General features: G+C 51.4%; 56 protein-coding genes and 1 tRNA gene (2 of these 57 only partly in view). 8 read left to right on the forward strand and 49 right to left on the reverse strand.

The window, feature by feature from the left end; genetic code table 11:
* The 4 genes from N4599_RS03895 to N4599_RS03910 all read right to left on the reverse strand — a co-directional run.
* Positions 1–349 carry the 5' portion of a GNAT family N-acetyltransferase gene (locus N4599_RS03895; RefSeq protein WP_003714136.1) on the reverse strand. 137 nt of this gene lie to the left of the window's left edge, so the window shows 349 of its 486 coding nt (coding positions 1–349); the start codon lies at positions 347–349; the stop codon falls past the left edge of the window.
* Positions 350–808: a tRNA (adenosine(37)-N6)-threonylcarbamoyltransferase complex ATPase subunit type 1 TsaE gene (tsaE, locus tag N4599_RS03900; RefSeq protein WP_260902118.1), complete on the reverse strand. Its 459-nt coding sequence runs from the start codon at positions 806–808 to the stop codon at positions 350–352.
* Positions 809–930: 122 nt separating this feature from the next.
* Positions 931–1,902, reverse strand: a complete 972-nt coding sequence (gene pta / locus N4599_RS03905; protein ID WP_191363241.1) for a phosphate acetyltransferase — start codon at positions 1,900–1,902, stop codon at positions 931–933.
* Positions 1,903–1,927: 25 nt separating this feature from the next.
* Positions 1,928–2,650, reverse strand: a complete 723-nt coding sequence (locus N4599_RS03910) for a uracil-DNA glycosylase (RefSeq protein ID WP_191363240.1) — start codon at positions 2,648–2,650, stop codon at positions 1,928–1,930.
* 150 nt (positions 2,651–2,800) lie between these two features.
* Here N4599_RS03910 and N4599_RS03915 point away from each other — a divergent pair, with 150 nt between their 5' ends.
* Positions 2,801–3,349, forward strand: coding sequence for an LURP-one-related/scramblase family protein (locus N4599_RS03915; protein WP_260902122.1), 549 nt, complete (start codon positions 2,801–2,803; stop codon positions 3,347–3,349).
* Positions 3,350–3,530: 181 nt separating this feature from the next.
* Here the strand turns inward: N4599_RS03915 and N4599_RS03920 are convergent, their stop codons facing one another.
* The 13 genes from N4599_RS03920 to gap form a co-directional block, all read right to left on the reverse strand.
* Positions 3,531–3,956: a class I SAM-dependent methyltransferase gene (locus N4599_RS03920; RefSeq protein WP_260902124.1), complete on the reverse strand. Its 426-nt coding sequence runs from the start codon at positions 3,954–3,956 to the stop codon at positions 3,531–3,533.
* Positions 3,957–3,958: 2 nt separating this feature from the next.
* Positions 3,959–4,216, reverse strand: a complete 258-nt coding sequence (locus tag N4599_RS03925) for a hypothetical protein (protein WP_260902126.1) — start codon at positions 4,214–4,216, stop codon at positions 3,959–3,961.
* 125 nt (positions 4,217–4,341) lie between these two features.
* Entirely contained in the window at positions 4,342–4,815 is a 474-nt protein-coding gene (gene smpB, locus N4599_RS03930) for an SsrA-binding protein SmpB (protein WP_260902128.1), read from the reverse strand.
* Between the two features lie 19 nt (positions 4,816–4,834).
* Complete coding sequence (gene rnr / locus N4599_RS03935; RefSeq protein WP_260902130.1) at positions 4,835–7,195, reverse strand: ribonuclease R; 2,361 nt, start codon at positions 7,193–7,195, stop codon at positions 4,835–4,837.
* Complete coding sequence (locus N4599_RS03940) at positions 7,185–7,955, reverse strand: alpha/beta hydrolase (protein WP_062814082.1); 771 nt, start codon at positions 7,953–7,955, stop codon at positions 7,185–7,187. The genes rnr and N4599_RS03940 overlap by 11 nt, the downstream gene beginning before the upstream one ends.
* Before the next feature lie 60 nt (positions 7,956–8,015).
* The gene (secG, locus tag N4599_RS03945; protein WP_003714054.1) at positions 8,016–8,255 is read right to left on the reverse strand and encodes a preprotein translocase subunit SecG; all 240 of its coding nucleotides are present in this window, start codon (positions 8,253–8,255) and stop codon (positions 8,016–8,018) included.
* A gap of 65 nt (positions 8,256–8,320) precedes the next feature.
* Complete coding sequence (locus N4599_RS03950; RefSeq protein WP_191363236.1) at positions 8,321–9,862, reverse strand: ClC family H(+)/Cl(-) exchange transporter; 1,542 nt, start codon at positions 9,860–9,862, stop codon at positions 8,321–8,323.
* A 105-nt stretch (positions 9,863–9,967) separates the two neighbouring features.
* Entirely contained in the window at positions 9,968–11,350 is a 1,383-nt protein-coding gene (locus tag N4599_RS03955) for an amino acid permease (RefSeq protein WP_191363257.1), read from the reverse strand.
* 195 nt (positions 11,351–11,545) lie between these two features.
* Positions 11,546–13,270 (reverse strand): phosphoenolpyruvate--protein phosphotransferase, encoded by a 1,725-nt coding sequence (gene ptsP / locus N4599_RS03960; RefSeq protein WP_260902135.1) that lies wholly within the window; start codon positions 13,268–13,270, stop codon positions 11,546–11,548.
* 164 nt (positions 13,271–13,434) lie between these two features.
* Positions 13,435–14,757: a phosphopyruvate hydratase gene (gene eno, locus N4599_RS03965; RefSeq protein WP_003714071.1), complete on the reverse strand. Its 1,323-nt coding sequence runs from the start codon at positions 14,755–14,757 to the stop codon at positions 13,435–13,437.
* 90 nt (positions 14,758–14,847) lie between these two features.
* Entirely contained in the window at positions 14,848–15,600 is a 753-nt protein-coding gene (gene tpiA, locus N4599_RS03970; protein WP_003714126.1) for a triose-phosphate isomerase, read from the reverse strand.
* 68 nt (positions 15,601–15,668) lie between these two features.
* The gene (locus tag N4599_RS03975) at positions 15,669–16,874 is read right to left on the reverse strand and encodes a phosphoglycerate kinase (protein WP_003714131.1); all 1,206 of its coding nucleotides are present in this window, start codon (positions 16,872–16,874) and stop codon (positions 15,669–15,671) included.
* An 85-nt stretch (positions 16,875–16,959) separates the two neighbouring features.
* Positions 16,960–17,973, reverse strand: a complete 1,014-nt coding sequence (gene gap / locus N4599_RS03980) for a type I glyceraldehyde-3-phosphate dehydrogenase (protein ID WP_062814087.1) — start codon at positions 17,971–17,973, stop codon at positions 16,960–16,962.
* 250 nt (positions 17,974–18,223) lie between these two features.
* On the opposite strand from gap, the gene N4599_RS03985 reads away from it, so the two are divergent.
* Positions 18,224–18,295 (forward strand) — tRNA-Arg (locus tag N4599_RS03985).
* A 233-nt stretch (positions 18,296–18,528) separates the two neighbouring features.
* Here the strand turns inward: N4599_RS03985 and N4599_RS03990 are convergent.
* Together N4599_RS03990 and N4599_RS03995 are read right to left on the reverse strand one after the other, a co-directional pair.
* The gene (locus N4599_RS03990) at positions 18,529–19,080 is read right to left on the reverse strand and encodes a glycosyl-4,4'-diaponeurosporenoate acyltransferase CrtO family protein (protein ID WP_062814088.1); all 552 of its coding nucleotides are present in this window, start codon (positions 19,078–19,080) and stop codon (positions 18,529–18,531) included.
* An 89-nt stretch (positions 19,081–19,169) separates the two neighbouring features.
* Positions 19,170–19,301, reverse strand: coding sequence for a hypothetical protein (locus tag N4599_RS03995; protein ID WP_003714049.1), 132 nt, complete (start codon positions 19,299–19,301; stop codon positions 19,170–19,172).
* Between the two features lie 690 nt (positions 19,302–19,991).
* Here N4599_RS03995 and clpP point away from each other — a divergent pair.
* The gene (gene clpP, locus N4599_RS04000) at positions 19,992–20,585 is read left to right on the forward strand and encodes an ATP-dependent Clp endopeptidase proteolytic subunit ClpP (RefSeq protein WP_003714133.1); all 594 of its coding nucleotides are present in this window, start codon (positions 19,992–19,994) and stop codon (positions 20,583–20,585) included.
* A 52-nt stretch (positions 20,586–20,637) separates the two neighbouring features.
* Here clpP and whiA read toward each other — a convergent pair whose 3' ends face one another.
* The 11 genes from whiA to N4599_RS04055 form a co-directional block, all read right to left on the reverse strand.
* Positions 20,638–21,576: a DNA-binding protein WhiA gene (gene whiA / locus N4599_RS04005; protein WP_003714062.1), complete on the reverse strand. Its 939-nt coding sequence runs from the start codon at positions 21,574–21,576 to the stop codon at positions 20,638–20,640.
* Between the two features lie 12 nt (positions 21,577–21,588).
* Positions 21,589–22,575: a gluconeogenesis factor YvcK family protein gene (locus N4599_RS04010; RefSeq protein ID WP_062814089.1), complete on the reverse strand. Its 987-nt coding sequence runs from the start codon at positions 22,573–22,575 to the stop codon at positions 21,589–21,591.
* Positions 22,576–22,592: 17 nt separating this feature from the next.
* A complete protein-coding gene (rapZ, locus tag N4599_RS04015; RefSeq protein ID WP_062814090.1) occupies positions 22,593–23,462 on the reverse strand; it encodes an RNase adapter RapZ in 870 nt (289 codons plus the stop codon).
* Positions 23,463–23,535: 73 nt separating this feature from the next.
* Positions 23,536–24,051, reverse strand: a complete 516-nt coding sequence (locus N4599_RS04020) for a 2-thiouracil desulfurase family protein (RefSeq protein WP_062814158.1) — start codon at positions 24,049–24,051, stop codon at positions 23,536–23,538.
* A gap of 83 nt (positions 24,052–24,134) precedes the next feature.
* Complete coding sequence (locus tag N4599_RS04025; RefSeq protein ID WP_062814091.1) at positions 24,135–24,902, reverse strand: DUF4097 family beta strand repeat-containing protein; 768 nt, start codon at positions 24,900–24,902, stop codon at positions 24,135–24,137.
* Between the two features lie 2 nt (positions 24,903–24,904).
* Positions 24,905–25,516: a DUF1700 domain-containing protein gene (locus N4599_RS04030; RefSeq protein WP_062814092.1), complete on the reverse strand. Its 612-nt coding sequence runs from the start codon at positions 25,514–25,516 to the stop codon at positions 24,905–24,907.
* Positions 25,516–25,833 carry a PadR family transcriptional regulator gene (locus tag N4599_RS04035; RefSeq protein WP_191363233.1) on the reverse strand — a complete coding sequence of 106 codons (318 nt, stop codon included), beginning with the start codon at positions 25,831–25,833 and terminating at the stop codon, positions 25,516–25,518. The genes N4599_RS04030 and N4599_RS04035 overlap by 1 nt, the downstream gene beginning before the upstream one ends.
* A gap of 266 nt (positions 25,834–26,099) precedes the next feature.
* Positions 26,100–28,964, reverse strand: coding sequence for an excinuclease ABC subunit UvrA (gene uvrA / locus N4599_RS04040; RefSeq protein WP_260902147.1), 2,865 nt, complete (start codon positions 28,962–28,964; stop codon positions 26,100–26,102).
* Positions 28,965–28,979: 15 nt separating this feature from the next.
* Positions 28,980–31,025: an excinuclease ABC subunit UvrB gene (gene uvrB, locus N4599_RS04045; protein WP_260902149.1), complete on the reverse strand. Its 2,046-nt coding sequence runs from the start codon at positions 31,023–31,025 to the stop codon at positions 28,980–28,982.
* A gap of 159 nt (positions 31,026–31,184) precedes the next feature.
* Positions 31,185–32,912 (reverse strand): phospho-sugar mutase, encoded by a 1,728-nt coding sequence (locus tag N4599_RS04050; RefSeq protein ID WP_260902151.1) that lies wholly within the window; start codon positions 32,910–32,912, stop codon positions 31,185–31,187.
* 247 nt (positions 32,913–33,159) lie between these two features.
* Positions 33,160–33,573 carry a winged helix-turn-helix transcriptional regulator gene (locus N4599_RS04055; protein WP_260902153.1) on the reverse strand — a complete coding sequence of 138 codons (414 nt, stop codon included), beginning with the start codon at positions 33,571–33,573 and terminating at the stop codon, positions 33,160–33,162.
* 150 nt (positions 33,574–33,723) lie between these two features.
* On the opposite strand from N4599_RS04055, the gene N4599_RS04060 reads away from it, so the two are divergent.
* Complete coding sequence (locus N4599_RS04060) at positions 33,724–34,764, forward strand: NAD(P)-dependent alcohol dehydrogenase (RefSeq protein ID WP_272882499.1); 1,041 nt, start codon at positions 33,724–33,726, stop codon at positions 34,762–34,764.
* Positions 34,765–34,837: 73 nt separating this feature from the next.
* On the opposite strand, the gene trxB is transcribed toward N4599_RS04060, so the two are convergent.
* The 11 genes from trxB to N4599_RS04115 all read right to left on the reverse strand — a co-directional run bounded on the left by trxB (position 34,838) and on the right by N4599_RS04115 (position 45,304).
* On the reverse strand, positions 34,838–35,770 hold the full coding sequence (trxB, locus tag N4599_RS04065) for a thioredoxin-disulfide reductase (RefSeq protein ID WP_191363228.1): 933 nt from the start codon (positions 35,768–35,770) through the stop codon (positions 34,838–34,840).
* Between the two features lie 129 nt (positions 35,771–35,899).
* Positions 35,900–36,808, reverse strand: a complete 909-nt coding sequence (gene galU, locus N4599_RS04070) for a UTP--glucose-1-phosphate uridylyltransferase GalU (protein WP_191363227.1) — start codon at positions 36,806–36,808, stop codon at positions 35,900–35,902.
* A gap of 64 nt (positions 36,809–36,872) precedes the next feature.
* Complete coding sequence (locus tag N4599_RS04075; protein WP_191363226.1) at positions 36,873–37,889, reverse strand: NAD(P)H-dependent glycerol-3-phosphate dehydrogenase; 1,017 nt, start codon at positions 37,887–37,889, stop codon at positions 36,873–36,875.
* 23 nt (positions 37,890–37,912) lie between these two features.
* Positions 37,913–38,728, reverse strand: a complete 816-nt coding sequence (gene lgt / locus N4599_RS04080; protein ID WP_062812816.1) for a prolipoprotein diacylglyceryl transferase — start codon at positions 38,726–38,728, stop codon at positions 37,913–37,915.
* Positions 38,728–39,681 carry an HPr(Ser) kinase/phosphatase gene (gene hprK, locus N4599_RS04085; RefSeq protein ID WP_003711277.1) on the reverse strand — a complete coding sequence of 318 codons (954 nt, stop codon included), beginning with the start codon at positions 39,679–39,681 and terminating at the stop codon, positions 38,728–38,730. The genes lgt and hprK overlap by 1 nt, the downstream gene beginning before the upstream one ends.
* 13 nt (positions 39,682–39,694) lie before the next feature.
* The gene (locus N4599_RS04090) at positions 39,695–40,051 is read right to left on the reverse strand and encodes a phage holin family protein (protein WP_003711283.1); all 357 of its coding nucleotides are present in this window, start codon (positions 40,049–40,051) and stop codon (positions 39,695–39,697) included.
* The gene (locus tag N4599_RS04095) at positions 40,048–40,392 is read right to left on the reverse strand and encodes a PspC domain-containing protein (protein ID WP_003711275.1); all 345 of its coding nucleotides are present in this window, start codon (positions 40,390–40,392) and stop codon (positions 40,048–40,050) included. The genes N4599_RS04090 and N4599_RS04095 overlap by 4 nt, the downstream gene beginning before the upstream one ends.
* Before the next feature lie 56 nt (positions 40,393–40,448).
* Positions 40,449–41,565 (reverse strand): peptide chain release factor 2 gene (prfB, locus tag N4599_RS04100; RefSeq protein WP_260902164.1). Its coding sequence is split into 2 segments (ribosomal slippage): positions 40,449–41,492 and positions 41,494–41,565, totalling 1,116 coding nucleotides; the frame shifts between segments, so codons are not numbered across the junction.
* Between the two features lie 92 nt (positions 41,566–41,657).
* Positions 41,658–44,021 carry a preprotein translocase subunit SecA gene (gene secA, locus N4599_RS04105; RefSeq protein ID WP_062812818.1) on the reverse strand — a complete coding sequence of 788 codons (2,364 nt, stop codon included), beginning with the start codon at positions 44,019–44,021 and terminating at the stop codon, positions 41,658–41,660.
* 197 nt (positions 44,022–44,218) lie between these two features.
* Positions 44,219–44,758 (reverse strand): ribosome hibernation-promoting factor, HPF/YfiA family, encoded by a 540-nt coding sequence (hpf, locus tag N4599_RS04110; protein WP_003715938.1) that lies wholly within the window; start codon positions 44,756–44,758, stop codon positions 44,219–44,221.
* A 132-nt stretch (positions 44,759–44,890) separates the two neighbouring features.
* Complete coding sequence (locus N4599_RS04115) at positions 44,891–45,304, reverse strand: ComF family protein (RefSeq protein WP_224757951.1); 414 nt, start codon at positions 45,302–45,304, stop codon at positions 44,891–44,893.
* Between the two features lie 39 nt (positions 45,305–45,343).
* Between N4599_RS04115 and N4599_RS04120 the strand changes: the two genes are divergently transcribed.
* Positions 45,344–45,499: a hypothetical protein gene (locus N4599_RS04120; RefSeq protein ID WP_224757950.1), complete on the forward strand. Its 156-nt coding sequence runs from the start codon at positions 45,344–45,346 to the stop codon at positions 45,497–45,499.
* A gap of 52 nt (positions 45,500–45,551) precedes the next feature.
* On the opposite strand, the gene N4599_RS04125 is transcribed toward N4599_RS04120, so the two are convergent.
* Positions 45,552–46,880 (reverse strand): ATP-dependent helicase ComFA, encoded by a 1,329-nt coding sequence (locus tag N4599_RS04125; protein WP_260902169.1) that lies wholly within the window; start codon positions 46,878–46,880, stop codon positions 45,552–45,554.
* Positions 46,881–46,945: 65 nt separating this feature from the next.
* On the opposite strand from N4599_RS04125, the gene N4599_RS04130 reads away from it, so the two are divergent.
* Entirely contained in the window at positions 46,946–47,590 is a 645-nt protein-coding gene (locus tag N4599_RS04130; protein ID WP_062813080.1) for a YigZ family protein, read from the forward strand.
* Between the two features lie 86 nt (positions 47,591–47,676).
* Here N4599_RS04130 and N4599_RS04135 read toward each other — a convergent pair whose 3' ends face one another.
* From N4599_RS04135 to N4599_RS04155, 5 genes are all read right to left on the reverse strand, one after another.
* Complete coding sequence (locus tag N4599_RS04135; protein ID WP_062813081.1) at positions 47,677–47,937, reverse strand: hypothetical protein; 261 nt, start codon at positions 47,935–47,937, stop codon at positions 47,677–47,679.
* 13 nt (positions 47,938–47,950) lie between these two features.
* Entirely contained in the window at positions 47,951–49,789 is a 1,839-nt protein-coding gene (locus N4599_RS04140; RefSeq protein WP_062813082.1) for an APC family permease, read from the reverse strand.
* 322 nt (positions 49,790–50,111) lie between these two features.
* On the reverse strand, positions 50,112–51,740 hold the full coding sequence (gene groL, locus N4599_RS04145) for a chaperonin GroEL (protein ID WP_003711290.1): 1,629 nt from the start codon (positions 51,738–51,740) through the stop codon (positions 50,112–50,114).
* Positions 51,741–51,802: 62 nt separating this feature from the next.
* Positions 51,803–52,087 carry a co-chaperone GroES gene (gene groES / locus N4599_RS04150; protein WP_260902174.1) on the reverse strand — a complete coding sequence of 95 codons (285 nt, stop codon included), beginning with the start codon at positions 52,085–52,087 and terminating at the stop codon, positions 51,803–51,805.
* A gap of 186 nt (positions 52,088–52,273) precedes the next feature.
* Positions 52,274–52,915 (reverse strand): redox-sensing transcriptional repressor Rex, encoded by a 642-nt coding sequence (locus N4599_RS04155; RefSeq protein ID WP_003711264.1) that lies wholly within the window; start codon positions 52,913–52,915, stop codon positions 52,274–52,276.
* 230 nt (positions 52,916–53,145) lie between these two features.
* Here N4599_RS04155 and N4599_RS04160 point away from each other — a divergent pair, with 230 nt between their 5' ends.
* Entirely contained in the window at positions 53,146–55,086 is a 1,941-nt protein-coding gene (locus N4599_RS04160) for an ABC-F family ATP-binding cassette domain-containing protein (protein WP_062813084.1), read from the forward strand.
* Positions 55,087–55,212: 126 nt separating this feature from the next.
* On the opposite strand, the gene N4599_RS04165 is transcribed toward N4599_RS04160, so the two are convergent.
* Together N4599_RS04165 and N4599_RS04170 are read right to left on the reverse strand one after the other, a co-directional pair.
* Positions 55,213–56,391: a pyridoxal phosphate-dependent aminotransferase gene (locus tag N4599_RS04165; RefSeq protein WP_191363220.1), complete on the reverse strand. Its 1,179-nt coding sequence runs from the start codon at positions 56,389–56,391 to the stop codon at positions 55,213–55,215.
* Between the two features lie 18 nt (positions 56,392–56,409).
* The gene (locus N4599_RS04170) at positions 56,410–57,195 is read right to left on the reverse strand and encodes a carbon-nitrogen family hydrolase (protein WP_191363219.1); all 786 of its coding nucleotides are present in this window, start codon (positions 57,193–57,195) and stop codon (positions 56,410–56,412) included.
* 391 nt (positions 57,196–57,586) lie between these two features.
* Between N4599_RS04170 and proC the strand changes: the two genes are divergently transcribed.
* On the forward strand, positions 57,587–57,671 hold the 5' portion of the coding sequence (gene proC / locus N4599_RS04175; RefSeq protein ID WP_062813087.1) for a pyrroline-5-carboxylate reductase. 683 nt of this gene lie beyond the right edge of the window; only the first 85 of its 768 coding nucleotides appear in the window; its start codon is at positions 57,587–57,589; its stop codon lies beyond the right edge, outside the window.

Consider the following 57,671-nt stretch of genomic DNA (forward strand, 5'->3'; position numbering starts at 1 on the left):
TGCTGTAATTCTGGAACCAGTATTCGGCCTCCCCCACTAATAGTTGGCCAATACCATTGCGCCAGTATGGTTTAGCAACCACTACGCCGAGTTCGCCTGCATTCGGCTGCTTTTCCAAGACCATGACCGTCACAATCCCAATTGGCTGGTTTCCTAACATTGCCAGCATGATCACACAGTCGTCAAAACTGTTAATCATTTCAATATTGCGGCGTTCCTGCTCTGCCGTTACATCGGCCAGGTGCGGAATTAATACGGCATCGCTCTCCGTAGCTGCTTGGCGGAGGAAGTCGAGAACCTTTGCCGCATCGTCGGCCGTCGCCAGTTTGATGTGCACTTCATCAGCCATTTAAGCCACCACATCGGCTAGCAGCTTTTGGAAGTGGGCCCCATGGGGTTCAAATTCCAGGACCCGCTTATTTTCGTCAGCCGTCCGCTTAAAATGAATCGCTAAAAAGTCGTCTGGCAATTCATTCTCAACAAATTCAGCCCATTCAACAACACTGACCCCATCGCTGTCAAAGTATTCTTCCAAACCCAGGTCTTCGCCACCACCGTTTTCCAGGCGGTAGGCATCCATGTGGTAAAGGGGCAGGCGCCCATCGTGGTATTCGTGGATGATCGTAAAAGTCGGGCTCTTGATGATATCCGGAATCGCCAATCCCTGGGCCAGGCCCTTGGTAAAAGTGGTCTTGCCAGCGCCCAGGTCACCATCGAGCACCAGGACATCACCAGCGGCCAGCCGTGCGCCAATCGCTTTGCCCAGCGTAATCGTGGCCTCCCGGCTGTCCATTTCAACTGTCTGCATTGTACTCACCTCAGTAAAGTTATTGCTTGTCCCTATTGTAGCTTATCGGCAATGGGAACACAAAAAATCCGGAATTGGCCTTCACCAGTTCCGGATTTTTTAGTGCGTAACTTAATTATTATTTATGCCCGAGCCGCCGTAATCAGGGCAACCTTGTAAACGTCATCCTCGTTGCAGCCCCGCGACAAATCGGCAATTGGGGCGTTCAGTCCTTGCAGGATTGGACCCACCGCGGTAAAGCCACCGAAACGCTGGGCAATCTTGTAGCCAATGTTCCCAGCTTCCAGGCTTGGGAAGATAAAGACGTTGGCGTGACCGGCAACCTTGGAATCAGGTGCCTTTAATTCACCGACCTCTGGAACAAAGGCCGCGTCGAATTGCAATTCACCGTCGGCAGCAAGGTCTGGTGCCAGTTCATGAACCTTCTCCGTGGCTTCGGCAACCTTGGTAACCATGTCGCCCTTGGCCGAACCCTTGGTAGAGAAGCTCAGAAGAGCCACCTTAGGGTCAATCCCAAAGAGCTTAGCCGTTTCGGCACTCTGGACGGCCACTTCAGCCATCGTTGGCGCATCTAATTCAATGTTGATCGCACAGTCTGCAAAGATGTACCGTTGGCCGCCCTTGAGCATCAGGAAAGCCCCGCTAATCCGGTGAGAACCGGGCTTCGTCTTTACAATTTGCAGAGCTGGACGAACGGTCGAACCAGTGGAGTGGACCGCCCCGGAAACCATCCCGTCGGCCTTGCCCATGTAAACCAGCATGGTTCCAAAGTAGCTAACGTCCTTGAGCATTTCTTCTACCTGCTCAGGAGTGTTCTTGCCCTTGCGCCGTTCCAACAAAGCATCAAACATTGCTTGCTTGTCCGCTGCCGGGTACTCAGCAGGGTCTAAAATCGTCAGGGCAGAAATATCCCAACCATTTTCCTTGGCAGTTGCTTCAATTTCACTCCGCTTGCCGAGTAAAATTGGCTTGAGCAGACCATCTTGTTGCAGACGAACAGCAGCACCAAGGACCCGTTTGTCTTCCCCCTCCGGGAAAACGATCGTCTTGTTTTGTCCCTTTACCTTGGCAGCAATCTCTTCAAATAATTCCATTATGCAAGTACCTCCTCAATTGATTCTAAGCATTTTTCGGCAGCTGATCCGCTGGGCCTTCATCAACTTCCGGGTTTGCCGGCAGTTGCCAATCAATCGGCTTTTCTCCCATCGCCTGAAGTGCTTCATTGGTCTTGGAAAACGGTCGTGACCCAAAGAATCCGCGGTTAGCCGACAGCGGGCTCGGGTGGGGCGACTCCAGAATAATGTTGGTGTTCGTATTAATCAGCTTCTTCTTGTCCCGTGCGGCCCGGCCCCACAGGATGAAGACAACCGGCTGGGGCCGTTCGGACAGGGCGTAAATTGCCGCGTCCGTCAGCTGCTCCCAGCCGTGTCCCCGGTGAGAGTATGCCTGCCCCGCCCGAACCGTTAAGACGGAGTTGAGCAATAGCACGCCCTGGTCAGCCCAGTGCTTGAGGTAACCATGGTTCACCGGCTGAAAGCCAACGTCGCTCTGCAGTTCCTTATAAATGTTTTGCAACGAGGGCGGAACCGCTACCCCCGGTAAGACAGAGAAACTGCAACCATGGGCCTGATGGGGACCGTGGTAGGGATCCTGTCCCAAAATCACGACCTTGACATTGTGAAAGGGAGTCCACTCGAACGCCTCAAAGATATGGTGCATCTCCGGGTAAATCGTCCGGTGCGTGTACTCCGTTTTCAAGAAATCATGCAGCTGTGAATAGGACTGGCTTTCAAACTGGGGCTTCAAAACATCCCACCAGTCATTGTGGATTAATTGTTTCATGACTATTTTGCACCTCGCTTTTTATTTTATCATATCTGATTTACTGGTAACAGAGGAACTGAAAACGCTTTTGCAAGGGTCCAGATTAGTCATTTGCTGACCAAGCTGGTAGAATAGGTTTAATAATTAATCAAGGATGGTGGTGACTTCGTGCGGCAGTTGTATCTTCGGGATCATTCGACGGACCTTCATGGAACAACGATCATTCGGGACCAGCAGGGGCAGTCCCGGTACCTTCTCGCTGGCAAGTGGGGGTTACACCATGATGTTCTCTCCCTCTATGCGATCAATGGGGCCCTCCTCGCTGAAGTCAAGCAGCTTTCGCTCGGCTTACTGCCAAAGTTTGCCCTTTATCAGCACCGCCAGCGGGTCGGCATCGTTGGGAAATCCTTTGGCTTTGTCCGCCAGGTGATTTACATTCGGGGCCTAAACTGGATTATCGTTGGCTCGCCGCTGGGCAACCGCTACCGGGTCTTTGGCGGCGGCCGGCTCGTTTTTGCTATCAAACCTGTCCAGCTCACCGGCACCTACTACCATGAGCTCCAGGTGGAACGCGAAGCAGATGAACCCCTAGCAATTTTAATTGCCAGTGTGCTGGACCACTGGGCCCGCGGTGGACAGGTCAACCGGCAGCGCGTCAGTTTTACCAACCGGTCACTTGAAGGCGATCTGGGAATGAACTTTAAAATCAAACAGTAAAGTTAAGACTAGGCTGGGAGAAATCTCAGCCTCTTAGTTATTTTAAAATAAAAATTCAACAACGCAGAAAGACGAACACCGCCAACCAGCTGGTCAGCCGGTTGGCGGTGTTTGTCTCATTCTCTGAGTTTTTTTATTATATTCACGCTTCTCCACAACCGTCCTGCTCCCGTATCTCCGCCTACTTCTCAGCAACCAGGATCCGGGTCGGCAGCCAGCCCCACAGGCCATTAAACCCGGCCCGCTTAACACTGACCTGCCGGCAATTTTGCTCGTTTAAATAGCGCTTAAATTCGCCGACATGTTCCAAATCAATAATAACCAAGTAGCCAGCCGGCTTGAGGACCCGCAATGCTTCACGGAGAGCTAGCTCGCGCTGCGCCCGGGGTTTGACGTTATGGATCGCTAAACTAGCAAAAACATAATCAAAACTTTCATCGTCAAAGGGCAGTTTGGTCATATCAGCAGTTTTGATTTCGGCAACATTACTGACCCCAGCCGCTTCAATATTTTGCTGTGTCGCGGTAAGGGAGTTACTCGACTGGTCAGCAGACTTCCACAGGTCGATCCCCACCACTTTGCCAGGGCGCTGAAGTTTGCCCGCCACCGCTAATAAACCGCCCCGTGCCCGGTCCCCAGGTCGAGCACCTGACTATTTTGGGGGATTTTTAATGCCGCGACCGTTTGCCGGATAATGGCGTACTTCCCCCAGTAACTGGTGTGGACAAAGATAGCCGCGAGGACCAGCATCAACACCGGGAAAAGAAAATTATACAGTTGGTGCGAGTTCCAGGCTGGAATCATCCCCACCAGCCCACAGGCCGTGAAAATAATTGGTACCAGCGGTGCGTCAAGTCCCTTTTTCATTGCTTAACTTACTCCTTCAATTTTAATGTTCCAATTATACTATCCTAACAAGTGATTGGCCAGCCTGTCCCAGTCAAAACGGCAGCGCCATGCCCGCTTCGTGACACAACGCTGCCGTTTTCCTGCTAATAATGCTTCATTACCCGTTCAATTTCACGGTTCTGCTCACGGCGCTTGATCGCTTCCCGCTTGTCATACTGGTGTTTCCCCTTGGCAACTCCCAGCAGGACTTTGGCATAGCCGTGCTTAATATACATCTTCAGTGGAATCAGGGTGACCCCCTTATCCTGTAAGACCCCGGTCAACCGGTGGAGTTCCTTTTTATGGAGCAGCAATTTCCGGTTACGCAGGGGATCCTGGTTAAAGATGTTGCCGTTATCATACTCGCTGATGTGAACATTCATCAGCCAGGCCTCGCCGTTTTTAATCTGGGCAAAGCCATCCTTGAGGTTGACCCGGTGGGCGCGGACCGACTTAATCTCAGTTCCGGTTAAGACCAGTCCTGCCTCGTAGGTGTCCGTCACGAAGTAGTCGTGGCGGGCCTTTTTATTTTGGGCAATTAAGCTATCGTTATTCTTTTGTGGGGATTTTTTGGCCATTTTATCCCTCCATTAGTTATTAGTGGCGCCGACCCTGTGAATGGTGGTCACGGGAATTGTTGTGGTGGCGCGTCTGCCCACGGTTGATCTGACGGTTATTAACGTTGCCGTTATGCTGCCGACGATCGTGGCGCTTAACGTGACCGTGGTTCCCACGCCGGCCGCCGCCACGACGACGGTTGTCATGTTCATGCGGTACCCGAATCTTGGTCGTCGGCGCGTCCTGCGGATTGACGAGTTCAAAGTCGACTTCCCGCAGGTCTTTATCAACCCGCTTCAAGCGCACCTTGACTGGCTGCCCAATTTGGAAGATCCGGTGGGCCTTGCGACCAATCAGGGCCAGGTGCTTTTCGGAATATTCGTAGTAGTCATCGTTCATCACGCTGATGTGGATTAACCCTTCGACGGTGTTCTCCAATTCCACGAAGAGACCGAACTTCATGACCGAGCTGACCACCGCGTCAAAGGTTTCGCCAACATGGTCCTCCATGTATTCGGCCTTCTTCATGCTATCAACATCCCGTTCGGTATCAATACCGCGCCGCTCAGTCACCGAGGTGTGTTCGGCAATTTCTGGCAGCTGGTCTCGCCAGGCCGCCTTAGCGCGTTCACCCTTGCCATGCTGGTCGTACCACTTAATCAGGCGGTGCACCGTGTCGTCAGGGTACCGCCGAATCGGTGAAGTAAAGTGGGTGTAGTACTTTGCCCCCAGTCCAAAGTGCCCTAACTCCTCGTCAGAGTACTTAGCCTGCTGCATACTCCGCAGCATCATCACCTGCACCATCTGTTCCTCAGGCTTCCCAGCGACGTCCTTGAGAACCTTTTGCAGCATCTTCGGCTTGACGTTGTTGATGTCGCCGTGGACATCAATGCCAAAGACGTTCAGGAAGTCAACAAAGGCCTTCACCCGGTCCTTATCCGGCGTTTCGTGGATCCGGTAGAGGAACGGCACGTGTTCGTTGAAGTAGTGTTCCGCCACCGTTTCGTTGGCCGCCAGCATGAAGGATTCAATCATCCGTTCCGCCAGGCCCCGGTCACGGAGCTGGATGTCAATCGGGTGCCCCTTGTCATCAACGATGATCTTCGCTTCAGGAGCTTCAAAGTCAATTGCTCCCCGCCGCTTCCGGCTCTTGAGCAAAATCTTGTGGAGTTCACCCATCGTTTCAAACATCGGCACAAGGTCCTTATACTGGTCGATTGTCTTTTGGTCATGAGCCTCCAGGATCCGGTTGACCGCCTTGTAGGTCATCCGGGCGTGAGACTTCATCACACTCGGGAAAATCCGGTGCTTAACGACCCGGCCCTGCTCATCAATTTCCATCTCGCAGCTCATTGCCAGCCGCTCTTCACCCGGGTTCAGTGAACAAATCCCGTTAGAAAGCCGTTTTGGCAGCATTGGAACCACCCGGTCAGTCAGGTAAACGGAAGTCCCCCGCTTAAAAGCTTCCTTGTCCAGCGGCGTCCCCGGTTGGACATAGTGACTGACGTCGGCGATGTGGACTCCTAAGTGGTAATGGCCGTTGTCCATCTTCCAGGCCACCACGGCGTCATCAAGGTCCTTTGACTCGATGGCGTCAATTGTCACCAGCGGCTGGTTGGTAATATCCTTGCGGCCCTTCTTTTCTTCTGGCAGAACATGCAACGGAATCTTGTTAGCCTGATCCATTGCCTCCTTAGGGAACTCGTGCGGCACGTCATGGGCGTAGATCACCGACAGGATGTCAATGCCCGGTTCGTCCTTGTTCCCAATCACCTCAGTTACCGCTCCAGTCATTGCCTGCGGTGATTCGTCACTCGGATAGGTTGTTACGGTCGCCGTTACCACTTCGCCATCAAGGGGCTTCAGACCCTTATCAGTAACGAAGAACCGGTACTGGGATAACTTTTTGTCCTTGAGCAGGATTTCGCCGATGTAGTTGCCGACCGTTTCCTGCTTAAATTCCCCCACGACCCGTTCATAATTGTGGTCGATAATCTTGGTAACCTGAGCTTCTGGCCCCTGCCCCGCGGCTGGATCTCCCGGCCGCAGGACCTTGACCGCCACCGTGTCGCCGTTGAGGGCGTGCAGGGTGTGGTCTGGATTAACATACATATCCGGCAAGTCCGGATCGTATTCTACGAAGCCAAAGCCCTTATCGTTGCCATGGAAAGTCCCAGTAATTGGTTCCTGCTTAATGACCGCTTCGAACTCGCCCTTGTCGGTCACCCGAACCTTCTTTTCCCGTTCGAGCTGCGCCAGGGTCTGGATGATCGGGGTAAATTGGTCGGCGTTGTCCATATTCAGTGCATGGGCAATCCGCTCCGCCGAATAGCTAATCCCGGCATTCTTCGTTAAGAAGGCGCTAATTTCATCTTTTAAGTTTAAACTATTACTTGTCATTTTGTACCTCAAATAAGTTATTTAAAAAGTGTTCCACGTCGCTAAACAGTTGACGGTGGGCAGAATTGACCGTCAACAGGTGGGTCGCCGTTGGGTAATAGTGGTAATCAACTGGGGTCCCCTGAGCTTGCAGCTTATCCCGCAGGGTAGTTCCCGAACGCGGGTCAATCATCTCATCGGCCCCGCCCTGGGCGATGAAAAACGGCCGCTTGATCTGGCCGAGCCGCTGATCCAGCTCCTTGGTCAACTGCTGAATTGCTCCCAGCTGCTGGGGAAGCCGTGCGCCTAACCAGTTTAAGCGTTCCTGGATCAAGTCCGGCTCCAGGCCATGCTGCCGGTAATACTTGGCAGCCAGACGGGGAAAATATTCCGGAACGTTAGTCGCACCCCAGCTGGTAATCGGTGACGCAAAAACACCGCCACCAGCTAAACTAGGATCCTCTTCCAGGGCCTTGGTTGCGAAAAGTCCGCCGAGTGATAGGCCAAAAATGGCAATCTGGGTCAGGCCGTAATCTTTAAGCCGAAAGATTGCCATCCGGGTATCATCCCACCACTCATCGGGGTTGCCGGTTTGCAAAATTTTCCGAGGATCGCCGCCATGGCCCGTAAAGAGGGGTGCACAAACGGTATACCCCGCCCAATTCAAGTGGCGGGCCAGCATCCGGACATCATTGCTGTTCCCAGTATAGGCGTGCAGGAGGATCACTCCCCGTTTGCCGCTATGGGGGAAAAAGCAGGTTTCGCCAGTATAGGTCTTCATCTTTACCCCACTCCCAACAAAAAGCCCCCTGAAGCATAGCTAGCAGGGGGCATAATCAAGTTAATGTGATGACACGTAAACCAGCGCCAATGCCAGAATGAAGAATAACGCCCCACAGATAGTCGTTACAATCTGCATGACCGCCTCAAATCCCCGGGCCTTCCGCCGGGAAAAGAGGTCGCCCGCGCCACCGGTCAAGGCTGACATCGCATCGTTATCGTTTTTGGCTGGTTGCATCATTACACACGCAATCAGAATCACACATACGATTAGAAAAATTGTCATTAAAGTATTATACAAGGAAATTTCCTCCTAATTTATACCCACTATATCTTGAATATCATATCATACTAAAGCAGTAATTTCTATACATCCGCATAATGGGCTGCCCGGGAAATCTGGCCGAGGACCTTGCCTGTCCTGCTCTGACAGACTTGAATAATCAGAGTGTCCCCGGCTGCCAGTTTGGTCTGTCCGTTTGGAATAATCCGTTGCTCGCCCCGGTAAACACTCGTGACAATACTATTGGCGGGCCAGTCATAGTCCATGATCCGCTTGCCGTCCAGACGTGCCCCAGCGTAAATCGTCACCGACATTTCGACTTCCTGGGGGTGGTTATCATGGTGTTTACCAATAAAGTTGTTGAACATCGCGGTATAGACTGGTTCCCCATGGAGACTATCCACTACCAAGTAAGCCACCATCGCGACAATTGCCAGGGGCATCAAATGGGCAAGCGACCCGACCATTTCGGTAATCAAAAGGATGGCGGTAAAGGGGGCCTTGCTGATGCAGGCAAAATAGCCGGCCATAGCATAGATAATAAAGTTTGGCAGGTACTGGGCGGGCAAAAGGCCGCAACGCACCATCAACGCGCAGTATACCGCCCCCAGGACGGCTCCGAGGGTCAGAATCGGCAGAAAAATTCCCCCGGGCAGCTGTGAGCTATAACTAACCATTGAAAAGACAAAGCGGAGGAGGAAGAGGCCCGCAAAGAGGCTGAGCGAGAAGGGCAAACTGGTCAGCTCACCAATGAGCCGGTTCCCGCCACCTAACGTGACCGGCAGGTACCAGGCAATCGGGATTACCAGCAGGAAAGGAACAACGGGATAGGCAAACGGGGGCAGCCAAGTGAGCTTCGCCGTCCACGAATCAAGCCGGAGGATCACCAGCTGGTAGAGGCGGCCCAGTAAGCCCAGGACCAGCCCCAGCACCACTAAGTGCCAGTAGTAGCGGGTCGGTAGCATATACCGGTAGGGCACGTCCAGAACCGGGTGGAGACCGAAAATCGTCAGGGAAACCATGTTGGAACACAGGGCACTGACGAAAGTCGCCAGCCAGATGACCGGCGAAAAGTTATGGTAGACCTCCTCTAGGATAAAAATCGTGGCTGCAATCGGTGCGTTAAAGGCGGCGGAGAGCCCGGCAGCCGCTCCGCTGGCAATGCCCACCTGGCGGTTCAGTTTGCCCGCGTGCAGGCTTTCCTCAACCCCTTGACCGATCGTGGCCCCGAGTTGAATCGACGGTCCTTCGCGACCCAGGTAGAGCCCCGAACCAATCGCCAGGATTCCACCAAAGAATTTTCGCCAAAGAACCGCCCACCATTCTTCCTCAAACTGGCTGGTGAGCTGCCCCTCAACCTGGGGAATCCCTGACCCCTTAATGTTAGGGTGCCGCTGGGTCAACCAGCCCAACAGCAGAGCAAGGATAATTGAACCAAGCGCCCAGAAAATCAAGCCGGCTGGGTGCTGGTGAAAGTACTGAAAACAGGTTGTTACAAGGTTTAATAGTTTCTGAATCGCCAGGCGGAACAAACTGACGACCAGGCCGGTCAACAGGCCGATCAAAATTGCCCGTCCGACCTGGACTAGCTGGTTATGTTGACGGATAAACTCACCCTTCTGCATGTAGATAATTCCTTTCAACTAAACTTAAACTACCCCATTGTACTACGAAACCGGCTAAGGAACACTAGAACTTCCTTAGCCGGTTAGACATTATTCAGTTATCGCCTAGCCCCGTTGCCGGTCGAAACCGTGCCGAAGCAGGTAAACGACCACCGCGAAAATCAGAACCAGCGCACCGACAATCACGGAAACCCGGGTATCAGGGTTGATGAACATAAAGATTACAATCACGATTAACATTACAAACGCGAAATAGTTGGAGAACGGGTACAGGGGCAGCTTGAACGGGTGCTGTGCCATCAAGTCAAGGTTGTTGTGCCGGAAACGCAATTCGGCCAGTAGGATGACGAACCACGGAATCATCCCCGGCAAAACGGACGAGCTAAAGACGACCACGAACATGTTCGCCGTGGACTTGCTGTAAATCGAGGCAATGATGTCGATGATGAAACCAATCAAGATCCCGCCTGAAATCCCCAGGATTGCCGCATGGGGGACCACCCGCTTGGAAAGGCGGCCAAAGATACTTGGCGCGTCCCCCTCATGGGCCAGCTTAAAGAGCATCCGGCTGGAACTGTAAATTCCCGAGTTAGCACCGGACAGGGCAGCCGTCAGGACCACGAAATTAATAATGGACGCTGCAGCAGTGATCCCAACCTTGGCAAAGGTAGAAACGAATGGTGAGCCAACGCTGCTCAGCTGGTTCCAAGGGTAAATCGTGACAATCACGAAGATTGCGCCAATGTAGAAAATCAAAATCCGGAAAAGCACTGACTTAACCGACTTGACAATGGCCTTTTGCGGGTCGGCAACCTCCCCGGCAGAAATCCCCAGGAGTTCGATTCCCTCATAGGAACCGACAATGATTGACATGGAGAAGAAGAAGCCGGACACCCCACCGGTGAAGAAACCACCGTGGGACCACAGGTTGCTAAAACCAGTCGGGTGACCACCGTTGCCGAAGCCAAAGAAGATTACCATAAAGCCCAGTAAAATCATAAAGATAATCGTGATGACCTTAATCATCGCGAACCAGAATTCAAGCGACCCGTAGGCCTTTGCACTGGCGAGGTTGGCAAGAACCAAGAAGATAATGATAATAATTCCGGCTAGCCAGGTATGCATATGCGGCCACCAGTACTTGAGGTACTCGGTTGCCGCCACCACTTCAGACATCCCGACAACAATGTACTCAAACACGTTAGCCCACTTGGCGAGGTAACCAGCCAGCGGGTGGACATACTCGGTCGCGTAATCCGCAAAGGAGCCAGTCCCTGGGTTGACGTAGATCATCTCCCCCAGTGCCCGCATCACAATGTATAAAATCAGGCCCACAAAGGCATAGGCAAGTAAAACCGACGGCCCCGTCCACTTAATCGTCGAGGTAGCCCCCATGAAAAGGCCGACCCCGATGGCGCCACCAAGTGAAATCATTTCCATTTGGCCCGCAGTCATTGACCGCCGTAATTCTGGTGCAGATTTCTTCATATCCAATCAGATTCCCTTCTCTTTTCATTTATCAGTTTCAAAGTATATTATAAATTTTCTTTGATTTCCACGGATTTCTAATCTTTTTTTAATTCTTTCGCCGAATTACCGGGATAAACTTAATGATTTAAAGTAAAACCGGTGGAGAACGATGTTTTCTTTCGTTCTCCACCGGTTAATAAGCACCAGTTGCTGCTAGTTGATTTCGCCCAGGCGGTCCTTAACCAGGGCCCGGACTTCCCCGGCGGTCACACACTGGTTGATGGCCTCATCTGCTAGCCGGGCGCACTCGTTCGTATCAAGTTTGCTCATTAAGGTCCGGGTCCGCAGGATCGATGATGAAGACATTGAATACTCGTCGAGCCCCATCCCCATCAGCAGTGGCAAGGCGATACTATCTCCCGCCATCTCGCCACACATGGCAACCTTGGTATCATGACGGTGTCCGGCGTCGATGACTTGTTTGAGCAAGCCAAGGAAGGCAGGATTTAGCGGCTGGTAGAGGTACGCCACCTCATCATTGCCCCGGTCGGCCGCGAAGTTGTACTGGATCAGGTCGTTGGTCCCGATGCTAAAGAAGTCGACTTCCTTCGCAAACTGCTCGGCATTAATCGCCGCCAGCGGGACCTCAATCATCATCCCGAGCTTGATACTGTTTCCCAGGCCGGGCTGATCCTTTTGTAACTCACGCTTGCACTCGTTAAAAATTTTCTTCGCCGCCCGCAGCTCAGCGATGGTTCCAATCATCGGAAACATAATTGACAACGGACCATGGGCCGACGCCCGAATCAGCGCCCGCAGTTGGGCCTTAAAGATGGCCGGATGCTTGAGACTGATCCGGATTGCCCGGTAGCCCAGGAAAGGGTTCATTTCACGGGGAAGCGGCAGGTAAGGCAAGGGCTTGTCTCCACCGATGTCCAGCGTCCGGACGACCACCGGCTTCCCCTGCATCCCAATTAGGGCCTGACGGTAAGCCTGATACTGCTCATCCTCCGTCGGCATATGGTCACTGCCCATGTAGAGAAATTCGGACCGAAAGAGTCCCACGCCATCAGCCCCCTGTTGAACTGCCGCGGCGACGTCATTCGGGTTGCCAATATTGGCGGAAATTTCAAACTGTTGCCCGTCCTTGGAAATTGACGGCGCGTTGACCCGCTGGCGCCATTCTTTTTGTTCCCGCGCCAGTTGCTGCGCCCTGACAGTAAAGTGGTCGACCTGGTCCGGGGATGGTCCTACCACCACCGTTCCCTGCAGGCCATCGACAACGAGCTGCTGCACATCCTTCGTAGCCCGCGTAATGTGGTCAGTTCCGACCACCGCTGGAATTCCCAGTGTGCGGGCCATAATTGCGGCATGGCTAGTCCGGCCTCCCAGGTCGGTCACGATGCCCTTTATAAACCGGGTATCCATCTGTGAGGTGTCAGAGGGGGTAACTTCGTGCGCCACGATAATGACTGGCTGGTTAATGGCCCCAATATCCGGCAGGTGCTTTCCCAGGAGGTGGCTGAGCAGGCGCTTGGCAACGTCCCGGACATCCCCCGCCCGTTCCTGAATGTAGGGGTCGGATAGTTGGGCTAGGGTGCGGGCAAAGTGGGTCGTTACGGTATCAACTGCCTCCTCAGCACAGATTTGCTGGTCGATCTGCTGCTTAACCTGCTTTAACAGCTCCGGATCAGAAAGGATGGCAATGTGGGCGTCAAAAATCGCTAAGTCGTCCGGCGTCAACCGACCGGCTGCCCGGTCTTTTAACAGCTGCAAGTCAGCGCTTGACGCGTCGACGGCCTGCATGAAACGTTTGTACTCGACCATCGGGTTTGCAATCCGCCGCTTCTCGTAATGCAGGTCTGGCTCCACCAGTCGGTAAGCCGGGGCAATGCCAATCCCTTCACTCGCGGCGATCCCTCTAATCTCTTTTGCCATCACTCTTCCTCCTCGTTCCGCCCTGCTTAATGGCGGTTTCGCTAATATTATATAGCTCCTCTTGCCAGAAAACAAAGCGTTTTCAACCCTTGATAGCAAAAAGGCGCTAGGTCCGAGTAATGGTCGGTTGCCTAGCGCCCTTGCTCATTAATTCTGGCTGAGAATTAACGATTTTCGATATCTTGACGAGCTTGTTCACTCAGGTTGTAGAATGAGTGAATACCTTTGTATTGGGCAACGTCGCCAAGGTTGTCTTCGATCCGCATCAGTTGGTTGTACTTAGCAAGACGGTCAGTCCGGCTCATGGAACCAGTCTTGATTTGTCCGGCGTTCGTAGCAACAACCAGGTCAGCGATGGTCGTGTCTTCAGTTTCACCAGAACGGTGGGAAACGATGGCAGTGTAACCTGCTTCCTTAGCCATTTCGATGGCTTCAACAGTTTCAGTCAAAGTACCGATTTGGTTAAGCTTGATCAGGATGGAGTTAGCAGCCCCCATCTTGATTCCCTTCTTCAGGTAGTCAGTGTTAGTAACGAAGAAGTCGTCACCAACCAGTTGAACCTTCTTACCAAGTTCGTTGGTCAGGGTTACCCAGTCATCCCAGTTGTTTTCGTCAATTGGGTCTTCGACAGAAACGATTGGGTACTTTTCAATGATGTCAGAAAGGTACTTAATCCATTCTTCAGTGGTGTATTCTTCACCAGTGGACCAACGGAGCTTGTACTTCTTAGCGTCGTCGTCCCACAGTTCGGAAGCAGCTACGTCAAAGGCAATGGCAATGTCCTTGCCTGGCTTGTAACCGGCATCCTTGATGGCCTTGATCAGGTATTCGAATGGTTCTGCGTTGTTTGCAAAGTCAGGAGCAAATCCACCTTCGTCACCAACAGAGGTTACCTTGCCGGCAGCTTCCAATTCCTTCTTCAAGGCGTGGAAAGTTTCTGAACCCCAACGAATAGCTTCACGAACAGTTGGCGCACCAACTGGCATAATCATGAATTCTTGGAAGTCAACCTTGTTATCAGAGTGGGCACCACCGTTGATAACGTTCATCATTGGCGTTGGCAATACGTGAGCATTGAAACCGCCAAGGTAGTTGTAAAGAGGTACTTGTAATTCATCAGCAGCAGCCCGGGCAGCAGCCAGTGAAACAGCTAAGATAGCGTTGGCACCAAGCTTACCCTTGTTAGGAGTACCGTCTAGCTTGATCATTGCCTTGTCGATGGCGATTTGGTCAGTAACTTCCATCCCCACGATTTCCTTGGCAATCACGTTGTTAACGTTGGCAACGGCCTTTAAAACACCCTTGCCGCCAAAACGGTCCTTGTCGCCGTCACGCAATTCAACGGCTTCGTGTTCACCAGTTGAAGCACCTGATGGAACGATTCCACGGCCAACACCGCCAGCTTCAGTGTAAACTTCCGCTTCAACAGTTGGGTTACCACGTGAATCAAGAACTTCACGTGCATAAATATCTGTAATAAGTGACATTTTGATGAATCTCTCCTCTGTCTTAAATTCGATAGCAATCGCGCTACTACAAGTAATATTGTATTATTTTGCACAACTAAAAACAAGCATTTAATGGTTAACTATTTCTAAAAAAGTCCGGGGATCGAGGCTGTCAGTGCCTACCAGAACGCCATCAATATCGCTTTTTGCCATCATTGCCCTGGCGTTGGCCGGCGTCACACTGCCGCCATAGAGGATCCGAACATTATTAGCAACGTCCTCCCCGTACATATCATTGATAGTCTGACGAATTAGGTAGCACCCCTCCTCGGCTTGATCGGAATCCGCGCTTTGACCACTGCCAATCGCCCAGGAAGGCTCGTAAGCTACGGTGACATTACAGATATCCGCCTCGCTCAGCCCCTTCAGGTCAGCTAAAATCCGGTTGACCGCCCAGTGAATTTTATCATCAGCCGCAATTCGCCGAGCCATCGTATCATCACAGCAGACGATTGGACACAGGCCATTGCGGAGGGCCGCCTTTACCTTTTTATTAATCAATTCGTCGTCTTCGTGGAAGTAGTTCCGCCGCTCCGAGTGGCCTAAAATCACGTGGTGAATTCCCGCCTGGTAGAGAGCATAGGGACTCGTCTCGCCAGTATAAGCCCCCTCGTCTTGGTAATAGCAGTTTTCCGCCATTACTTTCAGCGGGGACCCGGCGGCTGCCTGAACCATTGGAACCAGGGAAAGGGTGGGCGCCGCCAGTGCTGTTTGCAGCTGGTCAGCCGGTGGTAGCTGATCCTTGACCTGGTTAACAAAAGCCACCGCTTCCGCTACCGTCTTGTGCATCTTCCAGTTGCCAGCAATAATCGGAATACGCATCTTGATTCCTCCTAAAAAGGGCGGAAACCGCATCTACGGTTACCGTCCTCTTCGTAACTAAATTATTATTACTTTTCAGAAATTGCAGCAATTCCTGGCAGAGTCTTCCCTTCAAGGTAGGTCAGTGAAGCACCACCACCAGTGGAAATGTGGGTCAGCTTGTCAGCGACGCCCAATTCCTTAACAGCAGCAGTAGAGTCCCCACCACCGACAATGGTCGTAGCGTCAGTCAAAGTCCCAAGGAACTTACCGATTTCCAGCGTTCCCTTGGCGAAGTTTGGCATTTCAAAGACACCCATTGGGCCGTTCCAAACAACGGTCTTAGCATCCTTCAGAACGTTTTCGAATTCTTCCACGGACTTTGGACCAATGTCGAGGGCCATCCAGCCGTCGTCAATGTCGCCTTCAACGACCTTAGTGTCAGCATCGTTATTGAACTTGTCAGCGACAACGTTGTCAATTGGCAGAACCAGCTTGTCACCGGCCTTGTCCAGGATTTGCTTAGCGACGTCGATCTTGTCCTTTTCAACTAGGGAGTTACCAACCTTGATCCCTTTGGCAGCGTAGAAGGTGTAAGCCATCCCACCACCGATGATGATCTTGTCGGCCTTGTCGAGCAGGTTGTCGATCACGCCGATCTTGTCGGAAACCTTAGCACCACCTAAGATGGCAACAAATGGCCGTTCTGGGTTGTCCACGGCGTCACCCAAGAACTTGATTTCCTTTTCCATCAGGTAACCGGCAGCAGCCTTGCCTGGCTTGTTAGTAGCGATTCCAACGTTGGAAGCGTGCTTCCGGTGGGCAGTACCGAAGGCGTCGTTAACGAAGACGTCTCCCAGTGAAGCCCAGTACTTGCCCAATTCAGGATCGTTGCCGGATTCGCGCTTGACGTATTCGCCATCCTTAACATCTTCGTAACGGGTGTTTTGAACGAGCAAAACATCACCGTTCTTCATGTTGTCAATGGCGTCTTCCAATTGCTTGCCTTCAGTTACGGGAACAAAGGTAACCGGCTTGTTCAGCAAGTTAGAAAGCCGTTCAGCGACTGGACGCATGGACAGGCCCGGCTTGTCTTCTTCCTTCTTTACCCGACCCAGGTGGGAGAACAGGATTGCCCGGCCACCATGATCAATCACATACTTAATCGTTGGCAGTGCTGCCACGATCCGGTTGTCGTCGCCAACAACGCCGTCCTTAATCGGAACGTTGAAGTCAACCCGCATCAATACCTTTTGGCCTTCTAAAGGAAGGTCTTCAACAGTTAATTTAGCCATGTGAGTATTTACCTCCTTCTTGTTAAAAAAGCGGGCGGAGTTTCCTCCTCCCGCCATTAATTCATTTCCTTGGTTCAGGGATGAATTACAGATTTGCAAAGTGAAGCAGAGTCCGGATCATGTTGCTGGTGAAACCGTATTCGTTGTCGTACCAAGCAACAGTCTTAACTAATTGTGAACCGTCGTCGCCTTCCATGATTTCAGTTTGTGAAGGGTCAAAGACAGAACCAAAGGTAGAACCAATGATATCAGTTGAAACGATTGGGTCTTCAGTGTAACCAAAGGCTTCGTTACCTTCAGTAGCCTTCTTCATGGCATCGTTGATTTGGTCAACAGTAACCTTCTTGTCCAGAATGGAAACAAGTTCAGTCAAGGAACCGTCAACAACACCAACCCGTTGTGCGTGACCAGAAAGCTTACCGTTCAATTCTGGGATAACCAGGCCGATAGCCTTGGCAGCACCAGATGAGTGAGGAATAGTGTTGATGCTTGCAGTACGGTTGTTACGCATCTTCTTGCCACGAGGGCCATCCAGGATAGCTTGGGTGGAAGTAAATGCGTGGATGGTAGTCATAGTACCAACCTTGATACCGAAGTTCTTGTTAAGGAAGTATGCCATTGGAGCAAGGCAACTAGTCGTGCAAGAACCAGCGGAAACGATCTTGTCGTCAGCCTTCAGGGTATCCAAGTTAACACCTGGTACAACAGTCGGGATGTTGCCAGCAGGTGCAGAAATCAGAACACGCTTTGCACCAGCATCCAAGTGAGCTTGGGACTTTTCTGCTGAAGTGTAGAAACCAGTACATTCAAGGACAAAGTCAACACCATCGTTCTTTACCCAAGGAATGTTCCGGGCATCACGTTCAGCGTATACTGGGTATTCCTTGCCGTCAACAACGATCCCCTTATCAGTTGATGAAACTTCACCAGGGAACTTACCGTGCGTTGAGTCGTACTTCAGTAAGTAAGCCAGCATTGAAGGAGTAGTCAAGTCGTTGATAGCTACAACTTCGATGTCATCAGTGTTCAGTTCGTGAATCCGACGGAAAGCCAAACGACCAATCCGACCGAAACCATTAATACCAATCTTTACAGTCATACTGCAATTTCCTCCTTTAGGAAAAACAAAATTGAGTAAATACCCCATTCAATAAGTCAGCTCAGCCGGCTTGTTAAACAAGATACAAAACCTTACGACATTTATAATACTCATCTTCTGGGGAATTGTCTATTCAATCAACTCATAAATTTTGAATTTTATGGTGTAAGCGTTATTTTAATTAAAAATTTCAAATAATGCTTGCAATCTATTTAGGGATAAGATACTATATTACTTGTCGATTGATGACGCGCCCTTAGTGTAATGGATCGCACGTGAGATTCCGGTTCTCGAGATCCGAGTTCGACTCTCGGGGGGCGCATAATTTAAGGCTTGGAAGTTCCGACTTCCAAGCCTTTTTTGTTTATTTGATAATCAAAAAGCAGGCGAAATATGTAGTGACCATTCTCGCCCGCTCCCTCGCTCTTCAATTCTTACCCTTGGCTGATTTGAAGTTCAACCAGCCCAAATCAGGAAGCCATTGTTAGCAGATATAGTGCCCGCCCTAATCCGGGAAAATTTTGCCATCCTTATTTACTTTGACTGCCATATTAACTACATTTTATTTTGTGGACGACGCTTTGACTGCCGGTGAAGGACGTTAGCTAAACGGGCCCGGTTATAGCGTTGAAGGACAATAAATGGCACTTCGACCAGGCTGGCAGCGACCGAGCTGATGATGAAGACCACCGGATCGCCAAAGGGAATGACTAGCAAGACGGGAAGATAGCTGAGGAGCAGCATTAACTCATGGTCCACCTCCGCATAGGTCATCGTTTTAATGATGTCTGCGAGGGAATGCTGGCGAACGTCATACTTTGCCGGTGAATACGTTGGCAACCACTTCTTCCATCTTTTCACCCTGAGCAATCGGTAAAGGCGTCGTTCCCCGGCCCCGACCTTAAACCAAGCCGCAGATGGTCTGAGCTGCAGGCGCGGTTCAAGCCAGTTGCCAACTATCAGGCGCATTCCAAGCTGGTAAAAGATAACCAATAACGTAATCACGATTGTTAGGAGAAAACGCTGGGGGTAAAGTCCGTAGCAGGCCCCCGTCACAAGAAAGCCCAGCCCGGACCACAAAGTCAGCCGCCTCATTAATTTTTCCATAATTTCCACCTCCACTTACTATCCCCGTTTCCCACTACGGCAAAAAAATAAGGAGGCCGAGTCACTCCCGGTCTCCTTTATTTTATGAATTACTTTTCGTCAGCTGGCTTTTCCTTAGCCCACTTGCGAATAGCTTCAATCTTCTTTTCTTTTAATGCTCGCTTGTACTTAGGAGCAATTGGGCGACGGCCTTGAACGCCGTATGGGTGTGCTTTACGCATAGCTAATATGCCTCCTTATTGTGTACGTAAATTAATTAACGTTCCAATTATACCGGGCCAGCTAATAAAAAGCAAGTCCTGGTCAAAAAGCATTCACAAGCGGGCTCATTTCAACTTCTGCTGCCAAAAAATTTACTAAATTCTTCCTTTTACTATGACATTTTACTAGCAAGCAGAAGCCTACTCCACCATCGCATCCGTAAAGATGACTAGACCAATTTAGTATTATCAGCTTTTAAATACCAATATATTAGGTCTTGCATTGTAGACCAATCGAGTGTAGTATACAAGATGTGATTAAGAGCTACGAAATAAAAAGGCAATTAGCTCCAGGAGGGCATTATTATGACTAACACGAAATCATTGAACGTTTTTATTACGACCGCTGACTGGCGTGCCTTAGACCGGCAGAGTGCTGCAACTGAATTAGCCCTGCTCTGCACGGACATCAACCACTAAAATCAATAATATTGAAGAGAGGCTGGGAATAAACTCAGCCTCTTTACTGTATTTAAGGCTAAAAATTCAGCAACGCAGTAGCCGGCTGGCAGGTCAAATAGGCTGTCATCCCCTCTTTCTTTTTTAGCCAACAGGAGATAAAACATTTGACCTTTTTTGACCAACCGAGTATAGTATTAATATCAGTTAGCAATGATTGCTAACGAGTGCTAATTACAAGGAGGCCACATAATGAACTTAGTTCCTACTGTCATTGAGCAGTCATCACGCGGTGAACGTGCTTATGATATTTACTCACGGCTTCTGAAGGACCGGATTATCATGTTATCTGGTCCAATCGAAGACGAAATGGCAAACTCAATCGTTGCGCAGCTCCTCTTCTTGGACGCGCAGGATTCAACTAAAGATATCTACCTTTACATCAATTCTCCTGGTGGTGTTGTTACCTCCGGGATGGCAATCTACGACACGATGAACTTCATCAAGTCCGACGTGCAGACGATTGTTATCGGGATGGCCGCTTCCATGGCGAGTGTCTTAGTTTCATCCGGGACCAAGGGTAAGCGGTTTGGCTTACCACACTCCCAAGTGCTGATTCACCAACCATCTGGCGGTGCGCAGGGTCAACAAACTGAAATCGAAATTGCTGCTACTGAAATTCTGAAGACCCGGAAGATGATTAACGAAATTCTGGCTAAGAATTCCGGTCAGCCAATTGAAAAGATTAACCGTGATACCGAACGGGACCACTACTTAACTGCTCAAGAAGCGGTTGACTATGGTCTGCTGGATGGCATCATGGAAAACAACTCGAGCTTAAAGTAAGCGCGGGTACTAAAAAAGGAAGCTACGAAAATTCGCAGCTTCCTTTTTTAGTTTAAACCGTTTTGCTCGTGCGGAGTTCATCGGCGTAGGCATTCAGTTTCCGTAAGCGGTGGTTGACGCCCGACTTAGAAATTGGCCCACCTGGGACAAGCTGGCCAAGTTCCTTGAGACTAACCTCCTGGTGGTTCAGCCGGGTCTGGGCAATTTCACGCAGCTTATCCGGGAGACTTGCCAGACCAACGGTGTCCTCAATCAGCTTAATGTTTTCGATCTGCCGGGTTGAGGCGTTGGCTATCTTGTTCATGTTGGCGTTCTCGCAGTTCACCAGCCGGTTGACCGAGTTTCGCATATCGCGAACAATCCGGACGTTTTCAAATTGGAGCATCGAGTTAGTCGCCCCGATCAATGACATGAAGTTGGCAATTTTTTCGGCTTCCTTGAGGTAAACAATGTAACCACTGCGCCGGGCCGTCGTCTGGGCATTGAGGCCAAATTGGTTCATCATCTGGGCAATCATTTCGTTGTGCTCCTCGTACAGGGAGTAAATCTCCAGGTGGTAGCTGGAGGTCTCCGGATTATTAACGGACCCCCCTGCTAGAAAGGCCCCCCGTAAGTAGGAGCGAACCATCCACTCATCCTTGAGCAGGTCTAACGGTACCTGTTCTTTGATCTGGAAGTTTTGCAAAATCCCCAGGTCATCAAGGACCCGTTGGGCAGAATAGCGCAGGCGAACAATGTACTGGTTGTTTTTCTTTAACTTCATCTTCCGCCGCACCACAATTTCACTTTCCACATTGTAAAATTCTTTCAGCAGCGAATAAATCCGGCGGGCAATCGCCGGATTTTCTGTTTGGATATTAAGAATTAACTGGCGGTTGGCAATGGCAATACTGCCGTTCATCCGGATTAACGCCATCAGTTCCGCCTGGGCGTTCTTCTGGTGGACTTTAATCGCCGTCAGTTCCTTTTTAACTTCACTCGCGTAGGACATTACTCTCCTCCTCTATTCGTGGACCTGGTGGAGGCGGTTCATCAATTCGGCTACTACCCGATCACGATCATGGAAAGCCCCGTTGTCTTTCAAACGGAGGAAATTAGCACTGATGACCCGGCAGCCCAGGTCTCGCAAGCCCTGGAAATCGTGCCCCACTGGCTGGGAAATCTCGTTCCACTGCTTAAAGTCCAGGTAATTTTTCGGTACCGGCTGGATATTAACCAGGACGGTGTCGATAAAGTTCTGTCCCAGGTGGCTGTTGAGAACGCGCACGTGGTCGGCATCGGTAAAGTGGTCGGTCTCGCCCTTTTGGGTCATGATGTTGCAAATGTAGATAACTTCCGCCTTGCTTTTACATACCGCGTCTCGGACCGCTTTAATCATTAAATTCGGCAGGATACTGGTAAAGAGGCTTCCGGGGCCGATCACAATCTGATCAGCCGCCCTGATTGCCTGAAGGACTTCCGGTACCGGCTGGATCTGGTCACCATCCGCCCCGTCTGCTGATGTTACCCAGACCCGCTTGATTCGCTGGTGAGCCGCCGTAATTTCAGCTTCCCCGCTAATTGTTGACCCATCAGTAAATTCCGCGTTGAGGGTCAGTGGTTCGTTAGCGACCGGGTACACATGGCCGCGGATTTTCATCATCTGGGAGAGTTCCTGGACCGCTGGGAAAATTCCGCCACGCATTTCAGACAAGGCTGAAATAATCAGGTTGCCGATAGCGTGTCCTGCGAAAAACTGGTCCGAACTCTTGAAACGGTACTGAAAGACATCTAATTCTAATGGTGACATTTCTGATAAGGCCACCAGGACATTACGAATGTCACCCGGCGGCACCACGTTAATGTAATTTCGCAGGATTCCCGACGAGCCGCCGTCATCAGCAACCGTCACGACTGCCGTCACGTCGGCATCCTGGTCACGAAGCCCCCGGAGAACGACTGGCAGGCCAGTCCCACCACCGATAACAACTATTTTCGGCTTATGCATCATCCACGTTCACTCCCCTCTTACTGCGCCTTGCTGATGTCACGGTGGTAAAGATTAACCTTATAACCATCCTTTTTAAGCCCCGCGGCCAGCTTGTTGGCAATCGTTACCGACCGGTGCTGTCCACCCGTGCAGCCAATTGCTACCGTCAAGCTGCTCTTGCCCTCCTTGATATAACCAGGCAGGGCGTTTTCCAACAACGACCGCAGGTGAGCGTAAAACTCTTGCGCCGCCGTGCTCTTCATAACGTACTCCTGCACCGCCGCATCATTTCCGGTCAGGTGCTTTAGTTTGGGCAGGTAGAAGGGGTTGGGGAGAAAGCGGACGTCCATTACGATGTCGGCATCCAGGGGGAGGCCGTACTTAAAGCCAAAGGACATTACCTCAACAAAGAAGTTGCTTTCTTCGCCATTGCTAAAGAGCTTATCAATCCGCAACTTGAGGTTCCGGGGGGTCAAATCGGTGGTGTCAATGATCACATCCGCCCGGCTCTTCAGTTCACTCAACAATTGCCGTTCCATTTCCACCCCGTCCAGGATCCGGCCCTGCCGTGCCAATGGGTGCAGGCGGCGGGTTTCCTTATAGCGGGAAACCAGTTTGACGTTATTTGCGTCTAAGAAGAGCAGTTTGACGTCAAGGTCCGCGCGTTCCTTTAGTTTATGCAGAGTCGGCAGGACCTGGTCATAGAAGCCCCGCGACCGTAAGTCCATCACCATCGCGATCTTCTTAAATTCACCGGACTCCTCAATGACGTCGACAAACTTCTCCGCTAAGTTGGGGAGCATATTATCAATCACAAAATAGCCCAAATCTTCAAAACTGTGGACCGCGAGGGTTTTCCCGGCCCCGCTCATGCCGGTGATAATTACCACTTTCATTTTTTCCGTCATCACCAATTCTCCTTCTCAGACAACTTTTTTAACATTGTACCACAACTATGCCGGGCGTGTCTTTTTCCCGCAATCATTCCACAAGATTGTGCCTGTCTAATAACTTGACCACTGCCGGTGATAAAAAGGGCGCGACGTGCTCTTTAGTCAGCTCTTCGTCGCCAAAAACTCGGATCCCGTGTTGCTGCAGGAGGGCGGCCGTCACCCCCTGCCCGACTATCCGTTGACCAGCAAAGTTACCATCATAGATTACCTTGCTTCCGCAGGCCGGACTCTTTTGTTTCAGGTAGGCCACTGTCACCTGGTGTTTCTGGGCAATCGCGAGGACCTGCCGCGCCGCCATCAGATAGTTGGCTGTCACATCAGCTCCGGATTTGGTTATCACCCGCGCCCGGCCTGCCAGGGCATCTGCCCCCGTTCCTCCCTGGATTTCCGCGGGTTCCCGCGGGGTATCAAAACCCGCCATAATTTCCGGGCAAACCGTGATGGCAGCCTCAACTGCCAGAAGTTTGACCGCCAGTGGCCGCCGGGCATTGCCACCATCGTAACGAACGTTGAAACCTGCTAAACAGGAACTTAATAAAATCATCAGCAACCGCCGCCTTTCTGTTCCCATCTTACCACGACAGCAAAAAGGCGACCCGGGAAGTTTTCCCGGCAACCGCCATGGACTTATTCAACTGCTTGAATATTCTTAATCGTGTTATCGCCGTCTTCGCTCGTCAGGTGGAGGAGGTTCGCAGCATTCTCATTGGCTGACTGTTGGCCGCTGTCATGGTCGGCGCCGTCAATTTCGTTATCACCGTCTGTCGTCTTCAGGAAGTAGCCATCGACGCGCGCGTCAACGACTTCATTGTCGCCGTCGCTGTTGTTTACAAAGTAGCTACCCCGGAAGGTAACGTTTCGACTGGTAAAGTCCCCAGACTCCAACCGGGCCTTGCCGCCTTCGACCGTCAAATCCCGCAAGTCGACATCCCCGTCCTGAGCGTCAATCGTTACTCCAGTGAGGTCGACCCCGTTAACCGTGACGTCGCCGCTAGTCGTCTTAATCGTTCCGGCGAGCTTGGTTCCTTTCGGGACGGTAATCGTAATTACATCCGCACTGCTATTGCTTCCCCAGATAGTCCCGTAAACGGTCTGCATTTGCTTAACCGTCACCAATTGGTCGGTAATGGCTGCTTTCGGTTGCAAAGCACTGCTTCCCTGATAGCTCATCTTGAACTCACGACCGGTCCTAACCCTGATATCCGCCGTAGTGGCGTTAATGTCCAGGCGGTCAAAGTGCTGGTTCGTCACTAAACTCTTGCTGACGTTCTTGGTAATTACTGGTTTGGGGCCGGCAAAGTGGACGTCGCGGGCGCCATGGCCCCAGAAGCCGATTGCGGTCAGAATCAGGCCAACGATTAAGAGCCCCAGACTAATTTTAAATAACTTCTTCATGGTTACTTTGTCCTCCTTTCCTGGAGTTTTTGATAGAGAAACTTAGAAAGGTTCGCGATTCCTTGTGCCAACAGGCGGATAATCCAATAGCCTAACGGAATAAAAATCAGGAAGCCCCCCAGCACTGCCAGGCCGATTCCCAGGTAGAAAATCCCGGTCATCGGTGCCGCCACCAGCAGGCCAAAGCCCAGGTACAGCATCGCTCCCGCCGTCACCAGCAGCCCTACGATCACGCCGAGCAGGCCAACAATAATCCCGATGGCAACCCCCAAGGCCGCAATTAAGATCCCGAACGCTACGACACTGAGGACCAGGGTAATTGGCGAGGTCACGATGGCAATCAGGACTAGCCAAAATACCCGCCAGCTGGACTTGGTCGAGGCTGGTTTCCCTGCCCCGCCGTCCTTCTCATTAGCCTTAATCGAGTAGTCCGCCAAAATTTGATGGCTAAGCTGCCGCGGCGTTCCTAACTCAGCGACAATTTGCTCCCGCGTATCGTAGTGAGCGTCTTCGATAAACTCGTTGTAAAAGTCAACAGCATCCGCGCGCTCCGCTGCCGGCAAAGTAACTAAATATTTTTCTAATTCTTGGATGTATTTCTCTCGTGCATTCATTATTTCTCACCTCGCTGATAAAAAATTCGGTCCAGGTTCCCCTTATACTGCTCCCAAAGTGACAAAATTTCCGTTAGGCGCTGCTCACCAGCTGCCGTGAGCTGATAGTAACGCCGGTTACGGCCCTGGTACGGTTTGTCATAGGTCGTGAGGTCCCCGCTCTTCTTCAAACGGCGCAGGACCGGATACATTGTCGACTCCGAAATATCAATAACCGACTGCACACGCTGGGTCAGTGCATAGCCATAGTAGTCATCCTGTTTAAGAATCGCTAACACCACCCCATCGAGCAGCTCTGCTGTGATTTGTATTTTCATCCTGTTCACCTCACTTAATTCAACTATATTATATCTTGTATAATATTAAATGTAAATATAATACTATTTAATTTAAGAGAGTGAGAAAAAACACCGAAAATCGGCTGGCAGATTTTCGGTGTTTGTCTTCGAACCTCCGCAAGGGTGGCTAGGTTGGTCAAATGCTGATTTATCAGCGTTTGAACTACCAGCCAGCTACTGCGCTGAGGCATTATTATCTATAAAACAGTTAAGAAACTGAGGTTACTCCTAGCTGTTTTGACTATCTACTTATTCTTCTTAGCAGCCCGGTCTGCCGCCCATTGTTGGTCCCGGTCCAACATCTCCTTCAGGTACCGGCCGGTATAGCTTTCCTTGACTTGGGCGACTTCTTCTGGTGTTCCCGTCGCCACAACGTTTCCGCCAGCATCCCCGCCTTCGGGTCCCAGGTCGATCAGCCAGTCGGCAGACTTCACCACGTCCAGGTCGTGTTCAATCACCAGGACGGTGTTGCCAGCATCGACCAGGCGTTGGAGGACGCCGAGGAGCCGCTTGATGTCGTCCATATGCAGCCCCGTCGTCGGTTCATCCAGGATATAGAAGCTCTTCCCGTGGGACTGACGGTGCAGTTCAGACGCTAGCTTCATCCGCTGGGCTTCCCCACCAGACAGGGTCGTCGCCGGCTGCCCCAGGTGAACATAGCCGAGGCCCACGTCTTCGATTGTCTGGAGTTTCCGCCGGATCTTTGGAATGGCACTGAAGAATTTCAGAGCCTCCGAGACGGTCATGTTCAAGACTTCCGCGATGTTCTTGCCCTTGTATTCCACTTCGAGGGTCTCCGAATTGTAGCGGGTCCCGTGGCAAACCTCACACGGGACATACACGTCGGGCAGGAAGTTCATCTCAATTTTAAGAATCCCGTCCCCATGACAGGCCTCACAGCGGCCGCCCTTAACGTTGAAGCTGAAGCGGCCCTTGGTATAGCCCCGCACCTTAGCTTGGTTAGTCTGGGCGAAGAGCTCCCGAATATCGTCAAAGACCCCGGTGTAGGTGGCCGGGTTACTGCGCGGTGTCCGGCCAATCGGTGACTGGTCAATGTCGATGACTTTTTCGATATTCTTGACCCCGCTGATGGAAGCATACTTTCCCGGCTTGGCAGAATTATTGTTGAGCTTCTGGGCCAAAATTCGTTTGAGAATCAGGTTGACCAGGGTCGACTTGCCGGAACCAGAAACCCCGGTCACGCAGATAAACTTGCCAAGTGGAAATTCGACGTCAATCTGCTTCAGGTTATTCGCCGCGGCCCCCTTAACTACAATGTGTTTGCCATTCCCGGACCGCCGTTCTGCCGGAACCGGGATAAACTTTTTACCAGAAAGGTACTGACCAGTCAGCGACTTCCGGGACCGCATCACCTGCTTCGGTGTGCCGGCAGCCATCACCTGACCACCATTCTCGCCGGCGCCAGGACCAATATCAATGATGTAATCGGCGGCCCGCATGGTATCTTCATCGTGTTCCACCACGATCAGAGTGTTGCCGAGGTCCCGCATTGCCTTGAGCGACGAGATCAAACGGTCATTATCCCGCTGGTGGAGCCCAATCGATGGTTCATCAAGGACGTACATCACCCCTGAAAGGTTAGAACCAATTTGGGTTGCCAGCCGGATTCGCTGGGCTTCCCCACCGGACAGGGTCCGGGCCGACCGACTCAGCGTCAGGTACTCGACCCCAACATTCTTCATAAAGGTCAGCCGGTCGAGGATTTCCTTGAGGATTGGCCGGGCAATCTGCTCGTTTTGCTCGGACAGCTGTACCTGCTTGAAGAAGTCAATGGCATCACTGATGGACAGGTCAGATACCTGGCCGATGTTTTGACCAGAGATTTTTACAGCCAGTGCCCGCTCATTCAGCCGGTAGCCGTGGCAGGCTGGACACGGCAATTCGGTCATGTACTTGCGCATCTGCTCCCGGGTGAAGTCAGAATTGGTTTCCTGGTAACGCCGCTTAACGTTGTTGACGACCCCCTCAAAGGGTACGTCGACGTCCCGCACGCCGCCAAAGTCATTTTCGTAGTGGAAGTGGAAAGTCTGGTCGCCATTGCCGTAGAGGACCAGCTGTTGCTGCTTCTTCGGCAACTTATTGAACGGCGTGTCCATGTCGATACCGACTGACTGGCAGAACTGTTCTAGGAGTTGTGGGTAGTACTGGGACGAGATCGGGTTCCAGGGTGCCATCGCCCCGTCACGCAAGGTCTTGCTGCGGTCGGGCACTACAAGGTCAACGTCGACTTCCAGCTTGGAACCCAGGCCCTCACAGACCGGACAAGCCCCCATCGGTGCGTTGAAAGAAAAGAGCCGCGGTTCCAGTTCGCCGACCGTGAAGCCACAGATTGGGCAGGCGTACTTTTCGGAGAAGGGAATTGGCTCGCCGCCGATCACGTCGGCAATTGCGTAGCCATCGCTAAGGCGGAGGGCCGCTTCAAAGGAGTCAAAGAGCCGGGACCGAACCCCCTCCTTGACGATAATCCGGTCAATAACCACATTAATCGTGTGTTCCTGATTCTTGTTTAGCTCCGGAACTTCATCGAGGTCGTAGGTTTCACCATCCACCTGGACCCGGACAAAGCCCTCCCGTTTAATCGTTGCCAGAACCTTCTTTTGGGTCCCCTTCTTTGAACGGACGACTGGCGACAGAATCTGCAGCCGGGTCCGCTCGGGCAATTCCAGCACCCGGTCGACCATCTGGTCCGGCGACTGGCTGGTAATCGGGATGTGGTCGTTTGGACAGATTGGTGTGCCGACCCGGGCCCACAGTAGCCGGAGGAAGTCATTGATTTCCGTGACAGTTCCCACCGTCGACCGCGGATTATGCGAGGTCGTCTTCTGGTCGATGGAAATTGCCGGAGACAGGCCGTCGATGGAGTCAACATCGGGCTTGTCCATCTGGCCTAAGAACTGCCGGGCATAGGCAGAGAGGCTTTCCACATAACGGCGTTGTCCCTCGGCATACAGGGTGTCAAAAGCCAGTGAACTCTTTCCGGACCCGGACAGGCCGGTGATAACCACCAGTTTGTTCTTGGGAATCTTAACATCGATATTTTTTAAGTTGTGGGCCCGAGCCCCGTGAATAATAATCTTATCGTTTGCCAACGGATTATCCCTCCTCTACTTCACTTTCCGTCCCGGCTTGGTCTTCTTGCCGGTCATTTGCGCCTTCAATTCCATAACAGTATCACGAAGGGTGGCCGCTTGTTCAAAGTCGAGCCGCTTAGCCGCCGCTCGCATCTGCTCGGTCAGCTCATCGACCATGTTCGCCTGCGCATACTTAGACAGCTTGGCAAAGTCCTTCGTGGTAAATTCCGTGCTGTCTGCCTGCTCGCCAGTATCGGCCGTTTCCTTCGTCGCCGAAATGGCTTCCTGGATCGGTTTAACGATTGTGTGGGGCGTGATGTGGTGGTCCTCATTGTACTTCATCTGGATTGACCGCCGCCGCTTCGTTTCGTCAATCGCCTTTTGCATCGACTCCGTAACCTCGTCGGCATACATAATGACCGCCCCGTGCTCATTCCGGGCCGCCCGTCCAATCGTTTGGATTAGTGAGCGCTCGTTGCGCAAGAAGCCCTCCTTATCGGCATCGAGGATTGCCACCAGGGAAACTTCCGGCACGTCTAGCCCTTCCCGGAGCAGGTTGATCCCAACAAGGACGTCAAACTTCCCCAGCCGCAGGTCACGGATAATCTGCGTCCGCTCTAGGGTCTTAATATCACTGTGGAGGTACTTGACCTTGAGACCGAGGTCCTTTAAGTAATCGGTCAAGTCCTCCGACATCTTCTTGGTCAGAGTCGTCACAAAGACCCGTTCGTGCCGCTCAATCCGCTTATTAATTTCACCGACCAGGTTATCGATTTGTCCCATTACTGGCCGGACTTCAATCGTCGGATCAAGCAAACCGGTCGGCCGGATGATCTGCTGAGCCACGTGGTCGGTCTGCTCCTGCTCGTAAGGACCCGGGGTGGCCGACATGTAGACGACCTGATCGACGTGCTGCTCAAACTCATTCAGTTTCAGCGGCCGGTTATCGAGGGCACTCGGCAACCGGAAGCCGTAGTCAATCAGCATTTGCTTCCGAGCCCGGTCACCGTTGTACATCCCCCGTACCTGGGGCATCGTCTGGTGCGATTCGTCAACCACCAGCAGGTAGTCCTTCGGGAAGAAGTCCAACAGGGTGTACGGTGGTTCGCCTGGTTTCCGGCGGTCCATGTAACGGGAATAGTTTTCAATCCCGTTGGTATAACCCATCTCCCGCATCATCTCGATGTCGTAGGTTGTCCGCTGCTGGAGGCGTTCTGCTTCCAGCAACTTTCCCTCGTCGGTAAACTTCTTGACCTGTTTTTTCATATCCTGCTCGATTTCCGGCAGGGCTACGTCCATAATGTCCTCGTTGGTCATGAAGTGGGTGGCAGGGAAGATCGAAACTTCCTCCCGGTCGCCCTTCACTTCGCCGGTCAGGGCGTCGACTTCCCGGATCCGGTCAATTTCATCCCCAAAGAACTCAATCCGGAGTGCGGTTTCACTGTGGGAAGCAGGAAAGATTTCCACCACGTCACCGTGTACCCGGAACCGGCCCCGCTGGAAGTCAATGTCGTTCCGGTCGTACTGGATGGTCACTAATTGCCGCAGCAGGAAGTCCCGGTCGATTTCCTGGCCGACGTGCAAAGAGATGACGCTATTTTGGTACTCATTCGGGTTCCCTAAGCCGAAAATGCTGGACACCGAGGCAACCACGATCACATCGTTGCGCTCTAATAGGGCTGTCGTGGCGGCGTTTCGCAGTTTATCAATTTCATCATTAATGGAGGCGTCCTTTTCGATGTAGGTGTCGCTCGATGGGACGTAGGCTTCCGGCTGGTAGTAGTCATAGTAGGAGACGAAGTATTCGACGGCATTGTGGGGGAAGAACTTCTTCATTTCGCCGTACAGCTGCCCTGCCAGTGTCTTGTTATGTGACAAGATGAGGGTCGGTTTATTGACGTTTGCGATGACATTAGAAATGGTAAAAGTCTTCCCGGTCCCAGTGGCCCCCAGCAAGATCTGGGCCTTATCACCATTTTCAATCCCCTTGGTCAGCTGGTTAATGGCCTCCGGTTGGTCCCCGGTCGGCTGGTAATCAGAAACTAGGTCAAATTTTCGGTCTGCTTGACGATAAATCACAAGCTGTTCCTCCCGTTGCTTATTGCGGCGCCATACCGCTAATTTAGACACATTTTAGTGTATCATGCAAACATGCATTCGTCTAATAATCTGACCATTATAAAAGGAGCCGCGACGTGGTTTCAGCCACCTCACAGCCCCATTTGATTTCAAATTAATTTATTCTTCGGCAAATGCTTGCAGTGCCTTTTCAAAGTCGGCCAGTTTAGCATTGGCCTTGTCCAGTGAGCCAGCGCTGGTGCCGATGTAGAACTTCAGCTTTGGTTCAGTTCCGGATGGGCGAATAGCAATCCAAGTTTCGTCGTCCAAGACATAGCGGAGGACGTTGGATTCTGGAATCCCCAACTCACTGACCTGACCATCAGCGGTCGTCTTGGTGCCCTTGGAGAAGTCTTCGGTGACTGCCACTTTGTGACCAGCAAAGTCAGCTGGAGCTTCTTCCCGGAACTTCTTCATTAAGTTCTGAATCTTAGCAGGACCGTCGACCCCGGCGTAAGTCTTGGCAATCGTCTTTTCACGGAAGTAGCCGTACTTCTTAAAGAGTTCCTGCAAGCCATCGTACAGGGTCATGTCACGGCTCCGGTAGTAAGCAGCAACTTCTGCCAGCAGGGTCAGTGACTGGATGGCGTCCTTGTCCCGAACGAATGGCTTAATCAGGTAGCCGTAGCTTTCCTCAAAGCCAAACATGAAGGTGTGGTCAGCCTTGCCAGTTTCGTACTGGTGAATCTGGTCCGCAATCCACTTGAAACCGGTCAGGACGTTAATCATATCGACACCATAGCTCTCGGCAACCTTAGCCGCAAAGTTGGTGGAAACGATTGACTTAACAGCCGCCGCATTCTTTGGCAGGGTCCCCGTCTGCTTCCGGGCTTCCAGGATGTAGGACAGCATAATCGTGGCAATCTGGTTTCCCGTCAGCAGCTGGTATTCGCCGTCTGGCTGGCGAACGGCACAACCCAGTCGGTCCGCGTCTGGGTCGGTCGCAATCAGAACGTCGGCGTCAATTTTCTTTCCCAGGGCAATTGAGCGAACGAAGGCTTCGGGGAATTCTGGGTTTGGGTGCTCCAAGCTAGGAAAGTCACCATTCGGTTGGGCTTCGGTAGGTTCAATCGTGAAGTTGGTAAAGCCGGCTTGACGGAGGGCCCGTTCACCCAGCATCCGGCCAGTTCCGCAAAGGGGCGTGAAAACAAACTTCATGTCCTTGCCATACTGCTTAGCCAGTTCAGGGTTGACCGTGACTTCCTTTGCCAGTTGGAGGTAGGCATGGTCGACGTCTTCACCCATAATGGTTTCCAAGCCGTTATCCAGCATTTCCTGCTCATCGGCTAGTTGGATGTCGAAGATGTCATCAATCTTGCGGATGTAGCCGGTCATCATGTCGGATTCCTTCGGCGGCATCTGGCCCCCATCTTCACCGTAAATCTTGTAACCGTTGTATTCCTTCGGATTGTGGCTGGCAGTAATCATAATTCCAGCGTAAGTTCCCATCTGGCGAACGGCAAATGACAATTCAGGCGTTGGCCGAACGTTGTCGTAGATATAAACCTTAATCCCGTGCGCTCCCAGCACCCGCGCGGAGTCATGGGCGAAGCGGTAGGAGTTGTGCCGGGAATCATAGCCAATCGCCACCCCACGCTGCTTGACTTCATCGCCAAGTGAATCCATCAGAGTAGCCAAACCTTCCGTTGCTTGCCGAACCGTGTACACGTTCATCCGGTTGATTCCGGGTCCCATCAAGCCCCGCATTCCGGCGGTACCAAAGGACAGTGGGCCATAAAAGGCGTCTTCGATTTCCTGTTCATCGGTCATGGCGGCTAATTCTTGCTTGAGTTTCGGCTCTAAATCGGTCCGCTCTTTCCATACTTGGTATGTGTCTTTCCAGCTCACAATAAAGTCTCCTTTACTTCTTTAATCTGTACATAGTATACCGCATCTTCCTGGTGGGTGCCGTTTTTACTCATTGTTTTACTAAATTTTTATTCAAAGCACTGGAAAATTTTTCAGGCAGTGGCCAGTGCTGGTTAAAAACTTACTGATTGGATAGTAACTTACTAAAAAGTAAGTACTTGTCGCCTCCTCGAGAAGCGGTTAACATGTACATAAATTCGCATGATGAGTTAAGGACAAACTACTTTTAGTCATTACCCGTGTGAATGTCTTGCTGGTGGCTAAGCCCCTTCATCTCGGCAGCACCATTTTCAAAGGAAACATCCGTAACTTTCCCAGAAGCGACGAGCTCTTCGCTAAATTCCGCCATTTCGATAAGGATTTTCTTCATCCTCAGGCCATCCGCTGTTAGGAAATAGACAACCTTGGGTGGAACAACAGGGTAACTGGTTCGCTTTACCAACTGGTCGTTAATCAGCTGGTTTAGTTCCTCGGTCAGTACCTTTTCGGAGACGTGAACCCGGTACAGGTCATCAAAGTACCTTTTGAGTTCTCCATACCGGCGCTCCTTCAATCCCAACGCGCAAATAATAGACGGTTTCCATTTACCGCTAACGGCGTGAATTAGGAAGTTACAGCTAATAAAGTAGTTCTTAGTCATATTGCTCCTCCTGTCAACGAGTCTTTCCTTGATTAAGTATATTTTATAATGGTTTCCCAAAATGAGCTGGAGAGGTACCCGCGCCCAGCCTGCCAGAAAGTGAATTTCAATCAACTGATAAGAGAGGTAGATACTATACGTGGATTTGCAATGATTGGCCCAAACGAAACGGGTTTTATTGAAAAAGGCGATCCAGAGATTGGCCCTCGAGACGCCCTGGTAAAGCCACTGGCGGTCGCACCATGTACTTCAGATATTCACAGCGTTTACGAGAACGCAATTGGGCCTCATCACGACTTGATTCTCGGTCACGAAGCCAGCGGAGAAATCGTCGCTGTCGGTGATGAGGTCAAGGACTTTAAGGTAGGCGACAAGGTCATTTTGCCAGCCGTTACTCCCGACTGGTCAGACGTAAACGCACAGGCCGGTTTTGCCTCCCACTCTGGAGGAATGCTAGGCGACTGGAAGTTCTCTAACAACAAGGACGGGGTCTTCGCAACCCGGATTCACGTCAACGACGCCGATGGGAACCTTGCCCACTTACCACTGGGGATGGATCCCGGGGTTGCCACCATGCTTTCCGACATGATTCCAATCGGTTTCAACGCCGACGAACTGGCCCACGTTGAATACGGTGATACCGTCGCTGTAATCGGCATTGGTCCCGTCGGTTTGATGGCCCTCCGCGGTGCTGGTCGGATCTTCGCCGTTGGCTCCCGGCCGCAAACCATCAAAGTTGCCAAGGAGTACGGTGCAACGGATATTATCGACTACCACGATGGCGACATCGCCGACCAGATTATCGAAAAGAACAACGGCCAGGGGGTTGACCGCGTCCTCATCGCCGATGGAGATTCTGAGCACACCTTTGACCAGGCAGTCCGGATGACGCGGCCCGGTGGTTCCATTGGTAACGTGGCTTATTTAAACGGCAACGATACCATTAAGATCAATGCCGGTAACTGGGGTGTCGGGATGGCTAACATCACCATTGACGGTGGTGTAATGCCCGGCGGCCGGCTTCGGATGGAAAAGTTAGCTAGCCTGATCACTAATGGTCGCCTGGACCCGTCCCTGCTGATTACCCACACCTTTGACGGCTTCGATAAGATTCCGGACGCCCTTGAATTAATGCACAACAAACCTGCTGATTTGATTAAGCCGGTTGTCTACACCTCTGACATCGACTAATATTTAAAAAACACACTAATAAAATCCGCTCAGCGAACGCCTTGTCCGTTGAGCGGATTTTGTCATCAGATTATTATTCCTGACTCTTGATGTATTGATAAACCTGTTGACCAGCAATGGCACCGTCCCCAACGGCAGTGGCAATCTGCCGCAGCGGCGTTTCACGCACATCACCGATGGCATAGATTCCCGGAATGCTGGTCCGCATTACGGTATCAGTCTTGACCCAGCCCTGGTCGTCCAGGATTCCCAGGTCGGCAAAGGGCTTAGTCAGCGGGATATTACCGACATAGATAAAGACCCCATCGGCTGCCAGTTCACCATCTTCACCGGTTTCGTTGTTGTGGGTGATGACGCCAGTCACCTTGACGTCATCACCCATGATTTCAGTAACACTCGTGTTGAAGACAAACTCCATCTTTGGGTTCTTCTTGGCCTCATCCTGGAGCATTGGCTGAGCCCGGAGTTCGCCCCGCCGTACCAGAACAGTTACCTTGGAAGCTAGCTGGGTTAGGTAGAGCCCTTCTTCCACCGCGGAGTCACCGCCACCGACAACAACCAAGTGCTTGCCCTTAAAGAAGGCCCCGTCGCAGACTGCGCAGTAGGAAACGCCCCGGCCACCGAATTCTTCTTCACCCGGTACGCCGAGCTTGCGGTGGTCAGAACCAGTCCCAATTACCACAACGGGGGCAACATAGGTTTCCCCCATATCAGTCGTGACCTTCTTGTTCGCCCCATCGACTTCAACCTTCGTAACGGTTCCGTAGGCATATTCTGCACCAAACTGGGTTGCTCCCTGGTACATCTTTTCCGCCAGCTCTGGACCTTGCACGTCCTTGAAGCCGGAGTAGTTCACGATTGAAGCAGTGTTGTTGAGGTTACCACCATAAGCTCCCCGGTCCAGCATGACAACCTTCAAGTTAGCTCGTGAAGCATACAGCGCCGTCGTCATCCCACCAGGGCCGGCACCGATAATAATGACATCGTATTTTTTCTCTTCTGCCATAATTCATTCCTCCTCAAGCGAATTACTATCCACATGATAATCGCTGACAAACAGTTTGTCTATCATTTTGCTTACTAAAAATAAGAAAAAGGTGCCATGACCAAATTAGCCGCGGTACCTTATTCGTGCTTACTTGCTGCTCTTCTTGTCTTCAGCTGTCAGTTGGGCTCCTAATACCTTGATGTATTCACGCAGCTCATCCTTGACTTGGGGGTGCTTCAACCCATATTCGATGTTGGTCTTAACCCAGCCAAACTTGTTACCAACGTCGTAACGGTCACCCTTGTATTCACGGGCAAAGACGCGTTGAGTTTGATTCAGAGTATCGATAGCATCGGTCAGCTGAATTTCGTTCCCCTTGCCCGGCTTAGTCTTAGCCAAAACATCAAAGATTTCTGGCGTAAAGACGTAGCGGCCGATGATGGCTAAATCACTTGGTGCATCCTTTGGTGCGGGCTTTTCCACAAAGCTCGTCACGTTGTACAAGCCCGGGGTAACTTCCTTGCTTGGGTTAATCACACCATACTTAGCGGTGTCTTCGTGAGGAACCCGCATTACCGCTAAGGTCGAAGCGCCAGTCTGCTGGTAGCTTTCAATCAGTTCCTTCGTCAGCGGCTGGCCGTTGTTGTTAATGTTGTTCAGGTCGTCACCCAGCATTACCACAAACGGTTCGTCACCAATAAAGTCCCGCGCAGTCAGCACGGCATCCCCGAGCCCCCGCGGGTGGGATTGACGGATAAAGTAAATGTTGACGTCCGTCGTTTCTTCTACCAGCTTCAGCATCTCGTCCTTGTGCTTGGAGCGGAGGTTGTCTTCCAATTCTGGATTGGAATCGAAGTGGTCTTCGATTGACCGCTTATTTTTACCATCAACAACGACAATGTCTTCGATTCCCGACTTGCGTGCTTCCTCAACAATGAATTGGATCGTTGGCTTATCAACGATTGGCAGCATTTCCTTGGCTAATGCCTTAGTAGCAGGCAAAAAACGAGTACCTAATCCCGCTGCTGGGATGATTGCCTTGCGAACACGTTTCATAACAATATAAGTCCTTTCGTAACTTCAATTTCTCTCAAAGTCTTCCAAGAGTATTTTACCATATTTATTCGATTTCTGACGTTAAGTCCCGACTCATCAGCTGGGAAATAGCATCCTTGATATCTTTGCCAGAGTAGAGGACTTCATACAGGGCCTCGGTAATCGGCATTTTGACTTGGCGCTTCCGGCTCAACTCGTAAGCCGCCTTTGTCGTGTAGACCCCTTCAATTACCATTCCCATGTTCTCAATCACGTCGGCTAGTTTCTGACCCTGGCCTAGTTGGTAGCCAGCCCGCCAATTCCGGGAATTCTTACTGGTGGCCGTTACAACCAAATCGCCAACCCCGGACAAGCCAATAAAGGTCAGCGGGTTCGCACCAAAGGCGACGCCCAACCGACGAATTTCAGCTAGTCCCCGGGTGATCAACGCCGCCCGGGCATTGTCATGGTAACCCAAGCCCTGCAGAGCCCCGGCACCGATGGCAATAATATTTTTCAGGGCGGCCCCGAACTCTGCACCGATTACGTCATCATTAGTGTAGACCCGGAAATAGGAATTGCTAAAGAGCTTCTGGACCTCCTTGGCATTATCAATCTCCGTGCTGGCTGCCGTGACCGCAGTCATGTCCTTGATGGCAACATCTTCCGCATGACTAGGACCAGACAGTACCACGATTCCCCGCCGGTGTTCAGGGGCAATTTCCTCTTTCAACATTTCAGATGGCCGCTTATAGGTGTTTTGCTCCAGTCCCTTGGTCGCGTGAATGATCAACGGCTGCTGCTGGAGTTCCCCTAGCAATTGATCCAACTGTTTGGCGACCTGGCGAAGACCCTTGGTCGGGATGACGATCAGAATAACCGTGGCATCCTTAACCGCCGCCCGCATATCAGTGGTGGCAACTAACTGATCGGAATAGACAAGGTCCTTCATGTATTCTGGATTACGATGTTCGGTATTTAGACGGTCGACCTGCTTTTGGTTGCGCGCCCACAACATCACGGAATGACCATTTTCTACCAGCATATTAGCAAGGGTACTTCCCCATGAGCCTGCACCTAAAACTGCAATTTTTTCTGCCATAACCATTCTCCTTAACTAAAATCCTATTTACTTGTCCAATACCATGCCAACTTCTTCGTCCGTCGCCGGGCAACCATGACAACCAGTGCGGCAACCAGGAAAAGCACGGATAGCAGCTGGGAAATCCGGATTGGCCCCAGCATCAAACTATCAGTCCGCAGTCCCTCAATGACGAACCGCCCCGCGGCATACCAGATCACGTAAGTCAAAAAGACTTCCCCCTGCTTGAACAGGTGGGGACGGTGCCGCAAAAGCATCAAGAGGACAAAACCACTGAGGTCCCAGAGTGACTCATACAGAAAGGTCGGCACCCGGTAAGCACCGCCGATGTTCATCTGGTTAATGATCCAAGCGGGAATGTGCTGGGCAACCAGGGCCGCCCGGCTAGTAACCCCGCCAAAGGCTTCCTGATTCATAAAGTTGCCCCACCGGCCAATTCCCTGCGCCATAATCAGCGTTGGTGAAATAACATCCAGCATGGTCCAGAGCTTTAAGTGACGCTGGCGGCAAAAAACTACCAGGGTGATAAAGCCCCCGATGATTGCACCGTAGATTGCAATGCCGCCATCCCAGACCGCGATGATTTCTCCCGGGTGGCGGAAATAGTAGGGCCACTGAAAGGCTACGTAGTAAAGCCGGGCACAAACAATCGCCGTAGGAATCGCCCAGAGCAGGTAATCGTAAAAGTCGTCCTCAGGGATTCCTAGCCGCTGGCCCTCGCGAACCGCTAGAACCAGCGCTAGTACAACCCCGCTGGCAATGATGATTCCGTACCAGTGAACCTGGATGGCGCCGAGCTGAAAAGCAATCGGGTTCAGCGCCGCCGTTACCGCCGCCATTACTTCCCCTGCTCCTTGCTATCACGAGCCGAATTCTGCTTAATCAGCCGGTTCAAGTTTTCGTCAAAGGTCTTCGTAGCGTCGTAGCCCATCGTCTCGGCCCGGTAGTTCATCGCCGCGGATTCAATGATGATGGCGAGGTTCCGCCCTGTTTTAACCGGTACCGAGACCTTCGGCAGGATAACTCCCTGAATGGTTTGGGTATCCCCCCGGTCTCCCAGGCGGTCAAACTTAGTATCCGGTGTCCAGGTCTCCAGGTGAACAATCAGGCTGATGTTGTCCACCGGCATAATTGCCCCGGTCCCGTAAAGGGTCGAAACATCAATGATTCCAATTCCCCGAATTTCCATCAAGTGCTGCAAAATCGCCGGGGCCGTCCCAATCAGGGTTTGCTCGTCCCGCGCATAGACCTCCACCCGGTCATCCGCGACGAGCCGGTGACCGCGCCGAACCAATTCCAAGGCCGTTTCACTCTTACCGACACCGGAATCACCGGTAATCAGGACACCGACCCCGCTAATGTCAACTAACACCCCGTGGAGCGACTTCCGGGGGGCCAGCCGGCCTAACAGGTAGGAGGTCATGTTACTTAGGATTTGTGATGAAGTCAGGTGGGTCCCCAGGATTGGAATATGGGCCTCTTCCGCTGCCGTTTTCAATTCCGCGGGGATCGGTAGGTTCGTCGAGATGACGAAGCACGGTGTTTGCGGAGTACACATCCGCGTCATGTACTCCACCATCTGGTCATGGGTAAGGTCCTTCGAGAAGGAAATTTCGGTAATCCCGAGCAACTGGATCCGCATGGCCGGATAGTGCTTGAAGTAACCGGCAAACTCCAAGGCCGGCCGGGAAATATCACTGGTCGTTATGGTTCGGCCAAGGTAATCCTCCCCCTGCAAAACCTTTAGACGAACCTTATCAACTAATTCCTGCACAGTAACATGGTTTGGCACGCTCGCTCACTCCTTAATAATTATTCTGATGACTACTAATGATCGTGTTGCAGACCGACATGATGATGGCGATGAGCATTGCCGACCAAAAAGATGAAAAGCCAAAATTGTAAGAGCCAATCAAATGGGAGGTCAGCTCAAGCATCAAGCCATTAATAACAATGCTGAACAAACCAAGGGTCAAAATATTAATTGGCAGTGACAAAATCAATAGGATCGGTTTAACCGCGACGTTAAGGATTGCCAAAATAAACGCCGCTAGTAAGGCCATCCAGGCACTACCCACGTAGAACATCCCCGTACCAACAAATAAGCCGGCAAGGGCAATAAACAGGACAGTGTCAATTAGCACTTTCTTCCAAAATGTCATGATGATCTTCCGTTTCTTTTAATATCTTTTTCTTCTACATCAGTCAGCGTCCGCCGCTTGCGCCGCTGATTGTGGCTGGTGGCTACTCCCTGCTGCCAATCGCTCAGGCTTTTGATGAAGCCCAAAAAGCCGGGATGCTGGGGATCCGGCGGCATAATCAGCACCATAATGATATAGATGATGACACCAGGGACAATACCACTGAGGATGCTGAGGATCACGTACGCCACTCGCAGGAAGTTTGCTGAGCAGTTAAAGTACTGACCAAAGCCCCCAAAGACACCAGCGATTATCCGGTCAGACCCGGACCTGGTTAACCGTTTCCGTCGACTTTCCCTCATCTAACCACTCCTTTACCTTAAATCTTAACGACTTTCCAGCAGAACTGCAATCGCTTTTATTGCGGATTTTGCTGACTGAGTTTCCATTGCAGGTAGGCATTGATAAAGGGATCGAGGTCCCCGTCCATCACCGCTTGCCCATTATGGGTCTCATGACCGCTCCGGTTATCCTTTACCAGGGTGTAGGGGTGAAAAACGTAGGAGCGAATCTGGGAGCCCCAGCCAATCTCGAGCTGTTCCCCCTCAATTTCAGCCCGCTCCTTAGCCTTCTTTTCCTCTTCCAGTTCATACAGCTTTGACTTTAACATATTCATTGCGGTCTGCCGGTTGAGCAGCTGCGACCGCTCCGCCTGTGAAGAAGCCACCAGTCCGGTCGGCAGGTGGGTAATCCGGACCGCCGATTCGGTCTTGTTAATGTGCTGACCACCAGCCCCACTGGAGCGGAAGGTGTCTACCCGCAGGTCGGCCGGGTTAATGTCAACCTCGACACTATCATCCAGTTCAGGCATTACATCGACCGACGCAAATGAGGTGTGACGCCGGCTAGCAGAGTCAAATGGTGAAATCCGAACCAACCGGTGGACCCCCTTTTCACTGCGGAGGTAGCCAAAGGCATTGTGTCCCTTGATCAGCAGGGTCACACTCTTGATCCCGGCAACTTCGCCGGGCTCGTAGTTAGCCGTCTCCACCGTCAGGCCGTGCCGTTCGGCCCAGCGGACATACATTCGTAGGAGCATTTCACCCCAGTCCTGGGCTTCCGTCCCCCCTGCCCCCGGGTGGATTTCAAGAATGGCGTTTTTGCTGTCATACTTTTCACTCAGCAGCTGGTTAAGTCGGTACTGCTGCAAAGCCTCTTCAGTTTGGGCAAAGCTGGTCGCAAACTCCTTTTCCAGCTCCGGATCCGGCTCTAATTCCAGCAGTTCCAGGTTTGTTTCCAAGTCCGCCAGCTGGTCGCGGAGGGCAACGTAGGTGTCGCGTTTGGCCTTCAAATCGTTATTGTCGTTAATCAGCTTCTGGGCCCTTTCATTGTCATTCCAAAAATCAGGCTGGGCCATCTGGTGCTCATTTTCCGCAATTTGCTCGTCAAGGGCATCGAGGTCAAAGAGACCTCCCGAAGCGGGCAGCTTCCTGCTGCATTGCTTCTATTTTCTTCTTGGATTCACTTAATTCCATCAACAATTCCTCCAGTTACAAACATACGGCAGTGGTACCGCCATGGGTCACCGAACTGCCGTACCTTGTAGTAATGTTTTTAGTTGCCACGCTTAGCGGGTAACGTTTTGCCGAATTTCAGACTTCATAAATAAGCGGGTAGTCTCGTATTCAATATCAGCCACCATCTGCTCAAACATGTGGTAGCCCGCCGTTTGGTATTCCACCAGCGGGTTCAGTTGACCGTACCCCCGGAGGCCGACAGACTGCCGGAACTGGTCCATGATGTCGATGTGGTCGGTCCAGTGCGAGTCAACCACCCGCAGGAGAACGACCTTTTCAAATTCCAGCATCTGGGACGGGTCAGTCAAAATCTGCTTCTTCTCATCGTAAACCTTCTCGGCAAAACTCATCAGAAAGTCAACCATCTCATCCTGTGACTTGCCTTGGAGGTCCTTCACGGAAACAGCGTCTGGCTTGACCAGCACTTCTTCGGCAAAGTCAACGATTCCCTGCAGGTCCCAATCCTTTTCATCACCTAGGGTATGCTGTTCCACCTCTCGTTGGATGGTCCGCTTAAAAATCGGCATCAGGACCCACTTCAAGGACTTGCCTTCCGTAATGATCTGCTGCCGCTCCTTGTAGATGATTTCCCGCTGCTCACGCATTACATCATCGTACTGAAGCACGTTCTTCCGGGAGTCATAGTTATTCCCTTCAACCCGCTTCTGAGCTGACTCAACTTGCCGGGTCAGGAAACGACTCTTGATTACGGCGTCCTCACCCTGAACCTTCATCCGGTCAAGGAAGGCCTTGATTCGTTCGCCACCGAACCGCTTCATCAGGTCATCTTCAAGGGAAAGGTAGAATTGGGATAAGCCCGGGTCCCCCTGCCGACCAGACCGGCCCCGGAGCTGGTTATCAATCCGCCGCGACTCGTGTCGTTCGGTCCCAATCACCGCTAGGCCGCCAAGTTCCCGCACGCCAGGGCCCAATTTAATATCGGTCCCCCGACCGGCCATGTTGGTGGCAATCGTTACTGCCCCCCGCTGACCGGCGTTCTTGATAATGTCCGCTTCCTTAGCATGGTTCTTCGCGTTCAAGACCACGTGCGGGATGTGCTCCTGGTCCAATAAGTGGGAAAGGTATTCAGACGTTTCCACCGCCACGGTCCCAACCAGAATTGGCTGGCCCTTGGCATGCAGACTCTTGATCCGCTTGACCACGGCCGCAAACTTGCTTTGCAGGGTCGGGTAAAGGAGGTCCGGTTCATCCTTCCGTGCAACCGGTCGGTTAGTTGGAATCGTGATGGTCTCCATGTTGTAAATTTCCCGGAATTCTTCCTGTTCCGTCTTAGCAGTCCCGGTCATCCCGGCCAGCTTGCTGTACATCCGGAACAAGTTCTGGTAGGTAATGTTGGCCATCGTCTTGTTTTCTTCTTGGATCTTGACCCCTTCCTTGGCTTCAATCGCCTGGTGGAGGCCGTCAGAGAACCGCCGACCCTGCATAACCCGGCCGGTAAAGGAGTCAACGATCAGCACTTCACCGTCAGAAACCACGTAGTCCTTATCCAAAAGCATGATGTAGTTAGCCCGCAGCGCCTGGTCAAGGTGGTGGGTCAAGGCCGTGTTTTCAGGATCATAAAGGTTTTTCAGGTTAAAGTATTTTTCTGCCTTTTTAATCCCCTCATCAGTCAGTGAAACCGTCTTGGATTCCAGGTCGATCTTATAATCGACTTCGTTTTTGAGCTGCTTAACGAAGCGGTCGGTCTGCTTATACAGCTTTGAGGTTCCCGTTCCTGGCCCAGAAATAATCAACGGTGTCCGCGCTTCATCAATCAAAATCGAGTCCACCTCGTCGACGATGGCGTAGTTCAAGCCCCGCTGAACCTGATCTTCCTTGTAGACCGCCATATTATCCCGCAGATAGTCAAAACCAATTTCACTATTAGTGGAATACATAATATCCGCCTGGTAAGCCTGGCGCTTTTCGTCAGGGCTCATTTCGGAGTTGTTGATGCCAACACTGCAACCGAGCCAGTTGTATAGCTGCCCCATTTCCGTGGCATCCCGCTTGGAAAGGTACTCGTTCACCGTAATAACGTGAACCCCTTTCCCGGAGATGGCATTTAGGTATACCGGCATCGTCGCGGTCAAGGTCTTCCCTTCACCAGTTTTCATTTCGGCAATGTTCCCCTCATGGAGGACAATCCCCCCCATGATTTGAACGTGGAATGGGTATAGACCGAGGACCCGCTTGGCCCCCTCCCGAGCAACTGCAAAGGCCTCTGGCAGGAGTGCGTCTAGTGATTCACCCTTTTGGTAACGCTGACGAAATTCGTCCGTCTTTGCCTTCAATTGGTCATCGCTGAGCTCTTCCATCGTCTTAGCATAAGACTCAACCTTATCAGCTATTTTATTAATCCGCCGTAATTCACGACGATCGCTTTCAATCCATTTTTTTAAAATGTTGGCCATAAAAGCGTCCTTCCTAATTCAGGCTTGAGTTCTGAATAAAAGGTACTACTCAAGCCAATTATATTTTTAATTCTAACTGTAACATTTTACCACGTTGGCGGGCGATTGAAAACCAATTGCACTAGACAAAAAGCCCCTAGAACTCGGCACCCGAATCCTAGAGGCAATTACCAATGAGTATCCTCACCGGACATGATTTATTCTGCTTCAATCAAACCGTACCGGCCGTCGCGACGACGGTAGACGATACTCGTCCCATTGGTCTCAGCGTCTTGGAAAACGAAGAAGTCATGACCCAGCATATCCATTTGCAGAACCGCTTCTTCAGGGTCCATCGGCTTAAGTGACACTTGCTTGGTCCGGACGATCTTTAATTCATCACTTGCAGAGTCATCATCTGAAGGAACGAATTCAAGGTTCTTCAAGCCCTTTTCACGGGACTTCCGGTTAACCTTAGTCTTGTACTTCCGGATTTGACGTTCCAGCTTGTCGGTTACCAAGTCAACACTGCCATACATATCATTGGAGGTTTCTTCAGCCCGCAATGTTAAGTACGGGAGCGGAATAGTAACTTCAACCTTGTAAGTACGGTTTGGATAAACCTTCAAGTTCACGTGGGCAGTTGCTTCGACACTATCTTCGAAGAACTTTTGCAGCTTGCTAATCCGCTTCACCACGTAGTCCCGAATTGCGTCAGTAACTTCAACATTTTCACCACGAATATTGAACTTTAACATTGTACTTCTCTCCTTTCAGTCCAAGCAATCGCTTGTTCTGATATCAGAAGGACCACTCTTCTCATATCCTACTTATATTATAGTGTACTTATCATTAATTCACAAATTTATTCACAAATCATTTAAAGTAATTTAACGGGCTAAAGAAATACTCATAACATTAACTGCCCCAGCCCGATAGAGCAAGTCTGCAGCGTGGTAGAGAGTGCGCCCGGTCGTATAAACATCATCGACTAATAAGACCCGTTTCCCAGCCAAATCAGCTACCGGACCGCTAAGGGCAAACGGCTGGGGTGTCTGGAGACGTTCCCGGCGACTCTTGTGAGACTGGGCGGTCTTTTCTAGTGTCCGGTGCTGGAGACACGGCGTTAACTTAACACCGTCAAGCAACCCCGTAACCTGGTTAAATCCCCTGGTCGCCATGGTGGACTGGGTAACGGGAATTGGCACCACGACCTCTGCGCGCTTCTGACGAATTGCTGCCGTGAATTCCGGTGCAAAGACAGCCCGAAGACGGTAGTCCCCGGCAAATTTATACTGGTGCATGAACTCCTTCATCGCCGTATTATAGCAGTACAGGGCCTGATGAGTCAGCTTCCAGGAATACATTTGGCGCCAGCAGCGGCACTCTGGGCAAAGCTGGGAAGTTTCCTGCAGGCGGCAGCAGGCGGGACAATGCTGTTCGCCCTCAAGGGGCATAAATTGTTGGCGGCACTTCGGACAAACTACTGGCACAGCTAAACGCCCGGGCCAAATGAGCTCCCGAATCGTTAACTTGGCAGCGACTGGGCCCTTACATAGCAGACAGTTCACGCTGACAGCACCGCCCCTTCTGATTCATATACCGAATCTGCCGCATGGCCTGGCTAACCCGCCGGCAACGGGCAGTCAGCCAAAAGTCAACGTGACCACCGGGCCGACTAGCAGACCGGCCCGCCCGACCAGCAATCTGGACAAGGGCCGCGCTCGAAAAGATATCATCATCGGCCCCGAGTACAAAAACATCAATTTCTGGAAAGGTCACTCCGCGTTCTAAAATCGACGTTGTAATTAGAAAGCTATACCGCCGGTCACGCATCCCCTGCACTTTCTCCAACCTCTGCGGATCCTGCGCATGGACAGTTGTGAAGCTCGTGGCAGGGAAGTAACGAGTGCAAGCCCGGGCTACGGTCGTCAGGTCAGCAACGTGGGGCACGAAAAGCAGGAAGCGGTGCCCTTGGTGTAAACTGGTCTGCAATCGCCGCCACATCTCTGTCGGCAACCTCCCCCTTTGAACTTGTCGTCGCCAATGCCGGGCAAGGTGACACCTGATTTCAGGCAGGAGGTGGCCATGATAGCGTAAGGGCAGGTAGGTCACTTGCAAGCGGCGGTGCCGGACCTCGTTGAGCAAGTATTCACCCGGAGTCGCGGTCAAAAAAAGCTGACCGCCCTGCATTTTACTTGCCTGTTGACTAGCATAAAAAAGAACCGGATTAGCAGCATACGGAAAGGCATCAACCTCATCAATGATCAAGTTGTCAAAGGCATGGTAAAACCGTAACAGCTGGTGGGTCGTACACACCGTTAATTGTGCATAGCGGTACGGTTGTGACTGCCGGCCATGCAGGAGAACCATTTCCGTATTAGTGAAGGCCGCCTGCAAACGGGGATAGAGCTCTAAGCAGACGTCGACCCGGGGTGAGGCGATTGCAAGCCGTTCTCCCCATGCCAAACAGGCAGCCACTCCCTGGAAAATCATTTCCGTCTTGCCGGCACCGGTGACCGCCCAGAGGAGCTGGCGCTGGTGGGCCACCATACCAGCAGTGACACGCTGTGCAGCCGCAACTTGTAATGGCGACAGCCGACCGCGCCAGGTTAGGACCGGCTGACTAATCGTAAATTGATTTGGCTCCGGAACATGATAAAATTTGCATAGTGTTGAAACTCGCTCCAGGTTAATACAGTGGGGACAGTAATACTCGTTATTAGGAAGTGCCGCAACTAGCTTAGGAGTCCGCTGACCGCACCGGTGACAGATGATTTCTCTTGTTTGAACCGTGATTGTCGGTAGGGTCTGAACGTGTGCGGGCACTATTTCATCTCGTCCCACCAGGACCCGGCGGCCATAATAATCTTCCAGCATCTTCATGCCTCCTTCACTATTTAAATACGCGTAAACCATATTTTTCCACGAAAGAAGTTTAAATTATGACAACACCCTTTTTAACCATTGCCAACGCTAGCCAAACCGAGCTAGTAATCAAAAAATCTCGCTTTATCTGCTCACTCCAGCGGATCAGCAGTGAAGAAGACGCCCAGAACTTCATCAAGGAAGTACAGGCGGCCAACCGAAAGGCCAATCACAACTGCTTTGCATACCTCGTTGGGGACCAGGACCAGGTTCAGCGGGAGAGTGACAATGGGGAACCGAGTGGGACGGCAGGGGTCCCTATCCTGGAGTCGCTGCAGATGGCGAAGCTCCATAATGTCGTCGCCGTTGTCACCCGCTACTTTGGCGGCATCAAGCTGGGGGCGGGCGGCCTCATCCGTGCGTACAGCAACGTTACTACCGAAGCCGTCCACCACGCAGGAATCGTCCAGCGAATCAAACAGCTGCAAATCGCTATCACTGTCAGCTATCGCCAGCATGATGCCCTCCTCTACTACCTCAAAGAGCACCAGCTAGCCGTCAGCAATGAAGATTATGGTATCAACGTCACCACAAACGTTTTTATCAACGAAGCTACGGCCGATGACACAATTGCCCAGCTACAAAACCGTTTTAACTACCAATTAGAGATTCAAAAAATGGGCAGTCATTTTCACGAAATCCCATATAATCCTGCTGAATAAACTTACATGAGATACACAAAACGTCCCAAATTAGCTTTTGAGCCAATTTGGGACGTTTCCTAATTTTATGAGTGTACGCCACTTTTTTATGCCAGTAATGCTTCTGCGATATCCAAGATAATTATCAGGCCCAGCAAAGCCGCCAACCAGCAGGCAAGCCGGCGAGCGTGACGGTCGCCGGCCTTGATTTGGGGCCAAAACGCTCCCAGGTACGCTATCACAAGTAGAACGCTGCCGAGGATTCCGTAGATTCCCGAATGGAAGCCCCGGTTATCAATTGTATAGCCCGCCATTAGGAACAGGCCGATGGCAAATGCACCGCCAATTAAAATCTGTCGTTTTGACATTTAAAACACCCCGTTACTCGTGAAGGTGGTAGTTATAGCTGGCCACGATAATGTTTTCCCGTGAGTTCAGCAGCGCACGCAACCGGACACTGGTCTGGTTATGCAGCGCTAGTTGCCAGGGGTGCTTAGGGATAAACTGCGGTACCAAGACAGTTGTCGAGTAGTTCCGCGCCTCCGCCCGCTTGGCAATTACATCAACAAAGCGTAACGTCGGCTTGGCAATTGACCGGTAGGAAGAATGAATATCCACGAACCGGACATCCGGATACTCGGCCTTAAATTCATTGGCCGTCTTATGTTCCTTGCCCGGATTTTCATCAAAGGAAACGTGCATGGCAATGACGTAGTCCCCAATTGACCGTGCATAGTTGATTGCCCCCCGGGTCACCCGGGTAACGTTACCAACCAGGACGATCACCGTCGCCCCATCATAATCGTGGAGCTGAACCTTCGTCTTTTCAGCTACCCGCAGCTGGGCCGCCACCTTAATGTAGTGGCTGTGGACCTTATGGAACATGTAAAGGAGCAGTGGCATGATGATCAAGTATGGCCAAACATTGCCAAAGTGCTGCCAGAACAGAAAGGCCACTAGCGAAAGGGAAATGACCGCGCCGACAAAGTTAATGCAGGCTTTGCCAACCCACCAGCCTTCCCGCTCCCGGAACCAGTGAATAATCATTCCGGACTGGGAGAGGGTGAACGGTACGAACACCCCGACAGCGTACAAGGGAATCAAGCTGTTGGTTTGCCCATGGAAAATCAAGATAAGGATAATAGCCCCGACCGCCAGGGAAATAATCCCATTCGAGTAACCTAGCCGGTCCCCACGGTCCATAAAGGCATGGGGCATGTACTTATCCTTTGCCATGTTAAAAGCCAAAATCGGAAAGGCTGAAAAACCAGTGTTGGCAGCTACCGCCAAAATCATGGCCGTCGACAGCTGCAAGAGGTAAAAGCCCATCCCATGACCACCAAAAATTGCCAGGGCAATTTGGGAGAGAACCGTGGTGCGGCCATTGGGCACAACCCCGATGAAGAAGCTGAAGAAGATAATGGCAATGAAGAAGAAGGCCAAGATAGCACTCATAATTGCCAGGGTCGTCGCAGCGTTCTTTTCCTTAGGCTTATTGAAGTTAGGTACCGCGTTGCTGACGGCTTCCACCCCGGTTAGCGATGAGGAACCGGCAGAGAAGGCCCGGATAAACAGGACAACGCTCATCCCAGCAACCGGCGTGCCATAGTCAGCCGGGGCTTGGTAATGAATGTGGCCCGTTGCCACGTTATAAAGTCCCCACACAATCATGATAAAAATCATAATAACAAAAAAGTAGACCGGCACCGTCAGGAAGTTAGCACTCTCGCTCATCCCCCGCAGGTTCATGAACATAATCAATAGAACAATGATAATCGCAATCGGAATCGAAAATTTATAGAGGGCCGGCACAGCGGAAGTAATCGCCTCAACCCCAGAGGTCGTGGAAACCGCGACGGTCAGCATATAATCGACCAGCAGCGAACCGCCGGCAACCAGCCCCCCATTGCTTCCCCAGTTTTGGGTGGCAACAATGTAAGCACCACCGCCACTCGGGTATGCCCGGATAATTTGCTGGTACGAAAGAGTAATTGCCAGCAGTAAGACTAGCACAATTGCGGCAATCGGTACCGAGTACCAGAGCGCTGCCGCTGAGAGTGTTACCAGGACAGTCGTAATTTGCTCAGGGCCATATGCCACTGACGAAATTGCGTCAGACGAAAGCATGGCCAGCGCCTTGAACTTTGTCAGGTGCGTTTGCCCCTCATCCAAGGTCTTCAATGGTTTCCCAATTAATACACGTTTAAGATAACGCCACATTGCTATCCTCCTACTCAGTTAAGTATTTTATCATCCTCGTATGACTGAACAATGTTACAACTAATTATCCTACTTTTCAATCACCATGGCGATGAAAATTCTGATTTTCGCCATAATTGCTCATATTTCCCAGGAAATATTCCCCCTAAACAAAAAAGTGGAGACGATGAACTGACCTGACCACTTCATTGCCCCCATCCCCGTCGACGCGTAGCTTGCCTATTTGAACTGCTAGCCACAACGCGGTGGCCTTACCATGTTTAAAATAGCAAAGAGGCTGGGATTAATTCCCAGCCCCCTTTTACTTTAACTTAACTTCAAATTACATCATACCGCCCATGCCGGCACCGCCTTGTGGTGCGGCTGGTTGGCTGCCTTCTGGTTCTGGCTTGTCAGCAACGACTGCTTCAGTCGTTAACAGCAAGGCAGAAACTGAGGCTGCGTTTTGCAGGGCAGAACGGGTAACCATCGTTGGGTCAACGATTCCGGCAGCAACCATGTCTTCGAACTTGTCGTCGGCAGCGTTGTAACCAATACCTTCCTTTTGCCCCTTCAATTCGTTAACGATTACTGAGCCTTCTACACCGGCGTTTTCAGCAATCTGACGAACAGGTGCTTCCAGGGCAGCCTTAACAATGTTGACACCAGTCAATTCGTCACCACTAGCTTCAACCTTTTCAAGTGCCGGGATAACGTTTACCAAGGCTGTACCACCACCAGGTACGAAACCTTCTTGAACAGCAGCCCGGGTAGCGTTCAAAGCATCTTCGATCCGGTACTTCTTTTCCTTCAATTCAGTTTCAGTAGCGGCACCAACCTTAACAACGGCAACCCCACCAGAAAGCTTTGCCAAGCGTTCTTGCAGCTTGTCCTTATCAAAGTCTGAAGTCGTGTTTGCAATTGCCTGCTTGATTTGGTCAACCCGTTCAGCAATTGCTTCCTTAGCACCAGAGCCGTCAACAATCGTCGTTGCGTCCTTGGTAACAGTAACCTTGTTAGCTTGACCTAATTGATCAACGGTAACGTCCTTCAGGTTCATCCCCAGGTCGTCGGAGATAACAGTACCACCGGTCAAAACAGCGATATCTTGTAATTGAGCCTTCCGCCGGTCACCAAAACCTGGTGCCTTAACAGCACAAACGTTGAAGGTTCCCCGAATCTTGTTCAAAACAAGGGTTGGCAGAGCTTCACCAGTGATGTCATCAGCAATGATCAACAGGGCACGGCCTTGTTGAACAACACTTTGCAGTAATGGCAAGATGTCTTGGATGTTGCTAATCTTTTTGTCGGTGATCAGGATGTATGGGTTGTCCAAGTCGGCTTCCATCTTATCGTTGTCAGTTACCATGTACTGGGACATGTAACCACGGTCGAAGCTCATCCCTTCAACAACGTCAACACTCGTGTCAACACCACGGGAGTCTTCAATCGTGATGACACCATCGTGACCAACCTTTTCCATGGCGTCGGCAATCAGCTTACCAACTTCTGGATTAGCAGCAGAAATGGAAGCAATTTGGGCAATGTCGCTCTTCGTCTTAACTTCGTGTGACATGCTCTTCAGTGCTTCAACAGCCGCCTTGGTGGCCTTGTCAATCCCCCGCCGGATGCCAACTGGGTTAGCACCAGAAGTAACGTTCTTCATGCCGGCGTTAACAATTGCCTGTGCCAGTACAGTGGCAGTAGTCGTCCCGTCACCGGCGATGTCGTTGGTCTTGGATGCAACCTCAGCGACCAGCTTAGCACCCATGTTTTCGAATGGGTCTTCCAGGTCAATGCTCTTTGCAATCGTAACCCCATCGTTAGTAATCGTAGGGTTGCTGTACTTTTGACCTAAAACAACGTTCCGTCCCTTTGGCCCCATCGTTGTCTTAACGGTATCAGCCAGCTTATCTACACCAGCGAGCATTGCGCCGCGGGCGTCTTCTGCAAACTTAATGTCTTTTGCCATTATATTGTCACCTCAAATAAGAAATTCGTTTTTAAAGTGTTATGTTCTATCTTTATATTAAGCTAGTCGATTACAGCAACTAAGTCCTTTTCGTGAACGACAAGGTACTTTTTGCCGTTGTATTCAACTTCATTGCCGGCGTACTTGTCAAACAGTACCCGGTCGCCCTCTTTAACAGCTGGAGCAAGCTTTTGACCGTTATCAAGGGTCCGTCCCTCACCAACGGCAATTACCTTACCAGTAGTCGGCTTTTCCTTTACGTTGGAAGCAAGGACAATCCCACCAACGGTCTTTTCTTCTTCAGTTTCAGCTTGTAGAACAACGCGATCTCCTAATGGTTTTAACACGTCAATCCCTCCATCTTGTTAATTAATAAATTTGCTTTTAGCACTCTTGCTTGTTAAGTGCTAACCGCAATTCTTACTATACACCACCCTTGACCTAAAAAGCAACTGATAAGTTTGACTAATTTTGACTATTTCAGGTAATAAAAAATCCCGCCGACACCCCAGAGTATCAGACGGGAAATATCACTATTTCTTATTATCAGAATAGTTCTTAATAAAGTAAATCAGTGTTTGCAGTTCATTAGTCAGGTCAATATTTTGTACCTGAACCTCCTTCGGTACGGACAGGCGGACTGGTGAGAAGTTTAGGATTCCCCGGACACCGGCCTCAACCAGCTGGTCCGCAACCTCCTGAGCATGTTCGCCGGGAACCGTCAAAATGACAATGTCAATTTGCTGTTCCTGGAGTTGCTTTTTAATATCCGTTGCCGGGTATACCGGAATCCCGCTCTTGATCTTATTCGCTAATTCCGGCTTAGTATCAAAGGCCGCGCTAATCCGCAGGTTCGTGTCCTGGTGGAAGTTAAAGTTCAGCAGGGCGCTTCCTAGGCTGCCGACCCCGACCAAGGCCACGCTGACCAGTGAATCCTGGTGCAAAATCCCCTTAAAGAACTTTAACAAGCTCGCTACGTCATATCCATAGCCCCGCTTTCCCAGTTCACCAAAGTAGGAAAAGTCCCGCCGAATCGTCGCCGAATCAACTTGAACCGCTTCAGATAGTTCGGTCGATGAGACCCGTTCCTTCTTCGCGTTCAGTAAAATCGTCAGGTAGCGATAGTAGATAGGTAACCGCCGTGCCGTCGCCCGTGGTATTTTCTTTGTTGTCATCTTTATCCCCCTATTCATCTTCTTTTGCAACGTGTCCTGTAAAGTGATTGGGATGTAACTTATTAGTTGAACGGCTACGTTGCTCTTGTGAAATTTAGTTCCTAACTATTCTAGCAATTAACCGTCGTTTTGTGAAGCGGTATACAAAATAATTCCACTTTTTTAATAAAAGAAGGGGAAATCTGCTAAAATAATGATTGTTAGCATAATGATATTAGCGAGGTTTCAAAATGATTCTGTTGCAAACAAACGACGTCGAGCGCCGCTTCGGGGCCGACGTTCTCTTCCATAATATTAACCTGCAAATCCAGGAGCACGGCCGCACGGCGCTGGTTGGCCGCAACGGAGCCGGCAAAACTACTTTGTTAAAAATGATTGCGGGAATTACCAGTCCTGACGAAGGAACCATCAGCAAGGCGAAGGACCTTTCCATCGGCTACCTAGCTCAGGATCAAGGTTTAGATAGTCAAAACAACATCTGGGCAGAGCTTGATACCGTCTTTGCCGACCTGCATAAAGAAGAACAGGCAATCCATGACCTGGAAAAGCAGCTGGCAACCCTTGACGCCACGAGCGGCCAATACAGCCGGGTAATGGAACAGTACGACCGCCTTCAAGGAGATTTTAAAAAACGGGGCGGTTTTGAGTATGAATCCCGAATGCGGGGCATCCTCACCGGCTTTGGCTTCGGCGAAGAATACTACGACACTCCAGTTAACGCCCTTTCCGGTGGGCAAAAGACCAAGCTGGCACTGGCTAAGATTTTATTACAGGCACCCAACCTGCTAATACTAGACGAACCAACTAACCACTTGGATATGAACGTGCTGGCCTGGCTAGAAGACTACCTCAAGAGCTACCAGGGCGCCCTGCTGGTTGTTTCCCACGACCGCTACTTCCTGGACCACGTTGTCAAGGACGTCTATGATTTAGACAACCGCACCCTCCGGCACTATACCGGCAACTACACCCAGTTTGTCCAGCACAAGCAGGAATGGTTAAAGGCGGAGTGGAAGCACTACGACCAGCAGCAAAAAAAGATTGCTAAACTGGAGGATTTCGTAAACCGTAACATCGTCCGGGCATCGACCACTAAGCGCGCCCAGGCCCGCCGCAAGCAACTGGAAAAGATGGAGCGGCTGGACCGTCCAGTGACCGATGACCAGTCCATCCACTTTCATTTCCACAGCGAAAAGGCCAGCGGCAATGAAGTGCTGGATGTTGACCAACTCAAGGTCGGCTATGACGATCAAGTCTTGGCTGGTCCCCTGTCCTTTGCGGTTCGTAAGCCCCACCGGGTCGGAATTATTGGCCCGAACGGGATTGGCAAATCAACCCTGCTCAAGACCATCCTCAATAAAATTCCGGCGGTCAGCGGAAGCGTTAAATTCGGCGCCAACTTGGACGTCGGCTACTATGATCAGGAACAGCAGCAACTCCACGCTGATAAGACGGTGCTGGAAGAAGTATGGGATGACCATCCAGAAGTACCAGAAAAGGATATTCGCTCCCTCCTGGGAAGTTTTCTCTTCGTTGGCGACGATGTCTATAAAGTTGTCCACGAGCTATCAGGGGGAGAAAAGGCCCGCCTAGAACTGACTAAGCTCTCGTTTCAGCCAATTAACTTCTTAATTTTGGATGAACCGACCAACCACCTGGATATTGATAGTCGGGAAGTCCTTGAGAGTGCCATCAACGAATTCCCTGGCACGGTCCTCTTCGTTTCGCACGACCGGTACTTCATCAACCAGGTGGCAACCGACATCCTGGATATGCGTAAAGACGGCATCAAGCACTACGAGGGTGACTACGATGACTACCTCGCCACGGTTGCCAAGGCAGCGACACCTAATCCAGCAAGCTCAGCCCAGTCCTCTCCCGCCGCTTCACAGGGAAAGCAATCATACCAGCAAAGCAAGGACCAGCAACGGGCCCGGCGCAAACTGCAACGAAAAGTCGACGATTTAGAGAAGCAGATGGCCCAGCTAGAAGGCCAGCAAACCGCTATTGAAGCAGAGATGAGCAAGCCGGAGGTGGCAACCGATATCGGCAAGCTGACCGACCTGCAGAAGGAACTTGACCAGCTCAAGGCACAGTCCGAAGAAGTTGAATTGGACTGGGCGGCAGCGGCCGAAGAGTTGGAAAACTTCGACCAGGAAAATCAATTGTGACTAGGACGTAGCTAGTCTTTTAGAAAGTATAAATGAGCTCCAGAGTTCGGTCTTGCCGAGCACTGGAGCTTAGTTGGTTCTTGCATTTATTAAAGTAATCAGATTAATGTCACTGCCCGCCCCATTTTATTTAAATAGTTTTAGCTTACCAATTCGTTCCACTGCCTCTTCCAGCCGTTCTGGCGAGATCAAAAGGCCAATCCGCACATAACCCTCGCCATGTTCGCCAAAACCATTTCCGGGTGCGACCGCCACGCCAGCCTTATCCAACAGCAGGTCGGCAAAGGATTCACTGCTGTAACCGTCCGGCACGGGCATCCAGGCGTAAAAGGTCCCAGCCGGAACAAAGGCGTGCCAGCCGATTTTTTCTGCGGCGTTGACGAAGGCGTCGCGCCGCTCCTCATAGCGGTGAACGATTTCCGCAATAGCCGCGTCCCGCTGGGGATCCCGCAGCGCATCAATTGCCGCCTTTTGCAGTGCTGGGAAAAGACTGACAAACAGGTGGTCCTGGATTAAGTTCAGGGCGCTAATAATGTCCCGATTCCCCACCGCGAAGGCAATTCGCCAGCCGGCCATGTTAAAGGTCTTGGAGTAGGTATAAAATTCAATTCCGACCTCCTTGGCCCCCGGAGTCTGCATAAAGCTCAACGGTGCCTGCCCGTCAAAGCCCAAGGCACCATAGGCGAAGTCGCTAATAATTCCCACATGGTACTTTTGCGCCCACGCCACCAGTTCTTGATAGAATTCTTTCGTCGCCACTGCGCCGGTCGGGTTATTCGGGTAGTTGAGGTAAAAGAACTTCGCACGCCGGGCAACTTCTTCCGGGATGGACTGGAGGTCCGGTAGAAAGTTATTTTCTGCTAGCAGGGGAACCGTCTCAAACCTAACGCCGCCCAGGGCCGCGCCGGAAAAGTAATCCGGGTAGCCCGGATCCGGCAGCAAGTAAGTATCGCCCGGATTCATCAACGCCCAGGGCAGTTCAACCAGGCCAATCTTGGAACCGCCAAGAATAGCGACCTCCTGTTCCGGGTCAAAGTGGGCCCCGTACTTTTCTTGGTAAAAGTCGGCAGCCGCCTGCTTAAATTCTGGCAGTCCCTGAAACGGTGAATACTTATGGGTCCGTGGATCAGCAACCCACTTCTGGGTCGCTTGAACAATATAGTCAGGGGTTGGCTTGTCGGGGTTCCCCTGCCCCAGGTTGATAACGTCAACCCCCGCGGCAACCTTTTGGCCTACTTTTGCCACAAGGTTAGCGAAGAACTGCTTCGGCAGTGTATCAAGTAAGTGTGATTGTTGAAATTCCATGCTTATTCCCCTTTTCTCTTATTTATATAGTTCTGGGCGCCGGTCAGCAAAGACCGGAATCGGCCCCCTTACCGTTGCCAATTGGTCAAGGTCAATCTCGGCAAAGGTGACTCCATCACGCTCCCCTGCATCGACAATTACCCGGCCCAGGGGATCGATTACCAGAGAGTGACCATTAAAGTGGTTATCCGGATCGTCGCCAACCCGGTTTACGGCCACCACGAAACATTGGTTTTCGACTGCCCGTGCCCGCAGCAGGATTTCCCATTGCGGAATCCGCACCGCCGGCCATTCCGCCGGGAGGTACAAGAGGTCAGTCCCGTGACGGGCAACAGTCCGAATCCATTCCGGAAAGCGGAGGTCATAACAGATGAAGCTGGCGCTGGGGACCCCGGCCAGCCGGAAGTAGTTTTCCTGATTGCCAGCTTGCAGGTACTGGTCTTCCGCCATCAGTCCAAAGAGGTGGACCTTATCGTATTGTCCCAGCAAGTTTCCTAATGGATCAACCACAAGCGTCCGGTTAACAAAGCGCGGGCCAATTTTGACCGCTACCGAGCCGCCAACGATTCCCACCTGGTACTGACGAGCCAGCTCCTGAAGCAACGCCAACGTTTCCTGGCCCCCTTCGTCCGCCAGCTCCGGCAACTTATCAAGGGCGTAACCGGTATTCCACATTTCTGGTAATACGACCACGTCCGCCTCACCATCCGCTGCCGCGGCGACCAGTTCCCGCACCCGCGCACGGTTTGCTGCCGGTTGCGCAAACTGAATGTTAAATTGTCCCAGTGCTACTTTTATCTTCACCTTTACCACCCCATTAAATTCAAAAAGCCCCCATCCAAAAAGGACGAGGGCTCCCGCGTTACCACCTTAATTTACTGCTGCCTCACAGCAACAGCCTTGCTAAGTTACTACACTTGGAGTTGTTAGCGGAACTCACCCGGCGCCAACTCACTCAAATAGCTCGTCAGCGCAAACAATTGGCAGACCATTTTTCGTTCCGTCAGCAACCTTCTTCCAGCATTCCAAAGGCTCTCTGTATGTCTAACGGGAACGTACTCATCCGTCGTTTTGCATTTCTTATTAATCGTATTTTAATCTTCCCTTAATGTAATGTCAATTGTTTCCCCAAATTAAGTTTTAACCACCGCTTCTATTGTAAAATAAGGGCAACAACTCAGAGGAGGACGATGAAATGAAAATCGCAGTAATCGGCGTGGGCCAGATGGGCTCAGCAATTATCAAGGGGCTCTTGAACCAGCATGAGGACGATATCATTG

The sequence above is a fragment of the Limosilactobacillus oris genome, from assembly GCF_025311495.1.
Classification (GTDB): Bacteria; Bacillota; Bacilli; order Lactobacillales; family Lactobacillaceae; genus Limosilactobacillus; species Limosilactobacillus oris_A.

Coding starts and splice junctions, on each gene's coding strand:
- tsaE (WP_260902118.1), bottom strand. CDS start 808: ATGCAGACAGTTGAAATGGACAGCCGGGAGGCCACGATTACGCTGGGC.
- pta (WP_191363241.1), bottom strand. CDS start 1,902: ATGGAATTATTTGAAGAGATTGCTGCCAAGGTAAAGGGACAAAACAAG.
- N4599_RS03910 (WP_191363240.1), bottom strand. CDS start 2,650: ATGAAACAATTAATCCACAATGACTGGTGGGATGTTTTGAAGCCCCAG.
- N4599_RS03925 (WP_260902126.1), bottom strand. CDS start 4,216: ATGAAAAAGGGACTTGACGCACCGCTGGTACCAATTATTTTCACGGCC.
- smpB (WP_260902128.1), bottom strand. CDS start 4,815: ATGGCCAAAAAATCCCCACAAAAGAATAACGATAGCTTAATTGCCCAA.
- rnr (WP_260902130.1), bottom strand. CDS start 7,195: ATGACAAGTAATAGTTTAAACTTAAAAGATGAAATTAGCGCCTTCTTA.
- N4599_RS03940 (WP_062814082.1), bottom strand. CDS start 7,955: ATGAAGACCTATACTGGCGAAACCTGCTTTTTCCCCCATAGCGGCAAA.
- N4599_RS03950 (WP_191363236.1), bottom strand. CDS start 9,862: ATGCAGAAGGGTGAGTTTATCCGTCAACATAACCAGCTAGTCCAGGTC.
- N4599_RS03955 (WP_191363257.1), bottom strand. CDS start 11,350: ATGAAGAAATCTGCACCAGAATTACGGCGGTCAATGACTGCGGGCCAA.
- ptsP (WP_260902135.1), bottom strand. CDS start 13,270: ATGGCAAAAGAGATTAGAGGGATCGCCGCGAGTGAAGGGATTGGCATT.
- eno (WP_003714071.1), bottom strand. CDS start 14,757: ATGTCACTTATTACAGATATTTATGCACGTGAAGTTCTTGATTCACGT.
- tpiA (WP_003714126.1), bottom strand. CDS start 15,600: ATGCGTATTCCGATTATTGCTGGCAACTGGAAGATGCACAAGACGGTA.
- N4599_RS03975 (WP_003714131.1), bottom strand. CDS start 16,874: ATGGCTAAATTAACTGTTGAAGACCTTCCTTTAGAAGGCCAAAAGGTA.
- gap (WP_062814087.1), bottom strand. CDS start 17,973: ATGACTGTAAAGATTGGTATTAATGGTTTCGGTCGGATTGGTCGTTTG.
- N4599_RS03990 (WP_062814088.1), bottom strand. CDS start 19,080: ATGGAAAAATTAATGAGGCGGCTGACTTTGTGGTCCGGGCTGGGCTTT.
- N4599_RS03995 (WP_003714049.1), bottom strand. CDS start 19,301: ATGCGTAAAGCACACCCATACGGCGTTCAAGGCCGTCGCCCAATTGCT.
- clpP (WP_003714133.1), top strand. CDS start 19,992: ATGAACTTAGTTCCTACTGTCATTGAGCAGTCATCACGCGGTGAACGT.
- whiA (WP_003714062.1), bottom strand. CDS start 21,576: ATGTCCTACGCGAGTGAAGTTAAAAAGGAACTGACGGCGATTAAAGTC.
- N4599_RS04010 (WP_062814089.1), bottom strand. CDS start 22,575: ATGATGCATAAGCCGAAAATAGTTGTTATCGGTGGTGGGACTGGCCTG.
- rapZ (WP_062814090.1), bottom strand. CDS start 23,462: ATGACGGAAAAAATGAAAGTGGTAATTATCACCGGCATGAGCGGGGCC.
- N4599_RS04020 (WP_062814158.1), bottom strand. CDS start 24,051: ATGATTTTATTAAGTTCCTGTTTAGCAGGTTTCAACGTTCGTTACGAT.
- N4599_RS04025 (WP_062814091.1), bottom strand. CDS start 24,902: ATGAAGAAGTTATTTAAAATTAGTCTGGGGCTCTTAATCGTTGGCCTG.
- N4599_RS04030 (WP_062814092.1), bottom strand. CDS start 25,516: ATGAATGCACGAGAGAAATACATCCAAGAATTAGAAAAATATTTAGTT.
- N4599_RS04035 (WP_191363233.1), bottom strand. CDS start 25,833: ATGAAAATACAAATCACAGCAGAGCTGCTCGATGGGGTGGTGTTAGCG.
- N4599_RS04055 (WP_260902153.1), bottom strand. CDS start 33,573: ATGACTAAGAACTACTTTATTAGCTGTAACTTCCTAATTCACGCCGTT.
- N4599_RS04060 (WP_272882499.1), top strand. CDS start 33,724: ATGATTGGCCCAAACGAAACGGGTTTTATTGAAAAAGGCGATCCAGAG.
- trxB (WP_191363228.1), bottom strand. CDS start 35,770: ATGGCAGAAGAGAAAAAATACGATGTCATTATTATCGGTGCCGGCCCT.
- galU (WP_191363227.1), bottom strand. CDS start 36,808: ATGAAACGTGTTCGCAAGGCAATCATCCCAGCAGCGGGATTAGGTACT.
- N4599_RS04075 (WP_191363226.1), bottom strand. CDS start 37,889: ATGGCAGAAAAAATTGCAGTTTTAGGTGCAGGCTCATGGGGAAGTACC.
- lgt (WP_062812816.1), bottom strand. CDS start 38,728: ATGGCGGCGGTAACGGCGGCGCTGAACCCGATTGCTTTTCAGCTCGGC.
- N4599_RS04090 (WP_003711283.1), bottom strand. CDS start 40,051: ATGACATTTTGGAAGAAAGTGCTAATTGACACTGTCCTGTTTATTGCC.
- N4599_RS04095 (WP_003711275.1), bottom strand. CDS start 40,392: ATGAGGGAAAGTCGACGGAAACGGTTAACCAGGTCCGGGTCTGACCGG.
- secA (WP_062812818.1), bottom strand. CDS start 44,021: ATGGCCAACATTTTAAAAAAATGGATTGAAAGCGATCGTCGTGAATTA.
- hpf (WP_003715938.1), bottom strand. CDS start 44,758: ATGTTAAAGTTCAATATTCGTGGTGAAAATGTTGAAGTTACTGACGCA.
- N4599_RS04115 (WP_224757951.1), bottom strand. CDS start 45,304: ATGCACCAGTATAAATTTGCCGGGGACTACCGTCTTCGGGCTGTCTTT.
- N4599_RS04120 (WP_224757950.1), top strand. CDS start 45,344: ATGAGTCAGCTTCCAGGAATACATTTGGCGCCAGCAGCGGCACTCTGG.
- N4599_RS04125 (WP_260902169.1), bottom strand. CDS start 46,880: ATGCTGGAAGATTATTATGGCCGCCGGGTCCTGGTGGGACGAGATGAA.
- N4599_RS04130 (WP_062813080.1), top strand. CDS start 46,946: ATGACAACACCCTTTTTAACCATTGCCAACGCTAGCCAAACCGAGCTA.
- N4599_RS04135 (WP_062813081.1), bottom strand. CDS start 47,937: ATGTCAAAACGACAGATTTTAATTGGCGGTGCATTTGCCATCGGCCTG.
- N4599_RS04140 (WP_062813082.1), bottom strand. CDS start 49,789: ATGTGGCGTTATCTTAAACGTGTATTAATTGGGAAACCATTGAAGACC.
- groL (WP_003711290.1), bottom strand. CDS start 51,740: ATGGCAAAAGACATTAAGTTTGCAGAAGACGCCCGCGGCGCAATGCTC.
- N4599_RS04155 (WP_003711264.1), bottom strand. CDS start 52,915: ATGACAACAAAGAAAATACCACGGGCGACGGCACGGCGGTTACCTATC.
- N4599_RS04160 (WP_062813084.1), top strand. CDS start 53,146: ATGATTCTGTTGCAAACAAACGACGTCGAGCGCCGCTTCGGGGCCGAC.
- N4599_RS04165 (WP_191363220.1), bottom strand. CDS start 56,391: ATGGAATTTCAACAATCACACTTACTTGATACACTGCCGAAGCAGTTC.